The following is a 43,773-nucleotide window of genomic DNA, read 5'->3' as shown; positions in this document are numbered from 1 at the left end:
GAGGCAGTACACGGTCGACGCGGTTGTCAGGCGTGCGGCGCTGGCTGTGCCGAACGCGGACAGTGCCCAGCGGTGATTGGTCACGAGCTTGTTCTGCCACGCGCGCGCACGCGAAAGCTGTAAAATAAACTCTATGAGTGCAATCCTTGAGGGGGGTACTTTAGCCGTTCATTAACCAAGCAGGCGTTAGCTAGCCTCATCAAGACGGCGAGTTAACCTTAATAATTAACGGGTTGATAAGCATGAAGCTGTGCGCCGTCTCCCGGGTCAATCCGGAATGTCCCTTCAAACATCAGCCATCCAAGGGGCACCTCATACAATGACGAGCATTCTGACCAACGTCGCAGCTATGGCTGCGCTCTCCACGCTTCGCGGCATCTCCTCCAACATGGAAGAGACGCAGGCTCGCGTATCGTCCGGCCTCCGCGTTGGCGGAGCTGCCGACAACGCCGCCTACTGGTCGATCGCGACGACCATGCGTTCCGACAACATGGCTCTTTCCGCCGTCCAGGACGCCCTCGGTCTCGGCGCAGCAAAGGTCGACACCGCCTATGCCGGTATGGAATCGGCGATCGAAGTCGTCAAGGAAATCAAGGCCAAGCTGGTTGCCGCGACCGAGGATGGCGTCGACCGTTCGAAGATCCAGGAAGAGATCAACCAGCTGAAGGATCAGCTGACATCGATCGCATCCGCCGCTTCGTTCTCCGGCGAAAACTGGCTTCAGGCAAACCTCAGCGTCGCGACCACCAAGTCGGTTGTCGCTTCGTTCGTTCGCGCCGACGACGGCAGCGTTTCGGTCAAGAAGGTTGACTATGCCCTGACCGGCGACAACGTCCTGTTCGACACCGTCGGCAACACCGGTATCCTCGACCGCGTCTACAACGTTTCGCAGAAGAGCGTCACGGTCGACGTCAACATCGACGGCATCACCTCCAAGTACACGGTCGGCGCCTACTCCGTAGACGAACTGATCGACCAGAACGCGGTCTTCACCACCAACACGGTTGGCGCCAAGACGACCCAGCTCGCCGAAGTCGCCGGCGCCTTCTACGTGAAGATCGACGACAACAACTGGGTTCTGGCAGAAGACGTTACCGGCACCGGCCAGGAAGCGGTACACGATGAAGGCGGCACCTTCTACGGTATCGACACCGGCGCTGCACCGGCAACCAACGTTGCCGCCCCGCAGTCCATCGCCGACATCAACATCGTCGCTCTTTCCAACGCCCAGCTCGACGCCCTGATCTCGGGTGTCGACGAAGCCCTGACCGACATGACGAGCGCCGCCGCCGACCTCGGCTCGATCGGCATGCGCATCGGCATGCAGGAAGAGTTCGTGAAGAGCCTCATGGAATCGATCGACTCCGGTATCGGCCGCCTGGTGGATGCCGACATGAACGAGGAATCGACCCGCCTGAAGGCACTGCAGACGCAGCAGCAGCTGGCCATCCAGTCGCTCTCGATCGCCAACTCTTCTTCGGAAGTCATCCTGTCGCTGTTCCGTTAATCCTCGGACAGACAGCAAGACAAAGGCCGCCCCCTCCCGGGGCGGCCTTTCGCGTTTTGTTAAACTTTATGAATTCGCGTTTAAGGTTTGTTAACCATGCCGGGCTTAACTGCACTCATCGTAACGATGGGTTAACCAAGACGAAGAAGCGGTTAACGGCATTAGGCCACACCATCGTGCCCGGCGCTTCCGGGATGTCCCTCTTCTAGCCAATACAGGGGCAACTATCATGACGAGCATTCTTACCAATGTCGCAGCCATGGCTGCGCTTCAGACCCTTCGGTCCATCGACAGCAGCATGGTCGATACCCAGTCCCGCGTCTCCACCGGTTTGCGCGTGGGCACGGCCTCGGACAATGCAGCCTACTGGTCCATCGCGACGACGATGCGCTCCGACAACATGGCCCTTTCGGCCGTCCAGGACGCACTCGGTCTCGGGGCCGCCAAGGTCGACACGGCCTACGCGGCCATGGAAAGCGCCGTGGAAGTCGTAAAGGAAATCAAGGCCAAGATGGTCGCGGCGACCGAAGAAGGCGTCGACCGCGCAAAGATCCAGGAAGAAATCGAACAGCTGCAGGAGCAGCTTCGCAGCATATCCTCCGCGGCGTCCTTCTCCGGTGAAAACTGGATGCAGGCCGACCTCACCAACGCCACGGGCAACATCGTCCAGAAGAACGTCGTCGGATCCTTCATCCGCAGCGAAAACGGGTCGGTGTCTGTCAAGAAAATCGAGTACGACCTGGGCGCAAACACGGTCCTGTTCGACCAGGGCGGCGATCTCGGCATCCTCGACCGCGTGTTCAACGTAACGCCGGCCTCCATCACGCTGGACATCAATACAAGCGGTATAACGTCCAAGCATACGGTGATCGCCTATTCCATCGACAAGCTGATTGCCGAAGGCGCGACCTTTGACGGCAACTACGCCAACACCACGACGCCCGCCGGGGACTACGTCAAGATCCAGGGCGTATGGGTAAAGGCCGTGGACGAATCGGCTGCACCGGGCCAGGAAATCGCCGCGGCGAGCGGGGGAAGCAACTGGGTCGTGGACACGACTCCGATCCCCGCCGGCACGGTAGTGGTGGCTCCGGCGTCGCTCGACACGGTGAACATCACGGCACTTTCCAATGCTGAACTGGACGTGATGGTGCAGGCGACGGACGCTGCGCTGGAAGCCATGACCAGCGCGACCGCCGATCTCGGTTCGATCGCCATGCGCATCGGGATGCAGGAGGAGTTCATCGCGGCCCTGACCGATTCCATCGACTCGGGCATCGGTCGTCTCGTCGATGCCGACATGAACGAGGAATCGACCCGTCTGAAGGCGCTCCAGACCCAGCAGCAGCTAGCCATCCAGGCGCTCTCCATCGCCAACACCGCATCCGAGAACATCCTGACTCTCTTCCGCCAGTAAGCGGAGCCCGGCTAGGGGCGTCTTCGTCCCGCCCTGCGGACTGAAAGTCATGATGGAAGCCGCGCCCCGCAAGGGGCGCGGTTTTCGCGCGCCTGGCCCGTGATGGACACCAATGCCGGTGCTGCTGCCGGTCTGCCTCGGGCAAGCCTCGGCTGCTACCTGTCATGTTAACGATATGTTAACGAACGGCAGACCGCCCGCCCATGAGGGGAAAAGGCGGCAGAGCATGACGCCCTCCTGTCGTCGTCCTGATGCACATCGGCATACAAGACAGAGGCAGGGCAATGACCAGTATCCTGACGAACATCGCGGCCATGGCGGCACTTCAGACGCTCCGGTCGATCGACCGGGACCTCGAGACGACACAGGCGCGCGTCTCCACCGGCCTTCGCGTCGAAACCGCCGAGGATAACGCCGCCTACTGGTCGATCGCCACCACGATGCGCTCCGACAACGGCACCCTGTCAACCGTGCAGGATGCACTCGGCCTTGGCGCGGCGAAGGTCGACACCGCCTATGAGGCGATGGAAAGCGCCATTGCGACGGTACAGGAGATCAAGTCGAAGATCGTCGCCGCCTACGGCGTCGGGGTAGACCGTTCGAAGATCCAGGAAGAGATCGAGCAGCTGCAGGAGCAGCTGAGCAGTATCTCCGAATCGGCCAGCTTCTCCGGCGAGAACTGGATCCAGGGTGTCATCAGCGACGGCGGAAATCCGGCGGAGGAACGGAAGCTGCTGAAGGAGGTGGTATCCGCCTTCACCCGCGGCCCCAATGGCGAGGTAGCGGTTACCACTGTCGAGTACCCGATGAACTCGAAGACCGTCCTGTTCGACACCAGCGGCGGCAAACTGGGTATCCTGGACCGCGACCTGGCTTACGTAGCCAAGGGGGAGACCACCGTCACGACGTCGACCGACGATGGTACGGGCCTAATCACCGGAACGAGCTATGCCGTGCCGGTCTATACCGACGCACAGCTCGCCGCGCTCGGCGCCGACACCAATACCGATGCCGCCATCTACTCGGACGGCACGTCGTCCTATTACAAGGTGCAGGAAAATCTCTGGGTCGAGGTCACGACGACCGATCCTGCGACGCCGCCCGAGACGACCGGGAGGGTGCACAACGATGGTACGGATGATTTCTTCTATGTCGTCCTGCCGGCAAACAACCTGAACACCCGCAAGATCGACCTCTCCGTGGTGACGCTGGATATTACCCGGCTCGCCGACTATGCGGTTGCGATGAACGCCGTCGTGCCGGGATCGATCGAGGAGGAGACGGATGCCCTCGACGCCATCATGAGCTTCGTCGACCAGCAGCTCCTTGCGATGACCAGCGCCGCTTCAAGTCTCGGATCGATCCAGAGCCGCATCGACCTGCAGGAGGATTTCATCGCCTCCCTGATCAACGTGATCGACAAGGGCATCGGTCGACTGGTCGATGCGGACATGAACGAGGAGTCGACCCGCCTGAAGGCGCTGCAGACGCAGCAGCAGCTCGGCATCCAGTCACTCTCCATCGCCAATACCAATGCCGAAAGCATCCTGACCCTCTTCAGGCAGTAGCAATGACGCCCGATGGTCCGTGGCCCGCCGGTCGCGGACATCGCAGCCCACCTTCATCCTCGCACAAGCTTGGAAATCTAGCCTGCTGGCAGATGCCGGGCTTCCTTTCGGGTGACGCGGCGCAATCGGTTGGCGCCGGCGGTAATCCTTTGTTGCCGCGCATGCGCTAGCTTGAACAGGACATATGAGCAGGTTCCCGGAATGACAGCCTCGATTGCGCGTTTTCTGAAGGATTTCGGTGAAGTGTCGCCGCCGCCCGCCCCTCCGGAGGCGGCCGGCGGTTTCGATTTTTCCGATTTCGCGACGGATGTGCCCGTCGAGGAGCCTATCGACCTTGAGACGGAGCGTTCCGAGGCCCATGCCCGGGGATATGAGGCGGCGACGCAGGAGCTGCAGGCGAAATTGGATGAGGAACGCGCCGCTCTCGTCGCGGCTCACGAGGCCGAACTGGCGTCCCTGAAGGCCGGTTTCGACAACGAGATCGTCCAGCTCGTCCAGTCCAAGCTTGCCGAGATCGCGATAGCTGTCGCCGAAGCGGTGAGCGACCAGACCGCGAAGGTGCTCGCACCCCTCGTCGAGGAGACCCTGGTCAGCAAGGCGATCGTCGACATGGCGGACCTCATCCGGGCGGCGGTGCTGGAAGGTGACGTGGCAACCGTGACGATCCGCGGGCCGGAGCATTTGCGCGTCCGTCTGTCGGAGGTGCTTGGTGGCGAGATCTCCTCTCTGATCCGCCACGTCGAGGCGGACGATCTCGACATTTCCGCCGACCTCGGTGACCCGGCGCTCGTGACACGCCTTTCGGCCTGGTCGGCACGGGTGAAGGAGCTACTTGCATGAGCGACTCGGAGAACCATCACCACGGCAAGAACGAGATCATCATCGTCAAGAAGCATCGCGGCGACCACGACGGTGCCCATGGCGGCGCCTGGAAGATCGCCTATGCGGACTTCATGACCGCGATGATGGCATTCTTCCTCGTGATGTGGCTCGTGAATGCGGCCAACGAGGAAACCAAGGCTTCCATGGCCAGCTACTTCAATCCGATCAAGCTGTCCGACGAGACGCCGGCGGAAAAAGGCATCGAGAAGCCTGTCGACCAGGCGGAGGGCGAGGAGCAGAGCGAGCGCTCCAACGTCAAGGCCGACGGCAAAACCGTCGGCTCGGCCGCGGCGTCCGGCGAGGACATGACCTCGAACTCTGGCGACGAAACCAACTATTCCGAAGCTGACTATTTCGAGAACCCCTATTCGGTGCTCGCGGAAATTGCCCAGGAAGTCGGCCAGCAGGCGAACATCAGCGCCAAGGGCGAGGGGGGTGCGGCAGATTCCGGTCCGGCAACCGGCGCCGATGGCGGGGAGGCCTATCGCGATCCGTTCGATCCCGATTTCTGGACGCAGCAGGTGCAGGTGACCCGGGCTGAGGAAAAGAAGGAGGCGCCATCCGCCCCCGCGAGCGAGGCCGAACCTGTTTCGGAAGAAGAGATTGCGCTCGCCATGCCCCAACCGCGGCGGGATACCGAGCTGCCCGAAAGCAAGCGCAAGACGGAGAGCGAAGTCGAGGCGGAGGCAAAGCCGGAAGCCGCGACCGAAGCGGCCGCGGGCGAGGCGAGGCCCGGCCGGGCGGACGAGGAAGTCGCCGACGCGCCGGCGGACGATGTCGCGGATGCCGCCGCCCGAACAGCGTCGGACGCCGATGCGCTGCGCCAGGAGATTGCCCGGCAGATCAGCGGTGTCGCCGGAAAGCTCGCGGACGGCCTGGTGGTGACCCCGGCGGAAGGCGGGCTGCTCGTGACGATATCCGACCAGGCTGCCGATTCCATGTTCAACATCGGTTCTGCAGTCCCGCGCCGCGAGATGGTCCTGGCGATGGAAAAGATCGGCCGCATCCTGCAGGAGCGCGGCGGCGCCATCCTCGTGCGCGGCCATACGGACGGGCGCCAGTTCAAGGGTGGCGAGAACGACAACTGGCGGCTTTCCATGGCCCGCGCGCACAGTGCCTATTACATGCTGGTGCGCGGCGGACTGGAGGAAGGACGCGTTCAGCAGGTCTCCGGCTATGCCGATCGACGGCTGCAGGTCCCTGACGATCCGCTGGCCGCCGCAAACCGGCGCATCGAAATCCTCCTGCACGCGGACGAGGGATAGCCATGCCGCGGATGGGGTTTCGCTCGGCTGCTCTCGGCGCGGTCCTCCTCCTGGGAGGGCTGCCCGCACGTACGGCGGGTGCCCAGAATGCGCCCGACCTTGCTCCGTACATCATGCTCCGTTCGTTGCAGTTCGTGCAGGATACGGTTGCACTCGGCGACCATTCGGCCGGCGAGATGCAGCGCTTCATGCTCAACAAGATCGATGCGGCTCTGCGGGCGGCGAATGCCTCGACCTTCGACGATCCCCGCAATGTCGACGCAGCGTTGATCTATGCGATGAGCGGCGGCAATCCCGCCACGCTCGAGCACCTCGTCGAGCGGGACATTTCCGGCAATTTCGACAGTCGCGTTGCCGATGCGTTGCGAAAGTACCTGGCGGGCAGGGGAACCCTCGTGGCCAAGAGCCTGGGGGACATGGCGCTCGAGTATCGCGACCAGGCGATCGGCCCATACATCGCGCTCGTCAGCGGCAATGTCACCGTGCCCGAAAACCCGGTGGGCGCGCTTGAATTCTACGATATCGCGCGCCTGGGAGCGCCGGGGACGATCATCGAGGAAACCGCACTGCGCCGTTCCGTGGCGATTGCCGTCGATGCCGACCTGGTCGACAAGGGGCTCGCCTATTCCCGCAAGTACGCCCGGCGTTTCGTCCATTCGCCCTATGCCAGCCAGTTCGTGGATTTCTTCGTCCAGCTCGTCGTCGAGCATTATCCGGCGATTGCCGAACCCGACATCGATGCCACCATCGAGTTCATGGATGTCGATCGCCGTCGGGGGGTTTTCCTCCGCATAGCACGCCGCGCCACCCTCGACGGCAAGAACGATCTCGCCCGCCTCGCGTCCGGCAAGGCCGCAGCCCTTGCGGGCCTGACAGCCGATGGCCCGGAAGTGCTGGCCAAGCTCTATGGCGGCGTCGCCAACATCCCGACATCGGACGTAGGAAGCGCGCTCGAGGATCTCGCGGCCATTCCCGAGGAAGAACTCTCTCCGCGTGATCAGGCTCTGCGAGCCGCAGCGCAGGCGATTGCAAGCGAGGTTCTCCGCCGGCCGACAGCGGACAGCTTCGCACAAGATGCAGGCGTCAAAGTCGAGCCTCGATCGGACGCCCAGAACATGGATGCGTCACCCGGGAATGAAGATCCGGGTTCTGCAGTCGTGGCGCTCCCGGCGCCCGTAGCGAGCGGCATCGAGATTGATCCCGAAATCCAGACCTTTGTCGAATCCGGTCGCTCCAAGCTGAACGAGATCGACGATCTTCTGAAACAGGAAGGCGTAGTTCAATGATGCTGGATGGTCTATCCAAGGCAGCGACGTCCGAGCCTGCCATCAGGGGCTCTGGACGATCGGGCCAGACCGATGATGGCGAAGCCGGTTTTTCCAGCGCCCTGACGCGACTGAGCGGACGCGGCGCAGACGAGGGAAAGCCTCAGGCCGGCGCCGAAGCCGATGGCGATGCTCATGGCGAGGGGAGTCGGGAGAAGGACGTCACGGCTGGCGAGGCGAATTCGCCTGCGCCTGTCGTGAGCCGTATCAGCAAGTTTGCTCTCGCAACCCGGCATGGGCTCGCCGAGACGGCGTCCTCCCGGATATCCATCTCACAGGCAGGATTGAACGCAAAGGTCGATCCCGCTGGCGTTGTCGATCCGAAGCGCGGACTGATTGCGGTCGTGGGGGGCAAGGACGCGACCGAAGAGGCCGGCGAGCCATCTGAAGACGGTGCCGCTTCGTCCGACGCGAACGCCCCCGAGGGCGTTGAAACCCAAGGAACGACGGAACTCCTGAGCATACTCGCCGGACCAGCACAGGCCTGGTCCGCTTCGGGCCGAAACACGGCTGCAGGCGAAGGGCGCGCATCCGAGAGAGAGGGCGCTGCGCGCGGCGGAGCAACCGGCGAAGTCCTGCGTCGGGGCGCGGCCGCCCCGGGCGACACCCTGGAAATGCCGACAACCGAACTCGATGACGCCGTAGAGCCCGCACGCGGTTTTCGTTTTTCTGACGGCAAGGGCGGGGATGTCGCTGCCGAACTGACGCGCGCTGCGAACCCGCGCGAAAACGTCGGCGAGAAGCGCGGCAACGCCGCCGCAATCGAAAACGTCTCGATCGTCGAATCCCGGCGCTTCCTGGGGCTTGCGCCTACCTCCAACAGCACTTCGCTGCTGGCCGGCATCACCGGTGACCCGGGTTGGTCCTCGGCCATGCGGTCGGGTGAAGTGGGCTCCGACACACTCGCCGGCCGGGCGACAGGCTCCGCCGTGCAGATGCTGAAACTGCAGATGACGCCCCATGACCTCGGTACAGTGACCGCAACCCTGCGGCTGATCGGCGAGGAGTTGCACGTTCATCTTACCGTGGAAACACGTGCGGCATACCGGCAGCTGAGCGAGGATAGCAAGGGCATGCTCGACGCGTTGAAGTCGCATGGCTTCTCCGTCGACCAGGTGACCATCAACATTTCCTCCACGTCCGAAACCGACCAGCAGAAGGGACAGCAGAATGCCGCGACCGGTCAGCAGATGGCGGGGAACGGGGAGAAGAACGGCAATGCGCAGAACCGGGAGCAGCAGCAACCGGGGTTCGATATCGCGATGGACGGAAGGGCAGACGGGAATGAACTGGGCGCGGACAAGATTGCTTCTTCTGATCCTGTCGGGGCTCGCAGCGGCCAGCTTTACCTCTGACGCAATGGCCTCTGCAGGGGCCTGCGAGCGCGAGATCCAGGCGGCCGCTGCCAAATACGGGGTACCCGAGGGCATCCTCTATTCGGTCGGCCTCACCGAGACCGGGCGCAAGGGAAGCCTCTACGCCTATGCCATGAATGTCGAGGGAAAGGCCTATTACCCCGCTTCGACACAGGAGGCGCTTGGCGTTTTCGAGGCCGCGCGGCGTGAGGGGCGCAAGCTCATCGACATCGGATGCATGCAGATCAACCACCATTTCCACGGCGAGAACTTCTCGTCCGCGGAAGAGATGTTCGAGCCTAGGCGCAACGTGGAGTATGCCGCGAAGTTCCTGCGCAACCTCCACAACCGTCACGAGACATGGACCATGGCGGTGGCGCGATACCATGCGGGGCCCAATAACGATCCCGCCCAGAAGAAATATGTTTGCCGCGTGATCGGTAATCTGGTCGCCACGGGCTACGGAAAGTGGACGTCCAACGCCTCGGCCTTCTGCGCGAATTGACAACCTGAACGTGTATTTGCCTCCGCAGAGACCGCAAATCCGTGCCTCGAAACTTTGAGGCAAAATTGGGCGGCGCAAGTGCCGGAAGCAAGAACGGTTAATTTATCACAGAAAAAATTGTGCTCCTCGCGCCGAGGGACACTATATCTAGTGCAAATCAGGAGCCGCTGGTTAATCAACTATTAATTTGTTTGGTTAACTTCCTGCAGCTTGTGCCCGATTCGCCCGATTCGTACCCATAGCCTCATCGAAACACCACAACTGATTCGGAGGCGGACGAATGATCGTAGTGGTTGACGAGCGCGAGCTCGTGAAAAATGGCTATACTTCTCTTTTTGGCCGGGAGGGCATTCCCTCGACCGGCTTCGACCCGGCAGAGTTCACCGAGTGGGTGAACACGGCAGCCGACGGGGATCTGCATGCCGTCGAGGCGTTCCTGATCGGTCAGGGCGACTGTATGCTGGAGCTGCCGCGGACGATCCGCGACCGCTCCCAGGCTCCGGTCATCGCGGTCAGCGACCAGCCGTCGCTCGATGCGACGCTCGCTCTCTTCGACAGCGGCGTGGACGATGTCGTGCGCAAGCCTGTCCATCCGCGCGAAATTTTGGCGCGCGCCGCAGCGATCAGGCGTCGCCTGAAGGCGATCGCCAATCATACCGACGTCGGCAAGATCCGTGTGTTCTCCGACGGGCGTGATCCGGAAATCGCCGGCGAGCTCTTCCCGCTGCCGCGCCGCGAACGGCGCATCTTGGAATACCTGGTCGCCAACCGCGGCCGGCGGGTTTCCAAGACCCAGATTTTCAACGCGATCTACGGCATCTTCGACGAGGAGGTCGAGGAGAACGTGGTGGAAAGCCATATCAGCAAGCTTCGCAAGAAACTGCGCAAGCGGCTCGGCACCGATCCGATCGATTCCAAGCGGTTCCTCGGTTACTGCATCGACTGGAACTGACCAAACAAGATTTCGCTTCGTCCGACGAAGCGGAATCCAGACAGCCTCACGCAAGGCCCGCCCCCTACTCTCCCGATAGTACAGCTGCAACGAGGATTGGATATGAGCCTCTACGGAACCATGAGAACCGGTGTGTCCGGCATGAACGCCCAGGCCAATCGGCTGAGTACCGTAGGCGATAACATCGCCAATGCCTCGACCGCAGGTTACAAGAAGGCGTCGGCCCAGTTCTCGTCGCTGATCCTCCCTTCCAGCGAGGGTGCGTACAATTCCGGCGGCGTCACCACGAACGTTCGCTATTCCATCTCCTCCCAGGGCACGTTCACCTACACGACCTCGTCCACGGACCTCGCGATCAACGGTCGCGGCTTCTTCATCGTCCAGGGTTCCGACGGCATCGAGTACCTGACCCGGGCAGGCAACTTCACCGGCATGTCGGACGGCACGCTGCAGAACGCGGCCGGCTTCACGCTGATGGGCTACCAGTACTCCTCGACCGAGGATCCGACGATCGTCGTCAACGGCTTCGACGGCCTGACGGAGATCAACCTGTCCTCCGGATCGCTCAATGCGACCGCCTCCCGGACCGGTATCCTCGACGTGAACCTGCCCTCCAAGGAAGCCGTCGGCTACGAGAAGACGACTTCGCTCGTTGCCTATGACAGCCAGGGCAACACCCGTCTCCTGGATTTCAAGTACACGAAGATGGCCGACAACACCTGGACGGTGGACGTGACCTACGAGGGCGTTTCCGTCCTTCGCACGGCCGTCGATCCTGCGACGGCGGCCACCGCAAACGTGTCGCTGACGGGCAATCTGAACGCGTCCTCGGCCACGGGCACCGAGTTCCAGACGAGCGGCGTGGTTTACGACGCAGCCGGGAACGCCCGCACCCTGAGATACGAATACACCAAGACCGCGACCGGCTGGGATCTCGAAGTCTTTGACGGCATGTCGAGCTCCACGGCGATCGCGTCGCAATCGCTCGAGTTCGATCCGGTCACCGGCGCCCTCGTCGTCGGCGGTCCTTCGGTTACGACCGGCGGCAGCCTTCCCGGCATCGACCTCGATCTCTCGGCGCTGACCGGCCAGAATACGACGACTGCGGTTGCCTCCGAGGCGCTTGACGGCGAGGGCGGCTTGCCCACCATCGAATTCGATTCCAACGGCCAGATCGTCGGCCCCACCTCGCTCACAACCCAGGCGATGACGCTCGGAGGAGCTGTCTTCAACGGCCTGACGATCGATATCGGGGGCTCGACCCAGCTGTCTTCGGAGTTCAAGGTCGGTAACGGCAAGATCGACGGCAACGCCGCAAGCGACGTCGTGGGTCACGAGATCAGCGAGGAAGGCGTCGTCTTCCTGAAGTACTCGAACGGCAAGCTCGAGCCGAAGTACCGCATCGCCATGGCCGACGTGCAGAGCCCCGATCAGCTGAAGCCGCTGGCCGGCAATGTCTACTCGCAGAGCAACGACTCCGGCGTCATCGTCATGGGTTACGCGGCGAACGGAAGCTACGGGAAGATCCTTTCGGGTGCCCTGGAAGATTCCAACGTCGATATTGCCGAAGAGCTGACCTCGATGATCGAATCGCAGCGTAACTACACCGCCAACTCCAAGGTCTTTCAGACCGGTTCCGAACTGATGGAAGTTCTCGTCAATCTGAAGAGATAACGAGGCTAGTTCACAGAGGCAGCCCACATGTCACTTTCGTCCGCACTTTCCACGGCGCAATCCGTCTTCAACAACACCGGCATTCAGTCCGGCGTCGCGTCGAAGAACATTGCAAACGCGCAGAACGCCAACTACGTCCGGCGGTCCGCGGTCCTGACGACTGGAGGCAACGGCTCCCTCGTTGTCGCCATAGAGCGCTCTCAGAACCAGGCGCTCTATCGGCAGACGGTCGAAAGCTCTTCTCTCTTCAGCGGCCAGCAGATCCTGCTTTCGGGCCTCGAAGAAGTGAAGTCCCTGATGGGCGGCAACAATTATGAGGCCTCGCCGTCGGTCATCATCTCCAACCTGCGCAACAACCTGCAAACCTGGGCAAGCAAGCCCGGCGAGACGACGGTCGGCGCAACGGTCATCGCCACAGCCGTCGACCTCGCCAATTCCCTGAACAATGCTTCTGGCCAGTTGCAGGCCATCCGCAAGCGTGCCGACGACGACATCAAGCAAAGCGTCGACGAACTCAACAAGCTGCTGACGCAGTTCGAGAGCGCCAACAATCGCGTGAAGCAGGAGACGGCGGTCGGCATCAATCCGAACGACGCGCTCGACGAGCGCGAGACGCTCCTGAAGCAGATCTCGGAGATCGTCGGCGTCACGACGCTGTCGCGCGAGAACAACGACCAGGTGCTCTACACGACCGAAGGGACGGTCCTGTTCGAGACGGTCCCGCGTCCCGTGACCTTCTCTCCGACCGTTGCCTACGGCGCGACCACGGTCGGCAACGGAATCTATATCGACGGCGTGGCGGTCAAGGCCGGTGTCGGCGCAGAGACCAATGCCAAGGGCTCGCTCCAGGCGCTGCTCCAGCTGCGCGATGACGTGGTTCCGGTCTATCAGAGCCAGCTGGACGAGGTCGCTCGCGGGCTGATCGTTGCATTTGCCGAGACCGATCCGGATCCGGCCACCGCACCGGCGCTGCCGACATTGCCGGGCCTCTTCACCTGGGACGTGGGCACGATGCCCGCAGACAACACGGTCGAGCCGGGGCTTGCGTCGCGCATCAAGGTCAATCCCGCGGTCATCCCACCGTCCGGCAATCCCATGCTGATCCGTGACGGCGGCATCAACGGCCCGGATTACGTGGTCAATACCAACGGCTCCAACGGCTTCTCCGATCTCCTGAACAAGTTCGACGACGCATTCGAGATCAAGATCGACTTCGCCAACAGCACCCAGGTGGGTGGCAAGCTGGACCTTCAGGCCTTCGCGGCGGATTCGATCGGCTGGCTGGAAATGCTTCGCAGCACGGCGACTTCGGCGACGGAGAACAAGCTGGCCATGCTCAGCCGCGCAACGGACGCCTATTCCAGCGAGACCGGCGTGAGCCTCGACGAGGAACTGTCCCTGCTCCTCGACATCGAGCAGTCCTACAAGGCCGCCGCGAAGCTGCTGTCGACCGTTGATGCGATGATGCAGGCCTTGCTGGAGGCGGCGCGCTGAGATGAAGACCTCGTTCATCTCCTCGCTCAGCATCCAGACCACGATGCGCTACGCGGTCGCGAAGGCGCAGCAGGACATGGTCGCCGCCCAGCAGGAAGTCACGACCGGCCGGCACGCCGATGTCGGCGTGGCTCTCGGTGCCAACACCTCGCGAAGCCTCGATCTCACGCGCGACGTGCTGCGCATCAAGTCGATGCTCGCCACCAATTCCCTTGCCACCCAGCGGCTCGAGTCGTCGGAAGAAGCACTGTCGAAGATGTCCGATCTCGGACAGAAGATCCTCGACTCGCTGATCGGCATCGGCGGCAGCAGCGATGCGACCAACCTCAATGTCGCACGCGCCTCCATCCAGTCCGCGCTGGACACGTTCTCCAGCTTCGCCAACACCTCGGTCAACGGCGAGTACCTGTTCGCGGGCATCAATTCGGACGTAAAGCCGTTCGAGGACGTCGCGAGCCCGGACTCCCCGGTTCAGCAGGCCTTCGATGCCGAGCTGACGAAGTTCCTGGCCGACAATGCGATCGCCTCCAAGAGCGACATGTCCCCGCAGAACATGACGGATTTCCTGGATCTGATCGAAGCGAAGTTCGATGGAAGCTCGCCGCTGACGGACCCGCCGCACGACATTGCGACCGTCGGGACCGACTTCTGGACGGCGTTCGTATCGAACGCCTCCGACGAGAACATGAAGAGCCGCATCACGCAGAGCGAGATCGTCGAGACCTCCACCAACTCGAACACCGAGGGCATGCGGAAGTTCGTGCTGACCTCGCTGGTCGCCATGGAGTTTCTCTCCAGCGAAATTCCGGATGCGACGCGCGCAGAGGTATCGGGCCGCGCCCAGGCCTACATCGGCCAGGCGATGTCCAGCCTCACGAGCGAGCGTGCGCGTCTCGGCCTTTCCGCGGAGCGGGTCAAGAAGGCCGACGAGACGCTGGAGGCCCAGAAGAAGATCATCGACACACACATCAACGATCTGGAATCGGTCGACGCCTACGAGGCATCGACGCGTGTGAAAGGTCTCGAGGCGCTGGTGGAGACAGCCTACACGCTGACCGCCCGCCTGCAACAGCTAAGTCTAGTTAACTTCCTCAAATGATTGAGGAAATGCATGGAAATGAAGGATACATGAATGTACCAGTTTTCATATGCCGAGATCATGGAGGATGGCGTCGCAGACGCCAAGGACCGTGAACGGCAGGCGCTGGAACGATCGATAGAGCTTTTGGTCGCCGCGCGCGATGCAGGAGCATATTCCCGCCACACGATCGAGGCGGTCTACTACACACGGCGGGTCTGGATACGTCTGATCGAGGACCTGAAGCAGCCGGAAAACGAACTGGGTTCGGAATTGCGGGCCAATCTGATTTCGATAGCAATCTGGATTTTGAAGGAATGCGAGCGGATCAGGAAGCGCGAGTCGACGAACTATCAGGGCATCATCGACGTGACCACCATCATCAAGGATGGACTTAAATGAAAAGTACGCTGCGCATCTCGCTGAAATCGGGCGAACGCATCTTCATCAACGGCGCCGTCCTGCGTGTTGATCGGAAGGTCGCATTGGAATTCCTCAACGACGTGACGTTCCTGCTCGAAAACCACGTCCTCCAGCCGGAGGATGCTACCACCCCGCTGCGGCAACTCTATTTCATCGCCCAGATGATCCTGATCAACCCCGAGGGCAAGGACCAGTCCATGGCCCTGTTCCGGAAGTCGGTGAGCATGCTGCTGAATTGCTTCCAGAACGAGGAAGTGCTGGCGGAGCTCAAGCGGATCGACAGCATGGTCGCCTCCGGGCGGGCCTTCGACGCCCTGAAGGCCATCCGCGGCCTCTACCCTATCGAGGACCGGATCCTCAACAGCCAGGAAATGACCCCGGCAACGGTCGAGCAGATCCGCAAGGAGATCGCTCCATGGCGGTAGATCCGGTAACGACTGCCGCGTCCAACCCCTGGGCAAACGCGGCGGCGACGACGAGGGACGCCGAGAAGGCGGGGCTGAACTATGACAGCTTCCTGCAGTTGCTCATCGCCCAGATGAAGAACCAGGATCCGACCGACCCGATGGATGCGAGCGAGCAGATGTCGCAGCTCGCCTCGTTCTCCCAGGTCGAGCAGACCATCCAGACGAATGCCCATCTCCGCAGCATGCTGCAGGCGGAAGCACTGACCCGGGCCGGCGACCTTGTGGGCAAATACGTCCAGAGCGCCGACGACAAGGTCATGGGCAAGGTCAAGGAAGTCGAGGTCTACTCCGATGGCGTCATCGTCCTGACCGAGAACAATGAAAAGGTTCTCCTGCAGGCGGGCGTCGTGATTTCCGACAATCCGATCGTCAAGGCTCCGGCGGAAGGTTCCACTGGCGGCTCGACCGACGGCACCGGCGAAGATACAACAAGCTGAAGACGAGAGGCCCGGATGATTCGGGCCGGAGCTGGCGACATGAACGAAGCCGATGCCCTGGATATAATGCAGGCGGCGATCTGGACCATCCTTGTGGCGTCCGGTCCCGCCGTCCTGACGGCGATGGTAGTCGGCGTCGGGATTGCGATCCTGCAGGCCCTTACCCAGGTGCAGGAAATGACACTCACCTTCGTGCCGAAGATCGTCGCCATCATGGTGATGATCGGCATTTCGGCCCCCTTCATCGGGGCGCAGATCAACCTGTTTGCAAACCTCGTGTTCTCGCGGGTGCAATCGGGTTTCTGACGCTGTCGCGATGACACCCTCGCGCAAGCTTCACCGTCTACCAAGGCCGTGAACTGGCAGTATAGCTGCCGCCATCTCATGAAGAGACGGATGCATCATGGCGCAACCACCTGCACTATCCATTCCCAAGGTAGCTCCTCAAGGACGCGATATCGGCTTTGCGCTGGGCATCATCGCGATCCTGTGCATCCTTTTCCTGCCCATACCGACCTTCGTGATCGACATGGGGCTGGCGTTCTCGATCGCCTTTTCCGTGCTCATCCTGATGGTGGCGCTCTGGGTCCAGCGACCGCTGGATTTCTCGTCCTTCCCGACCATCCTGCTGATCGCCACGATGATACGTCTGTCGCTCAACATCGCGACGACGCGCGTCATCCTCTCCCACGGCCACCAGGGGCATGACGCAGCCGGCGGCGTGATCTCCGGCTTCGCAAGCCTGGTGATGTCCGGCGATTTCGTGATCGGTATCATCGTCTTCATCATCCTGATCACCGTCAACTTCATCGTCATCACCAAGGGTGCCACGCGTATCGCGGAAGTCGGCGCCCGCTTCACCCTCGACGCCATTCCCGGAAAGCAGATGTCGATCGACGCGGACCTTTCCGCGGGCGTGATCGACGAGAAGGAAGCCCAGCGTCGGCGCGGCGAGCTGGAGCAGGAAAGCTCCTTCTTCGGCGCCATGGATGGTGCGTCGAAGTTCGTCCGGGGTGATGCGATCGCCGGCCTCATCATCACGGCGATCAACATCTTCGGCGGCATCATCATCGGTTATTTCCGCCACGGCATGGAGATCGGCGAGGCGGCGGACGTCTTCGTCAAGCTTTCCGTGGGTGACGGCATCGTATCGCAGGTTCCCGCGCTCATCGTGTCGCTGGCCGCCGGCCTGCTCGTGTCGCGCGGCGGCACGGCCGGCTCGACCGACAAGGCCGTCGTCGACCAGCTAAGCGGCTATCCGCGGGCACTGTTCATGGCCGCCGGCCTCATGGGCTTGCTGGCGCTCGTCCCGGGCCTTCCGCTCCTGCCTTTCCTGGCGCTCGGCAGCGTGATGGGCTTTGGCGCCTGGTACATCCCGCGCCGTCTGGAGAACGAGAACAGGCTGCGCCGCGAAGACGAAGAGAAGAAGGTCGTCCAGACCAAGGAAGCGGAGAAGGATTCCGTCAAGAGCGCGCTCAGGACAGCCGAGATCGAGCTGGCGCTCGGCAAGCAGGTCTCGACGCGCCTTCTCGGCGCCCACCAGGAACTCGCTTTCCGGGTCGGCAAGATGCGCAAGAAGTTTGCCACCCAGTACGGTTTCGTGGTTCCGGAGATCAAGGTCGCGGACGACATCATGATCCCGGAAAAGTCCTACCAGATCAGGATCCACGGCACGACCATCGCCTCCAATACGCTGCGGGTCGGCGATGTTCTGGTGGTGACCGGTTCGGGCCGCAAGCCGAGCATTCCCGGCGACGATATCCGCGAACCCGCATTCGGCATGCCGGCGGTCTCGATCCTCGAGACCTTCGCCGAGGACCTGAAGCGCGAGGGTTTCCACCCGATCGACAATGTCTCGGTCGTGCTCACCCACATGTCCGAGGTGATCCGCAACAACCTGCCGCAGCTCCTGTCCTACAAGGACGTGAAGGTCCTGATCGATCGACTGGACCCGGAATACAAGAAGCTCGCCGACGAGATCTGCTCCTCGCACATGTCCTATTCGGGTCTGCAGGCGGTCCTGAAGCTTCTGCTTGCCGAGCGCGTCTCGATCCGCAACCTGCATCTGATCCTAGAAGCGGTCGCGGAACTCGCCCCCCATGTCCGCAAGACGGAACAGATTGTCGAGCATGTCCGGGTCCGCATGTCGCAGCAGCTTTGCGGCGATCTCGCAGACAACGGTGTCCTGCGCGTCCTTCGTCTCGGCTCCAAGTGGGACATGATCTTCCACCAGGCGCTCAAGCGCGACGCGAAGGGCGAGGTCGTCGAATTTGACATCGATCCGCGGAGCCTGGAGGAATTCAGCGAGCAGGCGACGAAAGTAATCCGTGAATTCATGGACCGCGGACTGCCTTTCATCCTTGTCACCTCGCCCGAAACACGGTCCTATGTCCGCATGATCATCGAGCGGCTGTTCGCGACGCTTCCCGTTCTCTCCCACGTCGAACTCGCCAAGGGTCTCGAGATCAAGATTTTGGGCTCCATCTCCTGATGGGCTAGCCCGACAGGGGATCGTCCTGATGCTTTTCGACCCGCAGGGAACCATACTGGCGCTGTTTCTCGCCTTCTGTCGCATGGGCGGGTGCATCATGGTTCTGCCGGGATTCGGCAGTTCCCGCGTTCCGGCGAACGTCCGGCTCTTCCTGGCGGTGGCCGTATCCGTGGCGGTTCTCCCGCTTCTGTGGGACACCATCTACCCGCGGGCGAGCGCTCCGGACGCCACCTATATCGGCCTGGTCGTCAGTGAAACCCTCATCGGCGTGGTCTACGGCCTCATCGCCCGGCTCTATACGCTCGGGATGCAATATGCGGGCGCCATCCTTACCATGTCGATCGGTTTCACCGCGCCGGGCGGCTCGGATGTCCTGGAAGACACGTCGGAGAACCAGCTGACCAGTCTCCTGACCTTCAGCGCGCTCCTGCTGCTCTTCCTGCTGGATTTCCACCATATCGTCCTCAGGGCCCTGGTGGATTCCTACGCCGCCACCCCGGTCGGCAATCTCGTCGATCCGCAGAAGATGCTGATCACCCTGACGGACACGTTGAGGGCATCCACGGACCTGATGCTGCGCCTCGCCAGCCCGTTCCTGATCTACGGCCTGATGTTCAACGTCGGCATCGGATTGATCAACAAGCTTGCGCCGCAGATTCCGGTCTTCTTCATCTCCACGCCCTTCCTGCTCGCCGGGGGCCTGTTCCTTCTCTACCTGTCGATCGCCGCCCTGGTCCGCCAGTTCGCCGACGGCTTCCCGATGGTCTTTCTCTCCTTCTGAGGTTTTCATGGCCAACGACCAGCAAAGATCGAAGAAGCTGAAGCGCCTCGTGAGCGTCCAGCGCCATCTTGAACGTATGGCGGAGAGCGAACTCGCGGCGACGACCCAGCACCGGGAAGAGATTGCGCAGTCGATGGAGGTGGTGATTCATGCCATCGGCTCGATGGAACCGATCCACCGATCCTTCTCGCAGAACTACGCCGAGCGCTACGGCCGCCTGACGATCAAGGACGGGCAGTTGGAGAACATCCAGCAGATCCAGGAGATGAAAGTACTCCGGGAGCGCACCAAGGGCGACCGGCTGGAGGACAACATGAAGAAGGCGCGCGAACTGGAAGATCGCGAAGCCTCCGACCAGGCAATCTACGATCTTCTGGAGATCACGCTGGCCGCGCCAGCCTCCAGCAAGGTTCGGTCGTCATAGTCTTTCCCACAGTTGACAGGCGTGGCGCGAGCCGCCGCCAGTAAGCAATCGAACCGTTGCTGCCATCGCCGGACCGGCGCTCGGCGGTCGTGGCGAAAGGAATTGACGTGGCGATCTCACCTCCAAGCGATCTCGTCCTCGACGTCGTGCGTGCGGCGGACCCGGCTGAAGTCCAGGCCGCGCAGGCGAAGCTCAAGGCGACCAGGGCGGCCTTCGCCGCGACCAGCCTCGCCGAGGCGGGAGCGGGCTTCGGCGCGGCGCTCGACGTCATCCCGACGCCGGCCACGAAGGCAGGGCTTGCCAATCCCGATCGCTCTGCGGACGTCTCGCGAATCCCCGAGGAATACCGGAAGTTCGAGGCGAGCATCCTGCAGAATTTCGTCAGCTCCATGCTGCCGAGCGACAGCGAGCAGGTCTACGGCAAGGGTTCTGCCGGCGAATTCTGGAAGAGCATGATGGCCGAGCAGATCGCCGAAGGCATGTCGCGCAACGGCGGCATCGGCATCGCCGAGCAGATGTATTCGCAGGCCTTGGCGCGGCAGGAGGGGGCCGTGGTCAACGCCACGACGGATGAAGGCGATCGCGACCGTGCGATGCGCATGAAGACAGATTTTGAACGTCAGGTCCTCGATCTTGCGCCCGGGCGCGAAGGCGAGGCCTGAGATGGAACATGCTGGGACAAGACATATGGAAGTTGTTTCAAACGATCACCGCATCAAGACAGTGCTCGGCCGTCTGGAGATGATCGTCGATAACGAAAATCAGCGGTTGGGAACGGACGCGGAGTTCGACCTCAAGGTTTCGAACGCCCACAAGAGCCGCTGCCTTTATGAACTGACCATGCTGTTCCGGAGCACCGATCCTCAGGAACTGGCGGTCGCCCACATCGACCAGATGCATCACCTGAAGGAAAAGCTCTCGATCAACGCGCGCCGGGTGGAAGCCCATCTCCATGCCGTGCGGGCCGTGGCCGATCTTTTGAAGAGCGCCGCCCGCGAGGCCGATGGTGACGGGACATATACCCAGGAACAATTCCTCTACAGCGAGATGTGATGATCAAGCTGCTCCTGACCGGACTTTGGGTCTGCATCGTCACGCTGGCCGCGGTCTACTTCTCCGTCCAGATGTCGTTACCGCCACCTCCGGTGGACGAGGAGGCTGCGCGCAAGGAAGCTCTGGAACTGGTGCGCGGCGAGTCGCTGACCGTTCCGGTCATCTCCGACGGCATGATCGCGGGCTACTTCCTCGGCCGCTTCTCCTTCATGATGGACAAGGAGCTGATAAAGGGCCAGAAGCTTCCCATGACGGAGCTGACGACCGACCAGTTGTTCACCCTCCTGGTCGGCGACAAGATGATAGACCTCAGCAAGCCCGGCGCGTTTGATCTGGAGACATTTCGCACCCGCATCAAGGACGAGCTGAACGCCAAGCTGGGCGAGGGCATGGTCGACGAGGTGCTGGTCGAGCAACTGGATTTCATATCCAAGGAAGACATCCGCACCAATGTCGCGCGCGAGGGCAAGAGGCCGATCGCGCCGACCAAGATCGTCGAGGGCGTAGCTGTCGACGAAGCCAAGCCCACCGGCCAATAAAGCCAGGAAATCCGCGATCGTTCAAACTTGAGCGATCCGCTTACGCCGCCATTCATCGCTACCGGCTAGAACCTAGGCCGATAAGCGGGTTGGGTGGTCGCGCATGCGGGAAGCAACATGTCCAGATAAGCATCCTGTGACGGTTTCCGTCCAGCCGTCATGGCTGCGCGGACGAAAGCCCCTTGAGCGGCTCCAGAAATGGAACGCCACTCTCGCAACGCTGGAGGCAATTGCCTTCGGCCGGGAGACCGGCGTCTCCGTCTCGATCTGCAAGGAGCGCGGCCGATTGAGGACTATCCTCGACCTGTCGGGTCGCGACCGGCTCCGGGCCCTGCGACAGCTGTCCCCGGTTTCGCTTGCGAGGTCTCTGCGCAGTTCGTTTCGGCGACGGAAGAGCCCCTGCATAGCCGATGCCTCGACCCTTGTGCCCGCGCTGCTCACCTTCGTGGATCGCCCGCTGCGGATACTCGTGATCGGCCCATCCGCCCAGCAACTGCCTTCCGTCCGGCGCCGGCTCCAGGCACATGCCCCCTGGCATCGCTATAGCGCAGCGAGCATCGATCAGCTCAGCCGCCTTCCACATTTCGACCTCGCCCTGATCGCCGTCCCTAGGATCGGACCGGAGGACAGTCTCCGCCTGTCGGTCGTATCGACGAAACTCAAGTTGTTCTGCGGCGTGACGCCTGAGCTTCTCGTCGCGCGGACGGAACCGCTTCGCGCCGCACCCTCGACGACGCAGGCGGACCAACGACGCAAGGCGGCGTGAGGCCCGGCATCACTGTCGGTTAACGGTTTGTTTCCCACGTTTGTTTAAAACTTTGCGGATGTCCCGAGACGGCAGAGCGAACGTGCTGAACTGACCGATGCATACCGACCGTGCGATTTATGATCCGCCCGCAGGCGATGCACCGGCATCGGGCAGGCGGTCGCGTTCCCTGCGCAGCCTTGCCATTCTCCTCCTCGCCGCGAGCACAGGTGCGCTTGCGCTGCTTCCCCTGGCGACATGGTCGCCGCGCCAGTCCAGCGTCGATGCCATGCTGCGGGTCGAGGGCGGGGCGCTTCCGGCTTCCACGGTCGCATCCATGTCGGAGGCGGTGGCATCACGGTCCGGTAATCCCGCCACTCCCGGTCAGGAGCGATCCCGGAAGCCTGAACCCGTAGATCATCCGCTCGCGGGGATGATAATGGACATGCTCCTCGGCGAAGGCCCCGCCGCATCCCATGAGAAAGCCGGTCTTGCTGCGGCGATGGCGGCATCGGTGGAGTTTATCTCCGCGGACGCCGGCAGGATGTTGGTCGTCCGCGCCGGAGGGTCGGATGCGGCGGAAGCTGCCGCCCTCGCCAGTTCGGTCGCCGCCGAACTTGTCGACAACCCGGCCGCATGGCTTCCGCTCCTGCCCGAAGAGGAACTCGCGGGGCTCGCGGCTGCGGCCAAAAGCGCCCGCAAGGCGTTCGAACAATACAGCGCCGGCATCGACAGCGAAGCCCGCGCCACTGCCGAGCGCGCGCTGGTGGACGAGCGCCTTCTCCACAAGGAGATCGAATTGCTCAAGGCGCGGGTCGCCGAACTCGACGGGCAGCTTCGGGAAGCCTCCTCGATGACGCCTGCGGACGTCCTGCAGCAGTCGTTGCCGGACCGTCTCGAGTTCACGGCCCTGGAGTATCACCGCCAGCGCCATGTCGAGGCAAAGCTCGCCTTCGATCAGCTTTCGCGGAAACTGGGCGCGCGCCATCCGCATCTGGTGGCCGCCAGGGACGCGCTCGCCTCCGCAAAGGCCGACATCGAGGCGGAACTGGCGAAACTGGTAAAGAGCCTAGAGGCGCAGAAGGCGGACGCATCGCGGCAACTGGCCGAACTCGAGCGCCGGCAATCGTCGGTGCCGCCCGAGACCCAGGCAGTTCGCGAGAGACTGGAGACCCTGGAGGCGGCCGCGCGGGGGGCGGAGGACCGGTACCGGCAAGCCCGGAGCGAGGGAGATGCCGAGAGCGCCGCGAGCCCTGTTTCCCTATCCCTGGTCCGCCCTGCAAAAGAGGAGCAGGCGATCACCACGGGCTGGACCCATTCCGGCGCCATGGCAGCAGGCGCGCTGCTGGGCGGGTCGATCCCGCTGATGCTTTTCCTGGCGAGGCGGCGTTCCGGCCGGGTGGTGCAAGCCATGCCGGCGGACGCCGAGGATGGCTTGCCGTCCCGCGATCATGTGCGGGATATTCATGGGCAGTCTCCGGAAGAGCTCGAAGCGTCCCGGAACGAACCCGCCTTGCCAACCTCGAGAGACGAGCCCCTGGCCGAGCGCATCCGGGGCATCCTCTATCAAAACGCGGTGGCCTCGGATCGGGCTCCTCTCGTTCCTCCTCTCCTGGCGTCGGCGATGGCGGGAGACGCGCGCAGCGATTTTCGTAAGGATATGAAGTCCGGAGCCGTGTCTTCGCCCGCCAATGATCGGGACCGGCTTGAGAACGAGATATGGGAACTGCGGGACCAGCTTGCCGCCTTGCGCGGCCGGGTCGAGCGCCGCACCGCCAGGGGCCAGTGAGGGTATTCTTCCTTGCATTTCTCGCTTTGGGGACGCATTAGGCGTGACAGCCTGATGTGCAGCCTCGGCGCTGGCACAGACTTCAGTTCGGTCTCATTCCAAAACGGGGAACGCGCGTGGCGACGATCATCGACGGAAAAGTAGCGGCGCAATCGGTCATCGAAACGGTGACGCAAGCGGCGGCCGCCCTGGAGAGCGATGTCGGCGTGAAGCCGGGCCTAGCTGTCGTCATCGTCGGAGACGACCCCGCCAGCCACGCCTATGTCAATTCCAAGAGCAGGATGGCCAAGCAGTGCGGCTTCAATTCCGTCCAGCACAGCCTGCCCGAGGAGACGACGCAGGGGGAGCTGGAAAAGCTGGTCGCGGACCTCAATGCGGACCCGTCCATTCACGGCATTCTCGTTCAGTTGCCGCTGCCGAAGCACCTCAGGTCCGAGCCGGTGATCCAGTCGATCGCCCCCGAAAAGGACGTGGATGGCCTGAACGTCGTCAATGCCGGCAAGCTTGCGACGGGCGATCTCGCAAGCGGGCTCATCTCCTGCACGCCCGCCGGCGCGCTCATCCTCATCAACAGGATACACGGCACCGACCTGTCGGGCCTCAACGCGGTCGTCATCGGACGGTCTAACCTGTTCGGCAAGCCGATGGCCACGCTGCTTCTCTCGTTCAATGCGACGGTCACTGTCGCCCATTCGCGCAGCAAGGATCTCCCCGGCATCTGCCGCAATGCGGATATCCTCGTCGCTGCCGTCGGTCGCCCCCACATGGTAAGGGCCGACTGGGTGAAGCCCGGCGCGACGGTCATCGACGTCGGCATCAACCGCGTCCCGGCGCCTGAAAAGGGTGAGGGCAAGACGAAGATCACCGGCGACGTCGCCTACGAGGAATGCGCGACGATTGCCGGCGCGATCACGCCCGTCCCGGGTGGCGTTGGTCCCATGACGATCGCCATGCTGATGGCCAATACGGTGGTTGCCGCCTGCAGGACGTTCGGACGCCCGATCCCGAAATTCTGACCACACGGGAGCGATAGCTCCCCGGTGCCCCTCCTGCGCAGCAATATGCTCGCCTTCCGAACGTGGCCACGCGCCATGCTTCTCGTGCATGCGCGCGCCGGTTTGGCCGATAATCAAATTGAATCTGCCGTTGCCCTCCCGAGGGAAAGGTGTCTGCCGCAGTGCAGCATAGGCGTGCGGGAGGAGGGCTTGACACGGTTGAGTATAAGAACACATGACTAGGTTCCAAAGCGCGCCGGACGGATGGAGGTCCGCGACGTCGCGATAGAAGCAATAGGGAGGTTTCCGATGGTAATCAGGTCACTGTGGACGGGTGTGGCTCTGGCGGTGCTCGTTTCGACCGGCGTTGCGGCGCAGGAACTCAAGTTCACCCCCGGCGAGGACGCCCGTTTCAACTGGCAGAGCCTGGAGGATTTCAAGGCGGCGCATCCCGACCTCTCTGGACAGAGCCTGACCCTGTTCGGACCATGGCGCGGCGATGACGAGATACTCTTCAACAGTGTGCTCGCCTACTTCCGGGAGGCCACGGGCGTCGATGCCCGCTATTCGTCGTCTGAGAACTACGAACAGCAGATCGTCATCGATACCCAGGCCGGCTCGCCGCCCGACATCACCATCCTTCCGCAGCCCGGCCTGTTTACCGACCTGGCGTCGAAGGGCTTCCTCGTCCCGCTCGGCGAGGAGACCGAGAACTGGGTGAAGGACAACTACGGCGCCGGGGAAAGCTGGATCGGTTACGGCACCTACAAGGGCAAGGACGGGCAGGAAGCCTTCTACGCCTTCCCCTACAAGGCCGACGTGAAGTCGCTTGTCTGGTACGTGCCTGAAAACTTCGAGGAAGCCGGTTACGAAGTGCCGGAAACCATGGAGGGGCTGCTGGCGCTGAGCGACCAGATCGTCGAGGACGGCGGCGTGCCGTGGTGCATCGGCCTCGGCTCCGGCGGCGCCACCGGCTGGCCGGCGACGGACTGGGTCGAGGACATGATGCTGCGCACGCAGCCCGCCGAGACCTACGACAAATGGGTCAGCAACGAGATCAAGTTCAACGATCCGGCCGTGGTGGGCGCGATCGAGGAATTCGGCAAGATCGCGCGCAACGACAAATATGTCAGCGGTGGCGTGGCGGCGGTCGCCTCGACCGACTTCCGCGACAGCCCGAAGGGCCTCTTCGAAATTCCGCCGAAGTGCTACCTGCATCACCAGGCCTCCTTCATCCCGTCCTTCTTCCCCGAAGGTGTGGAACTCGGGGAGGATGCGGACTTCTTCTACATGCCGACATATGAGACCAAGGCTGATCTCGGGACCCCGGTCCTCGGTGCAGGAACGCTCGTGGCGATCACCAAGGATACCCCTGCTGCCCGGGCCTTCATCGACTTCCTGAAGACGCCGATCGCCCACGAGGTCTGGATGGCACAGGCGGCCTTCCTCACGCCCTACAAGGGTGTCAACGCCGAGGCCTATGCCAACGACCCGCTGAAGAAGCAGGGCGAGATCCTCACCTCCGCCACTACCTTCCGCTTCGACGCATCGGACCTCATGCCGGGCAAGATCGGTGCGGGCGCCTTCTGGACGGGCATGATCGACTATGTCGGCGGCAAGGATGCAGAGGCCGTGGCGACGGACATCCAGAATGCCTGGGACGGATTGAAGTAAGTAAGGCGAGGCGGGATCATGCGGCCGAAGATCGGGCGCATGATCCGCTGAGACGACGATCCAGCCAATGGACGGGTAACGGCGGGGAGGGGATAGGATGGCAGCACAGATCGTATCGGCCGTCGGCGTCATGGTCGCCGGCGTATTCGCCTGCGTCCTCTATTACTGGATATCGGAAAAGATACTCCAGCTCGTCCTGCCCACCCCCGGCGACGATGTCGCCCGGGCCTCGCGCAACCTGAACCGGCGGGCGGTCGTCCGCCCCTGGCTGTTTCTCGGGCCTGCCCTCATCCTTCTTGGCATCTACCTCGTCTATCCCGTCATCGCGACCTTGATCCTGTCCTTCTACGACCGGTCCGGCTCGGTCTTCGTCGGCTTGGCCAACTATCGCTGGGCGCTGTCCGACGCGGGCTTTCGCCAATCGATCTTCAACAATTTCCTCTGGCTCCTGGTCGTGCCGGCCGCCTGCACCTTCCTCGGCCTGGTGATCGCGGTCCTGACGGATCGCATCTGGTGGGGAAACATCGCCAAGAGCCTCGTCTTCATGCCCATGGCGATCTCCTTCGTCGGTGCCTCGGTGATCTGGAAGTTCATCTACGAATACCGTGGCACGGGGCAGACCCAGATCGGCCTGCTCAACGCCATCGTCCAGTTTTTCGGCGGTGACCCGCAGGTGTGGATCGCCTTGCCGTTCTGGAACAACTTCTTCCTCATGGCGATCCTGATCTGGATCCAGACCGGCTTTGCCATGGTGATCCTGTCGGCGGCCCTGCGCGGCATCCCGGAAGAAACGATCGAGGCGGCGGTGATCGACGGCGCCAACGGCTGGCAGATATTCTGGAAGATCATGGTCCCGCAGATCTGGGGCACGATAGCCGTCGTGTGGACGACGATCACCATACTCGTGCTCAAGGTCTTCGATATCGTGCTCACCATGACCAACGGCCAGTGGGGGACGATGGTACTCGCCAACCTGATGTTCGACTGGATGTTCCGCGGCGGTGGAGATTCAGGCCGGAGTGCGGTCATTGCGCTGGTCATCATGGCCGCGGTGACGCCGATCATGATCTGGAACATCCGTCACGCCAACCGCGAAGCGGGAGGACACTGACATGACCGCTCTCGCGACCCGCGTCCGCCGGATCGGCCTTCCGCGCATCTTCGTCCACCTCGCCGTGCTGGTGCTCGTCATCCTCTGGCTGGTGCCGACGCTCGGCATCCTCGTGACTTCCATCCGCGATCGCGACCAGATCACCACATCCGGCTGGTGGACGGCATTCTCCAGTTCGTCCCAGACTGCGGCGGTGCGCCTGGCGGAACCTTCCGCCCAGAGGCAGGAGGGTGCGAACCACGTCATTTCCGGCAACGTCTTCGACGAGGGCGCGCCGGGAACGGTGAAGGCCTTCGGGGTTCGCGTGCAGGAGCCTGCCGCCTACCAGGCCGGCGAGACGGCCGATCTCGGCGATGGCGAGACGCTGACCGTCAACGAGGACGGAAGCTATGTTCACTCCAGCGCTGTGCCGTTCGAGGGAAACCGCGGCCAGCGCGTCTATCTGACGATCGCGACGCCGCCGGAATTCACCGACGAGAACTACCGCACCGTCCTCAATGCAGAGGGCCTCGGCCAGTCCTTCGTCAATTCGCTGACCGTGACGATCCCGGCCACCATCATCCCCATCCTGATCGCGGCCTTTGCCGCCTACGCGCTGTCGTGGATGGAGTTTCCGGGGCGCGCGCTGATCATCGCCACCGTCATCGGCCTCATCGTCGTGCCGCTGCAGATGTCGCTGATACCGCTCCTTCGCATGTACAACGAGATCAGCCTGTTCTTCGGCGTCCCGTCCAAGACCTATGCCGGCATCTGGCTGGCGCACACCGCCTTCGGCATTCCGCTCGCCATCTACCTCCTGCGCAACTACATTTCCGGCCTTCCGAGGGAGATCATCGAATCCGCCCGGGTCGACGGCGCGAGCGACTTCGAGATATTCATGAAGATCGTGCTGCCGCTTTCCTTTCCCGCGCTCGCCTCGTTTGCGATCTTCCAGTTTCTTTGGGTATGGAACGACCTGCTCGTCGCGATCGTCTTCCTGGGCGCCAGCCGCGACCAGCTGGTCCTTACCGGCGCGCTGAACGCGCTTCTCGGCTCCAGGGGAGGAAACTGGGAAATCCTCACCGCCTCCGCCTTCATCACCATCATCGTCCCCGTCCTCGTCTTCTTCGCGCTCCAGAGGTATCTGGTCCGCGGACTCCTGGCGGGATCGGTCAAGGGCGGCTGAAGCATCTACATCGCATGACAACAGGACACTGAATGACCATACTCGCAGGAACCCCCGCGGCACCGGACAAGGACTGGTGGCGCGGCGCCGTCATCTATCAGATCTACCCGCGCTCCTTTCAGGACTCCAACGGCGATGGCATCGGCGACCTGAAAGGCATTACCGCGCGCCTCCCGCACGTCTCTGCCCTCGGTGCCGACGCCATCTGGATCTCGCCCTTCTTCCCCTCGCCGATGAAGGACTTCGGCTACGACGTGTCGAACTATACGGAAGTCGATCCGATGTTCGGGACGCTCTCGGACTTCGACGCCCTGATCGCCGAGGCGCATCGCCTGGGCCTCAAGGTGATGATCGACCTCGTGATGTCGCACAGCTCGGACCAGCATGCCTGGTTCATCGAGAGCCGCTCGAGCCGGGTCAATCCGAAGGCGGACTGGTATGTCTGGGCGGATGCCAAGCCGGACGGCACGCCTCCGAACAACTGGATGTCGATCTTCGGCGGGTCCGCCTGGCACTGGGACCCGACCCGCATGCAATACTACATGCACAACTTCCTGACCTCGCAGCCGGATCTCAACCTGCACAACCCCGAGGTCCAGGACGCCCTGCTCGACATGACCCGGTTCTGGCTGAAGCGCGGCGTGGACGGCTTCCGCCTGGATACGATCAACTTCTACTTCCACGACCGGGAGCTGCGCGACAATCCGGCACTTGATGTCTCCCGCCGCAACGCTTCGACGGCACCGGCGGTGAACCCCTATAACTTTCAGGAACACCTCTACGACAAGAACCGTCCGGAGAACCTCGACTTCCTGAGGCGCTTCCGCGCGGTCCTCGACGAATTCCCGGCAATCGCGGCGGTCGGCGAGGTGGGCGACAGCCAGCGCGGACTGGAGATCGTCGGCGAATATACGTCCGGCGGCGACAAGATGCACATGTGCTACGCCTTCGAATTCCTGGCGCCCGACCCGCTGACCCCGTCGCGTGTGGCGGAGGTCCAGAGCGCCTTTTCGATCGCTGCGCCCGAAGGCTGGGCTTGCTGGGCCTTCTCCAACCACGACGTCATCCGCCATGCCAGCCGCTGGGGCGCCGAGGTCAAGGATCGCGACGCCTATGTGAAGATGCTGGCCGCGGTGCTGATGACCCAGCATGGATCGTTCTGCATCTATCAGGGCGAGGAACTGGGGCTGACGGAAGCCGACATCGGCTTCGCGGACCTGCAGGACCCGTACGGGATCCAGTTCTGGCCGGAATTCAAGGGACGCGACGGATGCCGCACGCCGATGGTGTGGGACGCGCAGGCGCTTCATGCGGGCTTCTCCACCGCCGACAAGACCTGGCTTCCCATTCCCGTCGAGCACCAGCTACGGGCGGTCGGCGCCCAGTACGGCGACCCGGATTCCGTGCTGGAGCAGTACAGGCGTTTCCTTGCCTTCCGCAAGCAGCACCCGGCGCTCGTCAAGGGCGAGATGGAGATGTTGCCCTCGAGCCAGACGCTTCTGCAATATCAGCGGTGTTACGGCAACGAGATCATCCTTTGCATGTTCAACATGTCGCCGGAGAATGCTTCGGCGGAACCGCCGCCCGGAGACTGGGAGGTGCTGGACGGCCATGGCTTCCAGAACACCGTGGAAGGCAACCGCATCAACCTGCCCGCATGGGGGGCGTTCTTTGCCCGGCGGGCCTGAAGGAGGGGAGAAAATGGCTGGCGTCGTTCTGAAGGACATCCGCAAGGCCTATGGCCAGGTCGAGGTGATCCACGGCATCGATCTGGAGATAGCACAAGGGGAGTTCGTCGTCTTCGTCGGCCCTTCCGGATGCGGAAAGTCCACGTTGCTCAGGATGATCGCCGGACTGGAGAGCATCACCGGCGGCGAGATGTATATTGACGGCCAGATGGTGAACGAGGTGCCGCCCTCCAAGCGCGGCATAGCCATGGTCTTCCAGTCCTATGCGCTTTACCCGCATATGACCGTCTACGACAACATGGCCTTCGGCATGCGCATCGCCAAGGAGAGCAAGGCGGAGATCGACCGGCGAGTCCGCGCGGCGGCCGATATCCTGCAGCTCACGCCCTATCTGGACCGGCTGCCGAAAGCTTTGTCGGGCGGTCAGCGGCAGCGTGTCGCGATCGGCCGGGCGATCTGCCGCAATCCCAAGGTGTTCCTCTTCGACGAGCCGCTTTCGAACCTCGACGCGGCCCTTCGCGTGGCGACCCGCATCGAGATCGCCAAGCTCAACGAGTCCATGCCGGACACGACGATGATCTACGTCACCCATGACCAGGTCGAGGCGATGACGCTCGCGGACCGCATCGTCGTCCTATCGGCCGGTCGCATCGAGCAGGTGGGTGCGCCGCTCGATCTCTACGAGCGGCCGCACAATCTGTTCGTGGCCCGCTTCATAGGGTCGCCGGCCATGAACATCCTGCCGGTGACGATCACCGAAACCGGGGAGACGACGACGGTCGGCCTTGCCGCCGGCAAGTCGGTCGATGTCCCGATCCGCACAGATGCTTCCGAGCGTGGCAAGCCGGCAAGCTTCGGCGTGCGGCCGGAAGACCTCTCGGTCGCAGAGGACGGGGAGTTCCTGTTCGAGGGAACGATCGCCCTGGTCGAAGCCCTGGGCGAGGTGACGCTTCTCTATATCGAGGGGCTTGCGGGCAGCGAGCCGCTGATCGCCAAGTTTCCGGGTATCTGGAGCGGCAAGCGCGGCGATACCGTGCGTCTCAAGGCCTCTCCCGACAAGCTCCATCTGTTCGATGCCGACGGCCATACTTACCGCGCCTGAAACACCGATGCACGGCGCGCGTCAGTACAAGTAGTCATTGTTGTATCCTTACCGGGAGATGAACACCGTCTGTTAAACTTCGCACTGTAGTGTCCCACGCATTGCAGGAGACTTGGTTGTGAATTCATTGAGTGGTAAGAAAAATCATTTCCTAAACAAGGAAGAGTCCTTCATGTACGACCGCGAAACGCGGTACCCTATGGAAGACACCATGAACGCGGGTCGGATCGAATATACCGAGAATGGCGTGCTCAACATGGCCGCCCGCCGCTGCGAAATCCTTCGAATTTCGTTGAGCGGGGCCATTATCGGGATCATGACCCAGTATAAGCTACCCCAGCAGTTCTATCTCGACATCCCGGATGCCCGTATCTCCAAGATCGGTTGCCTCCTGATGAAGACCTATGCCAACAACACGATCGAAGTCCGCTTCCTCCGGCTGCTGAGCCAGAAGGAACTGGACCGGATTTTCGTCTTCAGCACGCATCCCGCGCATCGGGACAAGGTGCTCGACGTCCGCTCCTGGTAGTACGCCTGGAGGACTGCGGGTCGGTCAGGCAAAGACGCTCGCGCCGTTGTCGGCCGTTCCCGCATTCTGCCGGAAGATCGCGAAAAGCTCGCGACCCATGCCGAACTCGTTCTGCGCGAGATCCGCGGTCGCGGGCGTCCGCCCTTCGAACTCCGTTGCATCGACCAGCACTTCCAGCGTGCCCTTGACCGCGTCGAGGCGGACCATGTCGCCGTCCCTGATTCTTGCGATCGCCCCGCCGTCGGTGGCTTCGGGTGTCACATGGATTGCGGCCGGAACCTTTCCGGATGCGCCCGACATGCGCCCGTCCGTGACCAGTGCCACCTTATAGCCCCTGTCCTGCAGAACGCCGAGCGGCGGCGTCAGCCGGTGCAGTTCCGGCATGCCGTTCGCCTTCGGCCCCTGGAACCGGACGACGGCGACGAAATCGCGGTTGAGGTCGCCGCGCTTGAAGGCCTCCTGCAGTTCCTGCTGGTCGTCGAAGACGATCGCCGGCGCTTCGATCACATGACGCTCCGGCTTCACGGCGGAGATCTTGATGACGGCCTTGCCGAGATTTCCGGTGAGCATTTTCAACCCGCCATTCGGCTGGAAGGGAGCTTCCGCCCTCGCCAGGACCTTGGCATTGCCGCTGTCTTCCGGGGCAGGCTGCCGGACGATGCCGCCCGCGTCGTCGAGCCTGGCTTCGACGGTGTAGGCCTCGAGGCCGTGGCCGAAGACGGTGCGGACGTCGTCGTGGACGAGCCCGGCCTTCAGCAATTGCTTGATCAGGAAACCCATGCCGCCCGCGGCGTGGAAATGGTTCACGTCGGCAAGCCCGTTCGGATAGACCCGCGCCAGCAGCGGCACGATGTCGGAAAGCTCGGAGATGTCCTGCCACGTCAGATGGATTCCGGCCGCGCGTGCCATGGCGACGAGATGAAGCGTGTGGTTGGTGGAGCCCCCGGTCGCGTGCAGGCCGACAACGCCGTTGACGATCGAGCGCTCGTCGATCATCTCGCCGGCGGGCGTGAACTCGTTGCCGAGCGCCGTGATCGCCAGAGCCCGTTTCGCGGCTTCCTTTGTCAGCGCGTCCCGCAACGGCGTGCCGGGATTTATGAACGATGAGCCGGGCGTATGGAAGCCCATGATCTCCATCAGCATCTGGTTGGAATTGGCCGTGCCGTAGAAGGTGCAGGTGCCGGGGCCGTGGTAGGACTTCGATTCCGCCTCAAGCAGTTCCGCCCGGCCGACCTTGCCTTCGGCATAGAGTTGGCGGACGCGCGACTTCTCGTCGTTGGGAAGTCCCGACGTCATCGGGCCTGCGGGAATGAAGACCGCCGGCAGGTGGCCGAACGTCAGGGCCGCGATCACCAGTCCCGGGACGATCTTGTCGCAAACCCCCAGAAAGACCGCCGCGTCGAACATATTGTGGGAGAGGCCGATGCCCGCTGCCATGGCGATCGCGTCGCGCGAGAACAGCGAAAGTTCCATGCCCGGCTGGCCCTGGGTGACCCCATCGCACATGGCAGGCACGCCGCCCGCCACCTGCGCCACGCCGCCGGCTTCCCGTGCCGCTTCGCGAATGATGGCCGGAAAGGTCTCGTAGGGCTGATGCGCCGACAGCATGTCGTTATAGGCGGTGATGATGCCGAGGTTGGGGACCACGTCTCCCGCAAGATCAGCCTTGTCGGAGGGGGAACAGGCAGCAAAGCCGTGCGCGAGGTTGCCGCAGGAAAGGACGGCCCGATGGGGCCCGCGCGAAATCGCCGAACGCACCTGGTCGAGATAGCGCTCGCGGCGCGGCTTGGACCGTTCCACAATGCGGGCTGTGATAGCTTCGATCTGTGAATGAGCAGCCATGGCCATGTCCTTTGGTTCGGGAGCAAGCCGGCAGGGAGCGGCAGATGCCGTCGAGTTGCTCCGGGTGATGCGTCGCGTCGGACGTCAGGGCGCCCAGTAGATGTCCACCGGCGAGGCGGCCCGATGGAGAACCGCGCGGATCGGCATCTCCATCTCGTCGGTTCCGTCCTGCGCCTGCATGAGTACGTCCTTCTTGGCCAGCCCCTCCAGATGCAGGACAAGCAGTCCCGCATCGCTGAGGCTGGAAAAGGAAAAGGTCAGTCGGGGTTCCCCGGCACCTTCCGCCTCCATCGGCAGGACGCAGCGAGGCGCGGCGGCATCGAGTGCCTTGGCAAGCGTGCTGCCATGCGGGAAAAACGAAGCGGTATGGCCATCGGCACCGAGGCCGAGGATCACGACGTCGAAGGGAGGAGTAATGGCCGCCGCCACTTCCGTCGTGGCCAGTCGCGCGGCTTCCTCGGCGCTGGAGCAATCGTGGTAGAGCGGGACGAAGCGCGCTGCGGCCGCCTTGCCCTGCAACAGGTTTTCCCGAACGAGGAGGTGATTGGACCGCGGATGGTCGGCGGGAACGAAACGCTCATCGACCAGCGTGATCGTCACCTTGGGCCAAGTGATATCCCGGTCGGCGAGCGCGCGGAAGAACGCCTTGGGGGTGGAGCCGCCTGAAACGGCGAGACTTGCCTTGCCGCGCGCTTCAACCGCTGCAGCCAGCCGATGGGCAACCTGATCAGCAAGCTTCTCCGCGAGCGCGCTGCCGTTGGCGAATTCATGCAGGATCGGCTCCATTGTATCAGCCCTCGTGCCAGGTGCGGCCGTCGCGCTCGATCAGCGCGATGGCCTGGCTTGGTCCCCAGGTTCCGGAGGTGTAGCCCTGGACCGCCTGTCCCGTGGCTTCCCAGCCCTTCAGAATTGGATCGACCCAACGCCAGGCGGCCTCCACTTCATCACGGCGCATGAACAGCGTCTGGTTCGAGCGGATCGTATCCATCAGCAGACGTTCGTAGGCATCCGGATTGCGAACGGCGAACGCTTCAGCGAAGCTCATGTCGAGCGACACGTTGCGCATGCGCATGCCGCCGGGACCGGGATCCTTGATCATCAGCGACTGCTTGACGCCTTCGTCCGGCTGCAACCGGATGATCAGCTGGTTGGCGGAGACGCGGCCGGCCGCGTGATCGAAGATGTTGTGGGGGATCGGCTTGAAGGTGATGACGATCTCCGACACCCTTGCCGCCAGCCGCTTGCCGGTGCGGATATAGAAGGGCACGCCCGCCCAGCGCCAGTTGCCGATCTCCGCCTTGATGGCGACGAAGGTTTCCGTATCGGAGACGCCGCCCTCCAGTTCGTCGAGATATCCCTTCACCGGGCCGCCGGCCGACGCTCCGGCCCGATATTGGCCGCGAACGGTCAGGTGCTCCACATTGTCCTCGGTAATCGGCTTCAGGGCCCTCAGCACCTTCAGCTTTTCGTCGCGCAGCGATTCCGCGCTCAGCGACGAGGGGACCTCCATGGCGACGAGACAGACGAGCTGCAGGATGTGGTTCTGGACCATGTCGCGCAGCGCGCCGGCCGTGTCGTAATAGCCGGCCCGGCCTTCCAGGCCGACGGATTCCGCAACCGTGATCTGCACGTGGTCGATGTGCTGGGCGTTCCACAGCGGCTCGTAGAGGGCATTGGCGAAGCGCAGGACCATCAGGTTCTGCACCGTTTCCTTGCCGAGATAGTGGTCTATGCGGAAGATCTGTTCCTCGCGGAATACCCGGCCGATCGTGTCGTTGAGTTCCAGCGCCGAGGCAAGGTCGCGGCCAATAGGCTTCTCGACGACGATCCGGGTCTGGTCGGTGATCAGGTCGTGCTCCCGGATCTTCTCGGAAATCGGTCCGAAGATTGCCGGCGCCACCGCGAGGTAGAACACGCGGACCCTGTCGCGGCCGGAGTCGAGCTCAGCCTTGAGCTTCTCCCAGCCCCCCTCCGACTTCGCATCGACCGGGATGTAGAACAGGCGTTCGCAGAACTTGTCCACTTCCGTGTCGTTGTACTCGCCGGGCTTCAGGTGCTTGCGGAGCGCCTCGCGGGCAAAAGTCCGGTATTCCTGATCCGACAGGGGGCTGCGGGACGCGCCGATGATCCGCGTCGGCTCCAAAAACTGTCCCTCGATCTGCCGATGATAGAGCGCCGGCAGAAGCTTGCGCTCCGCGAGGTCGCCAGCCCCGCCGAAGACGACGCAATCAAAGGGATCGACCGGGATTATCTGGCTGCTCATAAGGATCGTCTTTCGTCTTTTCGAACTCGGTTCTACCTAATCTAATCGATTTAAAAATTCCAGTCCCCGGGCAGCTTTTTTGGGTTCGTGCCTCATAGACGGTCGCGCAGCGCGTACCATGTAAGCGCGAGAAACAGCAGCGGCTTGCGCAGGCGCAGGCCGCCCGGGAAGCTCGGCACGTCGAGGGCCTCGAGTTCGGCGAGCGGACTTGCCGAGCCGGTGATGCGGTCGGCGTAGAGCTTGCCGCAGAAATTGGACAGCATGACGCCATGACCGGAATAACCGCCGATCGAGGTCACGCCGGGCATGACCTCGCGGACGAAGGGCTGGCGCGGCATGGTGATGCCCACATATCCGCCCCAGGCGTGGGTGATGCCGATGTCCTTCAGCTCCGGATAGGTCTCGGCGATCTGGCGGCGGATGAAGTTCGCGGTGTCCTGCGGGCTGCTGGACGAATAGACCTCCCGGCCGCCGAAGAGCAGGCGGTTGTCGCGCGACTTGCGGAAATAGCGGACCACAAACCGAGAGTCCGCCACCGCCTCGCCGCCCGGCAGCACTCCCGGGTGGGCGTCGAGCGGTTCCGTTGCGGCGATGAAGGACCCGATCGGCATGATGTGGCTGGCGGTGACCGGCTCCAGTTCGCCGATATAGCCGTTCGTGGCGAGGAGCACGCGCTCGGCCGAGACCGTCCCTTGCGCCGTCTCGAGCCGCGTCTTTCCGCTGGCTCGCCGGATGGAGGTGACCTTCGTCATCTCGTGTATGTCCGCGCCGGCGCTTCTCGCCGCCCACGCCAGGCCGATGAGTAGCTTGAGCGGGTGGATGTGCCCGGTGCCGGTGTCCCGGACGCCGCAGTAATAGTGGCTGGATCCGGTCCGCTCCGCCGTTTCCTCCCGGTCCATGTAGCTCAGGTGAGGGTAGCCGTAACGCTCCGCGGCGATCTCGGCATTGGCGCGGTATTCCTTCTCGTGGCCCGGCTTGTGGGCGACGTTCATCTGTCCCGGCATGTAGTCGATGTCGATGTCGTGCTCGGACGCAAAATCGAGCAGGTACCGTTTCGCCTCCTCGGCCATGTCGAACAGCGCCTTGGAGCGTTCGAAGCCGATCGCCTGTTCAAGTTCCTCCGGCCAGGCGCGCTGTCCGGTACCCATCTGCCCCCCGTTGCGGCCGGACGCGCCGTCACCGACGCGGGCTCCTTCCAGGACGACGACGGAAATGCCCCGCCGGGCGAGGTTGAAGGCCGCCTGCAGTCCCGTGAAGCCCCCGCCGACGATCGCGACGTCGGCTGCCCTGGAGCCATCGAGCGCGGGATAGGTCGGCCGCTCGCCAGCCGTGGCCTGATACCAGGAGATCCCGGGCGCGATGGGGCTTTGCCATTCGCTCATGAGACGGCTCAGACGTTGAGAAGCAGGAACTCCCGCTCCCAGGGGCTGATGACCTGCATGAACGTCTCGAACTCGCCGCGCTTGACGCCGGCATAGAGGCCGATGAATTCCGGGCCGAGAATATCCGACAGGGCGGGTTCGGACTCAAGGGCCGAGACGGCTTCGAGGAGGCCGCGCGGCAGTTCGATCGAACCCTCGTTGGCACTGTGCTCCGTGGGCGGCCCCGGCTCGACCTTGTTCATGATGCCGAGCAGGCCGCAGGCGAGCGAGGCAGCCAGCGCCAGGTAGGGATTGGCATCCGAGCTTGGCAGGCGGTTTTCCACTCGTCGCGCGGCGGCATCGGAAACCGGGACGCGGAAGGCCGTGGTTCGGTTGTCATATCCCCAGGCGTTGTTCACCGGTGCTGCCATGTCGGGCGTCAGGCGGCGGTAGGAGTTGACGTAGGGCGCCATCATCACGAGCGCTTTGGGGACGTAGGTCTGCATGCCGCCGATGAAGTGGAAGAATTCCCTGGAGGGAGAGCCGTCCTCGTTCGAGAAGACATTCCGCCCGGTCTCCATGTCGACGACCGACTGGTGGATGTGCATCGCGGAACCGGCCTGGCCCTGCATCGGCTTTGCCATGAAGGTCGCGTAGATGCCGTGCTTCAGTGCCGCCTCGCGGATGGTGCGCTTGAACAGGAACACCTGGTCGGCAAGCTCGATCGGATCGCCGTGCCTCAGGTTGATCTCCAGCTGGGCCGGTCCCTCCTCGTGGATCAGCGTGTCGATCTCCAGGCCCTGCTTTTCGGAGAAGTGATAGATGTCATCGATCAGTTCGTCGAATTCGTTGATGCCGGCGATCGAATATCCCTGGCCGCCGAGAATGGCGCGCCCGGAACGCCCCTTGGGCGGATGGAGCGGGTAGTCTGGGTCATCGTTCTTGGCGACGAGGTAGAACTCGATTTCCGGTGCGACCACCGGTTTCCAGCCGCGCTCGAGGTATAGATCGACGATGTTCTTCAGGACCGCGCGCGGCGTGTAAGGCACGTTTTGACCGCCGATGCCGACGACGTCGCAGATGACCTGTGCCGTCGGGTCGGTCTCCCATGGCACGACGGAGAGGGTCGAAAGGTCGGGGACCAGCTTCAGGTCGCTGTCGCGGGGCTCGTAGCGGAAGCTTGCCGTCTCGTCCGGATACTCCCCCGAGATCGTGTGCCGGTAAAGCGCGGAAGGCAGCGCGAGCGAGGTGTTGGAGGTGAACTTCGACGACGGCATCATCTTGCCGCGGGGGACGCCCGCCAGGTCCGGCGTGATGCATTCCACGTCCTCGATGCCGCGTGCCCGCAGCCAGGCAACGGCTTCCTGCCAGTCGCGTACGCCGCGCAATGAGGTGAGGACGGGTGGCGTGGGCTGTGTGCCGGTTGATTTCAGCACGGGCCCAGTGGAAGGGGCAGGCGACGGTTTATTGCGCGTCATGAAGCACCGGAATGCGTTGATCGGAGCGCCATCATACCCGGAGATTGGCGATTGGCGAGGGGGCGGCATTGACTTTGTCCGGCCGATCGAAAACAGGGGAGGCCTGCTTGAAGGGAGCCCCACTTGGTCCGCAAATTCGACGCCGTCATTCTTGGAGCTGGAGCCGCAGGAATGATGTGCGCCATTCGCGCCGGGCAGCGCGGCAGGAAGGTACTGCTCCTCGACCACGCAAAAGCGCCCGGCGAAAAGATCCGCATTTCCGGCGGTGGGCGATGCAACTTCACCAATACCGGAACCTCGCCGGCAAACTACATCTCCGCCAATCCTCACTTCGCCAAGTCCGCGCTCGCCCGATACACCCCGCGGGACTTCATTGCGCTGGTGGAGAAGCACCGGATCGCCTGGCACGAGAAGACGCTCGGCCAGCTTTTCTGCGACGGCAGCGCCAGGGAGATCATTGGCATGCTGGCGGACGAGATGCGCGCGGCCAGTGTCGAAATGGAACTCCGGCAGGAGATATCCTCGGTGGAGCATACCGGAGACACGTTCCGCGTCGAAACTTCCGGGGGTGCCGTAGAGGCCGGGGCGCTGGTCGTCGCGACGGGAGGCAAGTCCATTCCGAAGATGGGCGCCACTGGCCTTGCCTATCGGATTGCCGAGCAGTTCGGGCTGAACGTGATCGAGCCCCGTCCGGGCCTCGTTCCGCTGACGCTTGATCCGCAAACGCTCGAGCGCCTTGCGCCACTGTCGGGCGTTTCGGTGCCCGCGGAAGTGCGCCACGGCAAGACCGCTTTCCGCGAAGCCCTGCTCTTCACTCACCGCGGATTGAGCGGGCCGGCCATCCTCCAGATCTCGTCCTATTGGCGCGAAGGCGACGAGATCGTGCTGAAGATCGAGCCGGAGCGGGACCTCTTCGAACTCCTGAGGTCGGCCCGCAGGGACAACGGGCGCCAGGCCCCGCTGACGGTCTTGTCGGATGTCCTGCCAAGGCGTCTGGCGCAGTACCTCGTGGAACGGTCGGGTGTCGTCCCGACTGTCCCGCTGGCGGATTGCCCCGACAGGATGCTCCGGGCGATCGCCGCCTCCGCCCAGGACTGGCGCGTTCGGCCGGCGGGGTCCGAGGGGTATCGGACGGCCGAGGTCACGCTCGGCGGCATCGATACCCGGGAACTGGATTCCCGGACGCTCGCGGCGAGGAAAGTCCCGGGCCTCCATTTCATCGGCGAATGCGTGGATGTGACCGGCTGGCTGGGAGGCTATAATTTCCAGTGGGCCTGGGCATCCGGCCATGTCTGCGGGGACGCCGTGTAGCCCTCGCCGATTCAGGCCTTGTTAAGCTGCTTTGCCCATCCTGCCTTGATGCCGGCCAAATCCTGTAGTCAGCTAGGCATGCGGCCGGTCCCGACAGGCCGCGTTCGATAAAGCTTTTGGGGTTGAGATCATGCAGAAAGCTCGCCGTGCCCGTGCCATCGCCGTCACCAAGGCTGAGGACGCCAGGGTTTTACGTCTGCTGGTGCTGAGCGCTGGCGCAACCGCAGTTCTGCTGGCGCTGCAGGCGGTTTTCTGAAAACAGCCGCCGTGCTCCTTCGCCGGTCATCGGTCTGGCGAGCCTGCCCGCAATCCGGCGGATGACCGGGGAAATCTGCGGTAGCGGCGTTGCGAACCTCTCGTAGTATCGGTCTTCCTTTTCAGGCATCCATGTTTCCCGGCTCCGCGCCGAATGGGACGATGCCACGATCGCTGCGACGACGTCATACATTGTCATTACCTCCGCATATGAAAAGTCGTCAGCCCAGATAGACCGGATCTCCGTCTTCTTAAACAGTCGGAACTGCGCTACGTTTTTCACCCATGAAAAACATAGGCTGGGATACCTACGAGCTTTTCCTGCAGGTCGCGCGCTATGGCGGGTTGTCCGGTGCCGCGGGCGTGACCGGCCTGAGCCCGGCCACGATCGGCCGTCGCATGCTCGAACTGGAAGCCGGGGTCGGGCGTCCGCTCTTCGTCAGGAGCCGGACTGGCTATCGGCTGACCTCCGAGGGCGCCGTGCTTCTCGAGCAGGTCAGGGAGATGGAGGGGGCTGCCCGGCGGATCGATACCTGGCAGCAGGAGGGCGGCGCCTCGCCCCTGGTGCGGATCGCCTGCGGTACCTGGCTTGCCTGGTGGATGGCCCGCAACCACGCGAAGCTCCAGACGGGTGCGGATAATTTTCGGCTCGACATTTTCATTGCCGAGCGGCGGGCAAGCCTCGCGCACCGGGAAAGCGACATCGGCATCCGGGCCTTCGAACCGGACGAGGCCAATCTTGCCGCGCGGCGACTGGGCGAGGTCGCCTATGCCGCCTACCGCTCCCGCAGCGCTGCACCCGCCTCAGAAAATCGCTGGCTCGCCGTTACGGAAGAGGACGCGATTTCCGCCTATCTCCGGTATCCGCACGAGCATCAGGCGGGCGCGATCGCGGTAACCGTCAACCGGCCGCGGTCCCTGCGCGATCTGGCGGCGGCGGGTGCGGGTGTCGCAGTCCTGCCCTGTTTCGTGGGTGATGAAGACGACCGGCTGGAGCGGGCAGGGGAGGAAATCGGCTCGCTTCGCCACGCCCAGTGGATCGTGATGAACAATGACGACCGTCACCGGCGGGAAATCCGCATGGTCGTGGACCGGATAGCCGATCTTGTCCGCAGGCAGGCCGACCTGTTTTCAGGCCGCCGCCCCGGCTCCTGACGCTGAAACGCAAAAGGGCGCCGTCTCGCCGACGGCGCCCTTCCGTCATCCCCAGCCCCCTTAGTGTGCCTGGGTGACAACGACCGGAATGAGGAGATCGCCCCAGTTTCCGTCGCCGCCGTGGTGACGGGCGGAACGGACGAGTTCGACCGATACGCCGGCATCCACCGCCTTCATGACCGACTGGTTGAGCCGGTGCAGGTCGTTGGCGACCATGCGGATCATGGCCTGCTGGTCGGTCGTCATGGCGGAGGCCTGTTCTTCGGCACGTTCCTTGACACGGGTCTGTGGGGTCATTGCATTTCTCCTCTTATGCGGGGTTCTTGACGTGTTGATCCAGGATTGCCGGTCCCCCTCCTCGGGTGAGAAGAGGGACCGCGAAGGTTATTCGGCTGCCGGCCTGAACTGCTCGGTCTCGGTCGATTCCTTCATTGCGGTGGTCGAGGACTGGCCGCCGGTGATCGCCATCGAGACGGCGTCGAAATAGCCGGTGCCGACTTCGCGCTGGTGCTTGGTGGCGGTGTAGCCGTTGACCTCGGAGGCGAACTCCGCTTCCTGAAGCTCCGAATAGGCGGCCATCTGGCGCTCCTTGTAGCCGCGGGCCAGTTCGAACATGCCGTAGTTCAGCTGGTGGAAGCCGGCGAGCGTGATGAACTGGAACTTGTAGCCCATCGCGCCCAGCTCCTTCTGGAACTTGGCGATGGTGGCGTCGTCGAGGTTCTTCTTCCAGTTGAACGACGGCGAGCAGTTATAGGCGAGCTTCTTGCCCGGATGCGCCTTCTGGACGGCTTCCGCGAACTTGCGGGCCTGCTCCAGATCCGGCTTGCCGGTTTCCATCCAGATCAGGTCGCAGTGCGGCGCATAGGCGATCGCGCGTGCGATGCAGGGCTCGATGCCGTTCTTGACCTGGTAGAAGCCCTCGGCCGTGCGCCCGGCATCGTAGTCGACGAAGGGCTGGTCGCGCTCGTCGATGTCCGACGTCAGGAGCTTCGCGGCTTCCGCGTCGGTCCGGGCGACGATCAGCGTCGGGACGCCCATGACGTCGGCGGCAAGACGCGCAGCGTTCAGGTTGCGGATATGGGCCGCGGTCGGGATCAGGACCTTGCCGCCGAGGTGGCCGCACTTCTTTTCAGAAGCGAGCTGGTCTTCGAAGTGGACGCCTGCAGCGCCGGCTTCGATGAAGGCCTTCATGATTTCGAAGGCGTTGAGCGGGCCGCCGAAGCCTGCTTCCGCGTCGGCGACGATCGGAGCGAACCAGGTATCGACGGAAAGGCCCTTGCCTTCTTGTGTCTCGATCTGGTCGGCGCGCTGGAGCGTGCGGTTGATGCGCTTGGCAAGCTCGGGTGCGGCATTGGCCGGATAAAGCGACTGGTCCGGATACATGGCCGAAGCGGTATTGGCGTCGGCGGCGACCTGCCAGCCGGAGAGGTAGATGGCCTTCAGCCCGGCGCGGACCATCTGCATGGCCTGGTTACCGGAAAGAGCGCCGAGCGCATTGATGAAGGGCTCTTCGTTGATCAGCTTCCACAGGCGGTTGGCACCCATTTCGGCCAGCGTGTACTTGATCTCGACGGAGCCGCGCAGGCGCTTGACGTCCTCGGGGGTATACGGACGCTCGATGCCGTCGTAGCGGCCCTTGGGTGCATTGGCGATCAGGTTGTAAAAGTCGGTCA

41 protein-coding genes (1 of these 41 cut by a window edge) are annotated in these 43,773 nt (G+C 63.0%); 33 read left to right on the top strand and 8 right to left on the bottom strand.

The features are described from left to right. Positions 1–319: 319 nt before the first annotated feature. The 31 genes from ACWGPT_RS14985 to ACWGPT_RS14835 all read left to right on the top strand — a co-directional run bounded on the left by ACWGPT_RS14985 (position 320) and on the right by ACWGPT_RS14835 (position 32,435). A complete protein-coding gene (locus ACWGPT_RS14985) occupies positions 320–1,507 on the top strand; it encodes a flagellin N-terminal helical domain-containing protein (RefSeq protein WP_452606411.1) in 1,188 nt (395 codons plus the stop codon). A 229-nt stretch (positions 1,508–1,736) separates the two neighbouring features. After that, a complete protein-coding gene (locus ACWGPT_RS14980) occupies positions 1,737–2,924 on the top strand; it encodes a flagellin N-terminal helical domain-containing protein (protein WP_452606410.1) in 1,188 nt (395 codons plus the stop codon). 284 nt (positions 2,925–3,208) lie between these two features. Further along, entirely contained in the window at positions 3,209–4,492 is a 1,284-nt protein-coding gene (locus ACWGPT_RS14975; RefSeq protein WP_452606409.1) for a flagellin N-terminal helical domain-containing protein, read from the top strand. 201 nt (positions 4,493–4,693) lie between these two features. Beyond that, positions 4,694–5,332, top strand: a complete 639-nt coding sequence (locus ACWGPT_RS14970; protein ID WP_452606408.1) for a hypothetical protein — start codon at positions 4,694–4,696, stop codon at positions 5,330–5,332. After that, positions 5,329–6,639, top strand: a complete 1,311-nt coding sequence (locus ACWGPT_RS14965) for a MotB family protein (protein ID WP_452606407.1) — start codon at positions 5,329–5,331, stop codon at positions 6,637–6,639. Before ACWGPT_RS14970 ends, ACWGPT_RS14965 begins: the two co-directional genes overlap by 4 nt. An 11-nt stretch (positions 6,640–6,650) precedes the next feature. Beyond that, positions 6,651–7,925 carry a chemotaxis protein MotC gene (gene motC, locus ACWGPT_RS14960; protein ID WP_452606422.1) on the top strand — a complete coding sequence of 425 codons (1,275 nt, stop codon included), beginning with the start codon at positions 6,651–6,653 and terminating at the stop codon, positions 7,923–7,925. Next, positions 7,922–9,319 carry a flagellar hook-length control protein FliK gene (gene fliK / locus ACWGPT_RS14955; RefSeq protein WP_452606406.1) on the top strand — a complete coding sequence of 466 codons (1,398 nt, stop codon included), beginning with the start codon at positions 7,922–7,924 and terminating at the stop codon, positions 9,317–9,319. The genes motC and fliK overlap by 4 nt, the downstream gene beginning before the upstream one ends. Next, positions 9,249–9,824, top strand: coding sequence for a transglycosylase SLT domain-containing protein (locus ACWGPT_RS14950; RefSeq protein WP_452606405.1), 576 nt, complete (start codon positions 9,249–9,251; stop codon positions 9,822–9,824). Before fliK ends, ACWGPT_RS14950 begins: the two co-directional genes overlap by 71 nt. 280 nt (positions 9,825–10,104) lie before the next feature. Beyond that, positions 10,105–10,776, top strand: coding sequence for a response regulator transcription factor (locus ACWGPT_RS14945; protein ID WP_452606404.1), 672 nt, complete (start codon positions 10,105–10,107; stop codon positions 10,774–10,776). Between the two features lie 102 nt (positions 10,777–10,878). After that, positions 10,879–12,450, top strand: a complete 1,572-nt coding sequence (locus tag ACWGPT_RS14940; RefSeq protein WP_452606403.1) for a flagellar hook protein FlgE — start codon at positions 10,879–10,881, stop codon at positions 12,448–12,450. Positions 12,451–12,477: 27 nt separating this feature from the next. After that, the gene (flgK, locus tag ACWGPT_RS14935; RefSeq protein WP_452606402.1) at positions 12,478–13,944 is read left to right on the top strand and encodes a flagellar hook-associated protein FlgK; all 1,467 of its coding nucleotides are present in this window, start codon (positions 12,478–12,480) and stop codon (positions 13,942–13,944) included. A gap of 1 nt (position 13,945) precedes the next feature. Then, positions 13,946–15,043 carry a flagellar hook-associated family protein gene (locus ACWGPT_RS14930; RefSeq protein ID WP_452606401.1) on the top strand — a complete coding sequence of 366 codons (1,098 nt, stop codon included), beginning with the start codon at positions 13,946–13,948 and terminating at the stop codon, positions 15,041–15,043. 33 nt (positions 15,044–15,076) lie between these two features. Beyond that, a complete protein-coding gene (flaF, locus tag ACWGPT_RS14925; RefSeq protein ID WP_452606400.1) occupies positions 15,077–15,424 on the top strand; it encodes a flagellar biosynthesis regulator FlaF in 348 nt (115 codons plus the stop codon). Next, positions 15,421–15,870 (top strand): flagellar biosynthesis repressor FlbT, encoded by a 450-nt coding sequence (flbT, locus tag ACWGPT_RS14920; RefSeq protein ID WP_452606399.1) that lies wholly within the window; start codon positions 15,421–15,423, stop codon positions 15,868–15,870. Before flaF ends, flbT begins: the two co-directional genes overlap by 4 nt. After that, positions 15,861–16,349: a flagellar hook assembly protein FlgD gene (gene flgD, locus ACWGPT_RS14915; RefSeq protein ID WP_452606398.1), complete on the top strand. Its 489-nt coding sequence runs from the start codon at positions 15,861–15,863 to the stop codon at positions 16,347–16,349. Before flbT ends, flgD begins: the two co-directional genes overlap by 10 nt. Before the next feature lie 39 nt (positions 16,350–16,388). Continuing rightward, entirely contained in the window at positions 16,389–16,655 is a 267-nt protein-coding gene (gene fliQ / locus ACWGPT_RS14910; protein WP_452606397.1) for a flagellar biosynthesis protein FliQ, read from the top strand. 97 nt (positions 16,656–16,752) lie between these two features. Beyond that, positions 16,753–18,840, top strand: coding sequence for a flagellar biosynthesis protein FlhA (gene flhA, locus ACWGPT_RS14905; RefSeq protein WP_452606396.1), 2,088 nt, complete (start codon positions 16,753–16,755; stop codon positions 18,838–18,840). Positions 18,841–18,868: 28 nt separating this feature from the next. Further along, the gene (gene fliR / locus ACWGPT_RS14900; protein WP_452606395.1) at positions 18,869–19,621 is read left to right on the top strand and encodes a flagellar biosynthetic protein FliR; all 753 of its coding nucleotides are present in this window, start codon (positions 18,869–18,871) and stop codon (positions 19,619–19,621) included. A gap of 7 nt (positions 19,622–19,628) precedes the next feature. Further along, positions 19,629–20,045: a hypothetical protein gene (locus ACWGPT_RS14895; protein ID WP_452606394.1), complete on the top strand. Its 417-nt coding sequence runs from the start codon at positions 19,629–19,631 to the stop codon at positions 20,043–20,045. A 107-nt stretch (positions 20,046–20,152) separates the two neighbouring features. Beyond that, the gene (locus tag ACWGPT_RS14890; RefSeq protein ID WP_452606393.1) at positions 20,153–20,707 is read left to right on the top strand and encodes a rod-binding protein; all 555 of its coding nucleotides are present in this window, start codon (positions 20,153–20,155) and stop codon (positions 20,705–20,707) included. A 25-nt stretch (positions 20,708–20,732) separates the two neighbouring features. Further along, positions 20,733–21,098: a hypothetical protein gene (locus ACWGPT_RS14885; protein WP_452606392.1), complete on the top strand. Its 366-nt coding sequence runs from the start codon at positions 20,733–20,735 to the stop codon at positions 21,096–21,098. Further along, positions 21,098–21,637, top strand: coding sequence for a hypothetical protein (locus ACWGPT_RS14880; protein WP_452606391.1), 540 nt, complete (start codon positions 21,098–21,100; stop codon positions 21,635–21,637). Before ACWGPT_RS14885 ends, ACWGPT_RS14880 begins: the two co-directional genes overlap by 1 nt. 136 nt (positions 21,638–21,773) lie before the next feature. Continuing rightward, on the top strand, positions 21,774–22,403 hold the full coding sequence (locus ACWGPT_RS14875) for a hypothetical protein (RefSeq protein WP_452606390.1): 630 nt from the start codon (positions 21,774–21,776) through the stop codon (positions 22,401–22,403). A 97-nt stretch (positions 22,404–22,500) separates the two neighbouring features. Then, entirely contained in the window at positions 22,501–24,171 is a 1,671-nt protein-coding gene (locus ACWGPT_RS14870) for a hypothetical protein (protein WP_452606389.1), read from the top strand. A gap of 116 nt (positions 24,172–24,287) precedes the next feature. Further along, the gene (folD, locus tag ACWGPT_RS14865; protein WP_452606388.1) at positions 24,288–25,187 is read left to right on the top strand and encodes a bifunctional methylenetetrahydrofolate dehydrogenase/methenyltetrahydrofolate cyclohydrolase FolD; all 900 of its coding nucleotides are present in this window, start codon (positions 24,288–24,290) and stop codon (positions 25,185–25,187) included. 288 nt (positions 25,188–25,475) lie between these two features. Next, on the top strand, positions 25,476–26,840 hold the full coding sequence (locus tag ACWGPT_RS14860) for an ABC transporter substrate-binding protein (RefSeq protein ID WP_452606387.1): 1,365 nt from the start codon (positions 25,476–25,478) through the stop codon (positions 26,838–26,840). A 97-nt stretch (positions 26,841–26,937) separates the two neighbouring features. Then, positions 26,938–27,951 (top strand): carbohydrate ABC transporter permease, encoded by a 1,014-nt coding sequence (locus ACWGPT_RS14855; protein WP_452606386.1) that lies wholly within the window; start codon positions 26,938–26,940, stop codon positions 27,949–27,951. A 1-nt stretch (position 27,952) separates the two neighbouring features. After that, a complete protein-coding gene (locus tag ACWGPT_RS14850) occupies positions 27,953–29,116 on the top strand; it encodes a carbohydrate ABC transporter permease (protein WP_452606385.1) in 1,164 nt (387 codons plus the stop codon). Positions 29,117–29,148: 32 nt separating this feature from the next. Then, on the top strand, positions 29,149–30,804 hold the full coding sequence (bglA, locus tag ACWGPT_RS14845; protein WP_452606384.1) for a beta-galactosidase BglA: 1,656 nt from the start codon (positions 29,149–29,151) through the stop codon (positions 30,802–30,804). Positions 30,805–30,817: 13 nt separating this feature from the next. Continuing rightward, positions 30,818–31,906: an ABC transporter ATP-binding protein gene (locus ACWGPT_RS14840; RefSeq protein WP_452606383.1), complete on the top strand. Its 1,089-nt coding sequence runs from the start codon at positions 30,818–30,820 to the stop codon at positions 31,904–31,906. Between the two features lie 172 nt (positions 31,907–32,078). Continuing rightward, entirely contained in the window at positions 32,079–32,435 is a 357-nt protein-coding gene (locus tag ACWGPT_RS14835) for a hypothetical protein (RefSeq protein ID WP_452606382.1), read from the top strand. A gap of 24 nt (positions 32,436–32,459) precedes the next feature. Here the strand turns inward: ACWGPT_RS14835 and edd are convergent, their stop codons facing one another. The 5 genes from edd to ACWGPT_RS14810 all read right to left on the bottom strand — a co-directional run bounded on the left by edd (position 32,460) and on the right by ACWGPT_RS14810 (position 39,379). Next, positions 32,460–34,277: a phosphogluconate dehydratase gene (gene edd, locus ACWGPT_RS14830; RefSeq protein ID WP_452606381.1), complete on the bottom strand. Its 1,818-nt coding sequence runs from the start codon at positions 34,275–34,277 to the stop codon at positions 32,460–32,462. A gap of 84 nt (positions 34,278–34,361) precedes the next feature. Continuing rightward, positions 34,362–35,063, bottom strand: a complete 702-nt coding sequence (pgl, locus tag ACWGPT_RS14825) for a 6-phosphogluconolactonase (protein WP_452606380.1) — start codon at positions 35,061–35,063, stop codon at positions 34,362–34,364. Positions 35,064–35,067: 4 nt separating this feature from the next. Continuing rightward, positions 35,068–36,540 (bottom strand): glucose-6-phosphate dehydrogenase, encoded by a 1,473-nt coding sequence (zwf, locus tag ACWGPT_RS14820; RefSeq protein ID WP_452606379.1) that lies wholly within the window; start codon positions 36,538–36,540, stop codon positions 35,068–35,070. 92 nt (positions 36,541–36,632) lie between these two features. Continuing rightward, a complete protein-coding gene (locus tag ACWGPT_RS14815; protein WP_452606378.1) occupies positions 36,633–37,922 on the bottom strand; it encodes an NAD(P)/FAD-dependent oxidoreductase in 1,290 nt (429 codons plus the stop codon). 8 nt (positions 37,923–37,930) lie between these two features. Then, a complete protein-coding gene (locus tag ACWGPT_RS14810; RefSeq protein WP_452606377.1) occupies positions 37,931–39,379 on the bottom strand; it encodes a glutamine synthetase family protein in 1,449 nt (482 codons plus the stop codon). A gap of 123 nt (positions 39,380–39,502) precedes the next feature. On the opposite strand from ACWGPT_RS14810, the gene ACWGPT_RS14805 reads away from it, so the two are divergent. After that, positions 39,503–40,690, top strand: coding sequence for an NAD(P)/FAD-dependent oxidoreductase (locus ACWGPT_RS14805; protein WP_452606376.1), 1,188 nt, complete (start codon positions 39,503–39,505; stop codon positions 40,688–40,690). A gap of 190 nt (positions 40,691–40,880) precedes the next feature. Here the strand turns inward: ACWGPT_RS14805 and ACWGPT_RS14800 are convergent, their stop codons facing one another. Then, positions 40,881–41,075, bottom strand: a complete 195-nt coding sequence (locus ACWGPT_RS14800) for a hypothetical protein (RefSeq protein ID WP_452606375.1) — start codon at positions 41,073–41,075, stop codon at positions 40,881–40,883. A 155-nt stretch (positions 41,076–41,230) separates the two neighbouring features. Between ACWGPT_RS14800 and ACWGPT_RS14795 the strand changes: the two genes are divergently transcribed. After that, positions 41,231–42,100: a LysR family transcriptional regulator gene (locus ACWGPT_RS14795; protein WP_452606374.1), complete on the top strand. Its 870-nt coding sequence runs from the start codon at positions 41,231–41,233 to the stop codon at positions 42,098–42,100. 60 nt (positions 42,101–42,160) lie between these two features. Here the strand turns inward: ACWGPT_RS14795 and ACWGPT_RS14790 are convergent, their stop codons facing one another. After that, a complete protein-coding gene (locus tag ACWGPT_RS14790; protein WP_052637005.1) occupies positions 42,161–42,397 on the bottom strand; it encodes an SMc00767 family acetate metabolism repressor in 237 nt (78 codons plus the stop codon). Between the two features lie 87 nt (positions 42,398–42,484). Next, positions 42,485–43,773: the 3' portion of an isocitrate lyase gene (gene aceA, locus ACWGPT_RS14785; protein WP_452606373.1), read on the bottom strand. The gene runs 1 nt beyond the window's last position; 1,289 of the gene's 1,290 nt are visible here — the last part of the coding sequence; only part of the start codon is in view: it crosses the right edge, with 2 bases visible at positions 43,772–43,773; it ends in the stop codon at positions 42,485–42,487.

Source organism: Pseudorhizobium sp. NPDC055634 (genome assembly GCF_053618655.1).
This window is presented reverse-complemented; position numbering and strand designations above follow the sequence as displayed.

Bases quoted from the DNA above. Each gene is read 5' to 3' on its own strand.
- ACWGPT_RS14945 (WP_452606404.1), top strand. From the start codon at position 10,105: ATGATCGTAGTGGTTGACGAGCGCGAGCTCGTGAAAAATGGCTATACT.
- ACWGPT_RS14800 (WP_452606375.1), bottom strand. From the start codon at position 41,075: ATGCCTGAAAAGGAAGACCGATACTACGAGAGGTTCGCAACGCCGCTA.
- ACWGPT_RS14970 (WP_452606408.1), top strand. From the start codon at position 4,694: ATGACAGCCTCGATTGCGCGTTTTCTGAAGGATTTCGGTGAAGTGTCG.
- flgK (WP_452606402.1), top strand. From the start codon at position 12,478: ATGTCACTTTCGTCCGCACTTTCCACGGCGCAATCCGTCTTCAACAAC.
- ACWGPT_RS14985 (WP_452606411.1), top strand. From the start codon at position 320: ATGACGAGCATTCTGACCAACGTCGCAGCTATGGCTGCGCTCTCCACG.
- pgl (WP_452606380.1), bottom strand. From the start codon at position 35,063: ATGGAGCCGATCCTGCATGAATTCGCCAACGGCAGCGCGCTCGCGGAG.
- ACWGPT_RS14855 (WP_452606386.1), top strand. From the start codon at position 26,938: ATGGCAGCACAGATCGTATCGGCCGTCGGCGTCATGGTCGCCGGCGTA.
- ACWGPT_RS14975 (WP_452606409.1), top strand. From the start codon at position 3,209: ATGACCAGTATCCTGACGAACATCGCGGCCATGGCGGCACTTCAGACG.
- edd (WP_452606381.1), bottom strand. From the start codon at position 34,277: ATGGCTGCTCATTCACAGATCGAAGCTATCACAGCCCGCATTGTGGAA.
- ACWGPT_RS14835 (WP_452606382.1), top strand. From the start codon at position 32,079: ATGTACGACCGCGAAACGCGGTACCCTATGGAAGACACCATGAACGCG.
- ACWGPT_RS14880 (WP_452606391.1), top strand. From the start codon at position 21,098: ATGATCAAGCTGCTCCTGACCGGACTTTGGGTCTGCATCGTCACGCTG.
- ACWGPT_RS14810 (WP_452606377.1), bottom strand. From the start codon at position 39,379: ATGACGCGCAATAAACCGTCGCCTGCCCCTTCCACTGGGCCCGTGCTG.
- ACWGPT_RS14850 (WP_452606385.1), top strand. From the start codon at position 27,953: ATGACCGCTCTCGCGACCCGCGTCCGCCGGATCGGCCTTCCGCGCATC.
- ACWGPT_RS14870 (WP_452606389.1), top strand. From the start codon at position 22,501: ATGCATACCGACCGTGCGATTTATGATCCGCCCGCAGGCGATGCACCG.
- ACWGPT_RS14950 (WP_452606405.1), top strand. From the start codon at position 9,249: ATGAACTGGGCGCGGACAAGATTGCTTCTTCTGATCCTGTCGGGGCTC.
- bglA (WP_452606384.1), top strand. From the start codon at position 29,149: ATGACCATACTCGCAGGAACCCCCGCGGCACCGGACAAGGACTGGTGG.
- ACWGPT_RS14980 (WP_452606410.1), top strand. From the start codon at position 1,737: ATGACGAGCATTCTTACCAATGTCGCAGCCATGGCTGCGCTTCAGACC.
- ACWGPT_RS14790 (WP_052637005.1), bottom strand. From the start codon at position 42,397: ATGACCCCACAGACCCGTGTCAAGGAACGTGCCGAAGAACAGGCCTCC.
- fliQ (WP_452606397.1), top strand. From the start codon at position 16,389: ATGAACGAAGCCGATGCCCTGGATATAATGCAGGCGGCGATCTGGACC.
- flgD (WP_452606398.1), top strand. From the start codon at position 15,861: ATGGCGGTAGATCCGGTAACGACTGCCGCGTCCAACCCCTGGGCAAAC.
- fliK (WP_452606406.1), top strand. From the start codon at position 7,922: ATGATGCTGGATGGTCTATCCAAGGCAGCGACGTCCGAGCCTGCCATC.
- ACWGPT_RS14930 (WP_452606401.1), top strand. From the start codon at position 13,946: ATGAAGACCTCGTTCATCTCCTCGCTCAGCATCCAGACCACGATGCGC.
- flbT (WP_452606399.1), top strand. From the start codon at position 15,421: ATGAAAAGTACGCTGCGCATCTCGCTGAAATCGGGCGAACGCATCTTC.
- ACWGPT_RS14795 (WP_452606374.1), top strand. From the start codon at position 41,231: ATGAAAAACATAGGCTGGGATACCTACGAGCTTTTCCTGCAGGTCGCG.
- motC (WP_452606422.1), top strand. From the start codon at position 6,651: ATGGGGTTTCGCTCGGCTGCTCTCGGCGCGGTCCTCCTCCTGGGAGGG.
- ACWGPT_RS14860 (WP_452606387.1), top strand. From the start codon at position 25,476: ATGGTAATCAGGTCACTGTGGACGGGTGTGGCTCTGGCGGTGCTCGTT.
- flhA (WP_452606396.1), top strand. From the start codon at position 16,753: ATGGCGCAACCACCTGCACTATCCATTCCCAAGGTAGCTCCTCAAGGA.
- zwf (WP_452606379.1), bottom strand. From the start codon at position 36,540: ATGAGCAGCCAGATAATCCCGGTCGATCCCTTTGATTGCGTCGTCTTC.
- ACWGPT_RS14885 (WP_452606392.1), top strand. From the start codon at position 20,733: ATGGAAGTTGTTTCAAACGATCACCGCATCAAGACAGTGCTCGGCCGT.
- flaF (WP_452606400.1), top strand. From the start codon at position 15,077: ATGTACCAGTTTTCATATGCCGAGATCATGGAGGATGGCGTCGCAGAC.
- ACWGPT_RS14965 (WP_452606407.1), top strand. From the start codon at position 5,329: ATGAGCGACTCGGAGAACCATCACCACGGCAAGAACGAGATCATCATC.
- fliR (WP_452606395.1), top strand. From the start codon at position 18,869: ATGCTTTTCGACCCGCAGGGAACCATACTGGCGCTGTTTCTCGCCTTC.
- ACWGPT_RS14840 (WP_452606383.1), top strand. From the start codon at position 30,818: ATGGCTGGCGTCGTTCTGAAGGACATCCGCAAGGCCTATGGCCAGGTC.
- ACWGPT_RS14940 (WP_452606403.1), top strand. From the start codon at position 10,879: ATGAGCCTCTACGGAACCATGAGAACCGGTGTGTCCGGCATGAACGCC.
- ACWGPT_RS14895 (WP_452606394.1), top strand. From the start codon at position 19,629: ATGGCCAACGACCAGCAAAGATCGAAGAAGCTGAAGCGCCTCGTGAGC.
- ACWGPT_RS14815 (WP_452606378.1), bottom strand. From the start codon at position 37,922: ATGAGCGAATGGCAAAGCCCCATCGCGCCCGGGATCTCCTGGTATCAG.